The 55,479-nt window shown below is 70.2% G+C and carries 56 protein-coding genes and 1 pseudogene (2 of these 57 running past the window's edge); 35 read left to right on the top strand and 22 right to left on the bottom strand.

Translation table 11 applies throughout. The features are described 5' to 3' along the window. The 6 genes in view from ACFY1U_RS47920 to ACFY1U_RS47895 are tightly spaced (at most 14 nt apart) and all read left to right on the top strand, a layout consistent with a single transcriptional unit that may run on beyond the window. Positions 1-296: the 3' portion of a hypothetical protein gene (locus tag ACFY1U_RS47920; protein ID WP_390700399.1), read on the top strand. Its footprint begins 703 nt before the window's first position; the window shows 296 of its 999 coding nt (coding positions 704-999); its start codon lies off the left edge, out of view; its stop codon occupies positions 294-296. Position 297: 1 nt separating this feature from the next. After that, positions 298-1,038: an HAD family hydrolase gene (locus ACFY1U_RS47915; RefSeq protein ID WP_390700398.1), complete on the top strand. Its 741-nt coding sequence runs from the start codon at positions 298-300 to the stop codon at positions 1,036-1,038. 14 nt (positions 1,039-1,052) lie between these two features. Further along, positions 1,053-2,642: a DUF6917 domain-containing protein gene (locus ACFY1U_RS47910; protein ID WP_390700397.1), complete on the top strand. Its 1,590-nt coding sequence runs from the start codon at positions 1,053-1,055 to the stop codon at positions 2,640-2,642. Then, a complete protein-coding gene (locus ACFY1U_RS47905; RefSeq protein WP_390700396.1) occupies positions 2,639-3,703 on the top strand; it encodes a Gfo/Idh/MocA family protein in 1,065 nt (354 codons plus the stop codon). Before ACFY1U_RS47910 ends, ACFY1U_RS47905 begins: the two co-directional genes overlap by 4 nt. Then, positions 3,700-4,818 (top strand): mandelate racemase/muconate lactonizing enzyme family protein, encoded by a 1,119-nt coding sequence (locus ACFY1U_RS47900; protein WP_390700395.1) that lies wholly within the window; start codon positions 3,700-3,702, stop codon positions 4,816-4,818. The genes ACFY1U_RS47905 and ACFY1U_RS47900 overlap by 4 nt, the downstream gene beginning before the upstream one ends. Further along, positions 4,815-5,912 carry an adenylosuccinate synthetase gene (locus ACFY1U_RS47895; RefSeq protein WP_390700394.1) on the top strand — a complete coding sequence of 366 codons (1,098 nt, stop codon included), beginning with the start codon at positions 4,815-4,817 and terminating at the stop codon, positions 5,910-5,912. The genes ACFY1U_RS47900 and ACFY1U_RS47895 overlap by 4 nt, the downstream gene beginning before the upstream one ends. Here the strand turns inward: ACFY1U_RS47895 and ACFY1U_RS47890 are convergent. Continuing rightward, positions 5,868-6,596, bottom strand: coding sequence for an HAD family hydrolase (locus ACFY1U_RS47890; protein ID WP_390700393.1), 729 nt, complete (start codon positions 6,594-6,596; stop codon positions 5,868-5,870). The two genes, ACFY1U_RS47895 and ACFY1U_RS47890, sit on opposite strands and share 45 nt — an antisense overlap. 793 nt (positions 6,597-7,389) lie before the next feature. Here ACFY1U_RS47890 and ACFY1U_RS47885 point away from each other — a divergent pair. Then, positions 7,390-8,196, top strand: a complete 807-nt coding sequence (locus ACFY1U_RS47885; protein ID WP_390700392.1) for a class I SAM-dependent methyltransferase — start codon at positions 7,390-7,392, stop codon at positions 8,194-8,196. A 285-nt stretch (positions 8,197-8,481) separates the two neighbouring features. Here the strand turns inward: ACFY1U_RS47885 and ACFY1U_RS47880 are convergent, their stop codons facing one another. Next, the gene (locus tag ACFY1U_RS47880) at positions 8,482-10,128 is read right to left on the bottom strand and encodes a hypothetical protein (RefSeq protein ID WP_390700391.1); all 1,647 of its coding nucleotides are present in this window, start codon (positions 10,126-10,128) and stop codon (positions 8,482-8,484) included. A 395-nt stretch (positions 10,129-10,523) separates the two neighbouring features. Further along, positions 10,524-11,732 carry an MFS transporter gene (locus ACFY1U_RS47875; protein WP_390700390.1) on the bottom strand — a complete coding sequence of 403 codons (1,209 nt, stop codon included), beginning with the start codon at positions 11,730-11,732 and terminating at the stop codon, positions 10,524-10,526. A 63-nt stretch (positions 11,733-11,795) separates the two neighbouring features. Here ACFY1U_RS47875 and ACFY1U_RS47870 point away from each other — a divergent pair, with 63 nt between their 5' ends. Further along, positions 11,796-12,170 carry a MerR family transcriptional regulator gene (locus ACFY1U_RS47870; RefSeq protein ID WP_390700389.1) on the top strand — a complete coding sequence of 125 codons (375 nt, stop codon included), beginning with the start codon at positions 11,796-11,798 and terminating at the stop codon, positions 12,168-12,170. On the opposite strand, the gene ACFY1U_RS47865 is transcribed toward ACFY1U_RS47870, so the two are convergent. Further along, the gene (locus tag ACFY1U_RS47865; protein ID WP_390700388.1) at positions 12,128-12,730 is read right to left on the bottom strand and encodes a hypothetical protein; all 603 of its coding nucleotides are present in this window, start codon (positions 12,728-12,730) and stop codon (positions 12,128-12,130) included. The genes ACFY1U_RS47870 and ACFY1U_RS47865 overlap by 43 nt on opposite strands. Then, positions 12,727-13,677 (bottom strand): LysR family transcriptional regulator, encoded by a 951-nt coding sequence (locus tag ACFY1U_RS47860; RefSeq protein WP_390700387.1) that lies wholly within the window; start codon positions 13,675-13,677, stop codon positions 12,727-12,729. Before ACFY1U_RS47860 ends, ACFY1U_RS47865 begins: the two co-directional genes overlap by 4 nt. 104 nt (positions 13,678-13,781) lie before the next feature. On the opposite strand from ACFY1U_RS47860, the gene ACFY1U_RS47855 reads away from it, so the two are divergent. The 5 genes from ACFY1U_RS47855 (at position 13,782) to ACFY1U_RS47835 (ending at position 20,039) form a co-directional block, all read left to right on the top strand. Further along, on the top strand, positions 13,782-14,702 hold the full coding sequence (locus ACFY1U_RS47855; protein WP_390700386.1) for a zinc-binding dehydrogenase: 921 nt from the start codon (positions 13,782-13,784) through the stop codon (positions 14,700-14,702). 13 nt (positions 14,703-14,715) lie between these two features. Further along, positions 14,716-15,120, top strand: a complete 405-nt coding sequence (locus ACFY1U_RS47850; protein ID WP_390700385.1) for a nuclear transport factor 2 family protein — start codon at positions 14,716-14,718, stop codon at positions 15,118-15,120. Between the two features lie 108 nt (positions 15,121-15,228). After that, positions 15,229-15,666: a DUF3052 domain-containing protein gene (locus ACFY1U_RS47845; RefSeq protein ID WP_390700384.1), complete on the top strand. Its 438-nt coding sequence runs from the start codon at positions 15,229-15,231 to the stop codon at positions 15,664-15,666. Between the two features lie 88 nt (positions 15,667-15,754). Then, on the top strand, positions 15,755-16,657 hold the full coding sequence (locus tag ACFY1U_RS47840) for a glycosyltransferase family 2 protein (protein ID WP_390700383.1): 903 nt from the start codon (positions 15,755-15,757) through the stop codon (positions 16,655-16,657). A gap of 355 nt (positions 16,658-17,012) precedes the next feature. Next, positions 17,013-20,039 carry a BTAD domain-containing putative transcriptional regulator gene (locus tag ACFY1U_RS47835; RefSeq protein ID WP_390700382.1) on the top strand — a complete coding sequence of 1,009 codons (3,027 nt, stop codon included), beginning with the start codon at positions 17,013-17,015 and terminating at the stop codon, positions 20,037-20,039. A gap of 110 nt (positions 20,040-20,149) precedes the next feature. On the opposite strand, the gene ACFY1U_RS47830 is transcribed toward ACFY1U_RS47835, so the two are convergent. From ACFY1U_RS47830 to ACFY1U_RS47820, 3 genes are all read right to left on the bottom strand, one after another. Continuing rightward, positions 20,150-21,841 carry a bifunctional 3'-5' exonuclease/DNA polymerase gene (locus ACFY1U_RS47830; protein WP_390700381.1) on the bottom strand — a complete coding sequence of 564 codons (1,692 nt, stop codon included), beginning with the start codon at positions 21,839-21,841 and terminating at the stop codon, positions 20,150-20,152. Between the two features lie 55 nt (positions 21,842-21,896). Further along, positions 21,897-22,631 (bottom strand): Clp protease N-terminal domain-containing protein, encoded by a 735-nt coding sequence (locus ACFY1U_RS47825; RefSeq protein WP_390700380.1) that lies wholly within the window; start codon positions 22,629-22,631, stop codon positions 21,897-21,899. Between the two features lie 73 nt (positions 22,632-22,704). Continuing rightward, positions 22,705-23,331, bottom strand: coding sequence for a LysE family translocator (locus ACFY1U_RS47820; RefSeq protein ID WP_390700379.1), 627 nt, complete (start codon positions 23,329-23,331; stop codon positions 22,705-22,707). 111 nt (positions 23,332-23,442) lie between these two features. Between ACFY1U_RS47820 and ACFY1U_RS47815 the strand changes: the two genes are divergently transcribed. Beyond that, the gene (locus tag ACFY1U_RS47815) at positions 23,443-24,387 is read left to right on the top strand and encodes a S41 family peptidase (RefSeq protein ID WP_390700378.1); all 945 of its coding nucleotides are present in this window, start codon (positions 23,443-23,445) and stop codon (positions 24,385-24,387) included. 34 nt (positions 24,388-24,421) lie between these two features. Next, on the top strand, positions 24,422-25,567 hold the full coding sequence (locus ACFY1U_RS47810; protein ID WP_390700377.1) for a DUF2786 domain-containing protein: 1,146 nt from the start codon (positions 24,422-24,424) through the stop codon (positions 25,565-25,567). Positions 25,568-25,644: 77 nt separating this feature from the next. Here the strand turns inward: ACFY1U_RS47810 and ACFY1U_RS47805 are convergent, their stop codons facing one another. From ACFY1U_RS47805 to rpmB, 4 genes are all read right to left on the bottom strand, one after another. Next, on the bottom strand, positions 25,645-26,169 hold the full coding sequence (locus ACFY1U_RS47805; RefSeq protein ID WP_390700376.1) for a DUF4232 domain-containing protein: 525 nt from the start codon (positions 26,167-26,169) through the stop codon (positions 25,645-25,647). Positions 26,170-26,273: 104 nt separating this feature from the next. Further along, a complete protein-coding gene (locus ACFY1U_RS47800; protein ID WP_390700375.1) occupies positions 26,274-26,798 on the bottom strand; it encodes a hypothetical protein in 525 nt (174 codons plus the stop codon). Positions 26,799-26,944: 146 nt separating this feature from the next. Then, positions 26,945-27,250 carry a 30S ribosomal protein S14 gene (gene rpsN / locus ACFY1U_RS47795; RefSeq protein WP_390700374.1) on the bottom strand — a complete coding sequence of 102 codons (306 nt, stop codon included), beginning with the start codon at positions 27,248-27,250 and terminating at the stop codon, positions 26,945-26,947. Further along, entirely contained in the window at positions 27,250-27,486 is a 237-nt protein-coding gene (gene rpmB, locus ACFY1U_RS47790; protein WP_390700373.1) for a 50S ribosomal protein L28, read from the bottom strand. The genes rpsN and rpmB overlap by 1 nt, the downstream gene beginning before the upstream one ends. Before the next feature lie 74 nt (positions 27,487-27,560). Here rpmB and rpmG point away from each other — a divergent pair, with 74 nt between their 5' ends. From rpmG to ACFY1U_RS47765, 5 genes are all read left to right on the top strand, one after another. After that, positions 27,561-27,725 (top strand): 50S ribosomal protein L33, encoded by a 165-nt coding sequence (rpmG, locus tag ACFY1U_RS47785; protein ID WP_030361075.1) that lies wholly within the window; start codon positions 27,561-27,563, stop codon positions 27,723-27,725. A 9-nt stretch (positions 27,726-27,734) separates the two neighbouring features. Further along, the gene (locus ACFY1U_RS47780) at positions 27,735-27,989 is read left to right on the top strand and encodes a type B 50S ribosomal protein L31 (protein WP_390700372.1); all 255 of its coding nucleotides are present in this window, start codon (positions 27,735-27,737) and stop codon (positions 27,987-27,989) included. Next, positions 27,986-29,113 carry a CobW family GTP-binding protein gene (locus ACFY1U_RS47775; protein WP_390700371.1) on the top strand — a complete coding sequence of 376 codons (1,128 nt, stop codon included), beginning with the start codon at positions 27,986-27,988 and terminating at the stop codon, positions 29,111-29,113. The genes ACFY1U_RS47780 and ACFY1U_RS47775 overlap by 4 nt, the downstream gene beginning before the upstream one ends. A gap of 5 nt (positions 29,114-29,118) precedes the next feature. After that, on the top strand, positions 29,119-29,352 hold the full coding sequence (gene rpsR / locus ACFY1U_RS47770) for a 30S ribosomal protein S18 (protein ID WP_390700370.1): 234 nt from the start codon (positions 29,119-29,121) through the stop codon (positions 29,350-29,352). A gap of 305 nt (positions 29,353-29,657) precedes the next feature. Beyond that, on the top strand, positions 29,658-29,876 hold the full coding sequence (locus ACFY1U_RS47765; protein ID WP_115913352.1) for a DUF397 domain-containing protein: 219 nt from the start codon (positions 29,658-29,660) through the stop codon (positions 29,874-29,876). A 94-nt stretch (positions 29,877-29,970) separates the two neighbouring features. Here the strand turns inward: ACFY1U_RS47765 and ACFY1U_RS47760 are convergent, their stop codons facing one another. Then, positions 29,971-30,465 (bottom strand): ATP-binding protein, encoded by a 495-nt coding sequence (locus ACFY1U_RS47760; RefSeq protein ID WP_390700369.1) that lies wholly within the window; start codon positions 30,463-30,465, stop codon positions 29,971-29,973. 360 nt (positions 30,466-30,825) lie between these two features. Here ACFY1U_RS47760 and ACFY1U_RS47755 point away from each other — a divergent pair, with 360 nt between their 5' ends. The 5 genes and pseudogenes from ACFY1U_RS47755 to ACFY1U_RS47735 form a co-directional block, all read left to right on the top strand. After that, positions 30,826-31,650: a helix-turn-helix domain-containing protein gene (locus ACFY1U_RS47755; RefSeq protein WP_390700418.1), complete on the top strand. Its 825-nt coding sequence runs from the start codon at positions 30,826-30,828 to the stop codon at positions 31,648-31,650. Positions 31,651-31,762: 112 nt separating this feature from the next. Next, a complete protein-coding gene (locus tag ACFY1U_RS47750) occupies positions 31,763-33,223 on the top strand; it encodes an aldehyde dehydrogenase family protein (RefSeq protein WP_390700368.1) in 1,461 nt (486 codons plus the stop codon). 119 nt (positions 33,224-33,342) lie between these two features. Then, complete coding sequence (locus ACFY1U_RS47745) at positions 33,343-33,882, top strand: DinB family protein (protein ID WP_390700367.1); 540 nt, start codon at positions 33,343-33,345, stop codon at positions 33,880-33,882. Positions 33,883-33,905: 23 nt separating this feature from the next. Continuing rightward, the gene (locus ACFY1U_RS47740) at positions 33,906-34,547 is read left to right on the top strand and encodes a PadR family transcriptional regulator (protein WP_390700366.1); all 642 of its coding nucleotides are present in this window, start codon (positions 33,906-33,908) and stop codon (positions 34,545-34,547) included. Between the two features lie 37 nt (positions 34,548-34,584). Continuing rightward, positions 34,585-34,680 (top strand): annotated as a pseudogene (locus tag ACFY1U_RS47735) (ABC transporter permease); the annotation flags it as partial. A gap of 10 nt (positions 34,681-34,690) precedes the next feature. On the opposite strand, the gene ACFY1U_RS47730 reads toward ACFY1U_RS47735, so the two are convergent. Further along, on the bottom strand, positions 34,691-36,091 hold the full coding sequence (locus ACFY1U_RS47730; protein WP_390700365.1) for a glutamate decarboxylase: 1,401 nt from the start codon (positions 36,089-36,091) through the stop codon (positions 34,691-34,693). Positions 36,092-36,401: 310 nt separating this feature from the next. Here ACFY1U_RS47730 and ACFY1U_RS47725 point away from each other — a divergent pair, with 310 nt between their 5' ends. Next, positions 36,402-37,184: a MerR family transcriptional regulator gene (locus ACFY1U_RS47725; RefSeq protein ID WP_390700364.1), complete on the top strand. Its 783-nt coding sequence runs from the start codon at positions 36,402-36,404 to the stop codon at positions 37,182-37,184. A 176-nt stretch (positions 37,185-37,360) separates the two neighbouring features. Then, positions 37,361-38,227, top strand: coding sequence for a DedA family protein (locus tag ACFY1U_RS47720; protein WP_390700363.1), 867 nt, complete (start codon positions 37,361-37,363; stop codon positions 38,225-38,227). Between the two features lie 16 nt (positions 38,228-38,243). Here the strand turns inward: ACFY1U_RS47720 and ACFY1U_RS47715 are convergent, their stop codons facing one another. Together ACFY1U_RS47715 and ACFY1U_RS47710 are read right to left on the bottom strand one after the other, a co-directional pair. Beyond that, on the bottom strand, positions 38,244-39,914 hold the full coding sequence (locus ACFY1U_RS47715; RefSeq protein ID WP_390700362.1) for a threonine/serine exporter ThrE family protein: 1,671 nt from the start codon (positions 39,912-39,914) through the stop codon (positions 38,244-38,246). A gap of 104 nt (positions 39,915-40,018) precedes the next feature. Continuing rightward, positions 40,019-40,510 (bottom strand): inorganic diphosphatase, encoded by a 492-nt coding sequence (locus ACFY1U_RS47710; RefSeq protein ID WP_010044289.1) that lies wholly within the window; start codon positions 40,508-40,510, stop codon positions 40,019-40,021. 79 nt (positions 40,511-40,589) lie between these two features. Here ACFY1U_RS47710 and dacB point away from each other — a divergent pair, with 79 nt between their 5' ends. From dacB to folE, 6 genes are all read left to right on the top strand, one after another. Further along, on the top strand, positions 40,590-42,203 hold the full coding sequence (gene dacB, locus ACFY1U_RS47705; protein ID WP_390700361.1) for a D-alanyl-D-alanine carboxypeptidase/D-alanyl-D-alanine-endopeptidase: 1,614 nt from the start codon (positions 40,590-40,592) through the stop codon (positions 42,201-42,203). 78 nt (positions 42,204-42,281) lie between these two features. Continuing rightward, positions 42,282-43,415 (top strand): zinc-dependent metalloprotease, encoded by a 1,134-nt coding sequence (locus ACFY1U_RS47700; protein ID WP_390700360.1) that lies wholly within the window; start codon positions 42,282-42,284, stop codon positions 43,413-43,415. Positions 43,416-43,607: 192 nt separating this feature from the next. Next, entirely contained in the window at positions 43,608-44,651 is a 1,044-nt protein-coding gene (tilS, locus tag ACFY1U_RS47695; RefSeq protein ID WP_390700359.1) for a tRNA lysidine(34) synthetase TilS, read from the top strand. 53 nt (positions 44,652-44,704) lie between these two features. Then, on the top strand, positions 44,705-45,265 hold the full coding sequence (hpt, locus tag ACFY1U_RS47690) for a hypoxanthine phosphoribosyltransferase (protein WP_390700417.1): 561 nt from the start codon (positions 44,705-44,707) through the stop codon (positions 45,263-45,265). A 183-nt stretch (positions 45,266-45,448) separates the two neighbouring features. Then, the gene (ftsH, locus tag ACFY1U_RS47685; protein WP_390700358.1) at positions 45,449-47,488 is read left to right on the top strand and encodes an ATP-dependent zinc metalloprotease FtsH; all 2,040 of its coding nucleotides are present in this window, start codon (positions 45,449-45,451) and stop codon (positions 47,486-47,488) included. A gap of 142 nt (positions 47,489-47,630) precedes the next feature. Then, on the top strand, positions 47,631-48,236 hold the full coding sequence (folE, locus tag ACFY1U_RS47680; protein ID WP_390700357.1) for a GTP cyclohydrolase I FolE: 606 nt from the start codon (positions 47,631-47,633) through the stop codon (positions 48,234-48,236). Between the two features lie 22 nt (positions 48,237-48,258). On the opposite strand, the gene ACFY1U_RS47675 is transcribed toward folE, so the two are convergent. The 6 genes from ACFY1U_RS47675 to ACFY1U_RS47650 all read right to left on the bottom strand — a co-directional run bounded on the left by ACFY1U_RS47675 (position 48,259) and on the right by ACFY1U_RS47650 (position 53,383). Next, the gene (locus ACFY1U_RS47675; RefSeq protein WP_390700356.1) at positions 48,259-48,744 is read right to left on the bottom strand and encodes a DUF3180 domain-containing protein; all 486 of its coding nucleotides are present in this window, start codon (positions 48,742-48,744) and stop codon (positions 48,259-48,261) included. Between the two features lie 82 nt (positions 48,745-48,826). Then, the gene (gene folK / locus ACFY1U_RS47670) at positions 48,827-49,438 is read right to left on the bottom strand and encodes a 2-amino-4-hydroxy-6-hydroxymethyldihydropteridine diphosphokinase (RefSeq protein WP_266958512.1); all 612 of its coding nucleotides are present in this window, start codon (positions 49,436-49,438) and stop codon (positions 48,827-48,829) included. Then, entirely contained in the window at positions 49,435-49,794 is a 360-nt protein-coding gene (gene folB, locus ACFY1U_RS47665) for a dihydroneopterin aldolase (RefSeq protein ID WP_390700355.1), read from the bottom strand. The genes folK and folB overlap by 4 nt, the downstream gene beginning before the upstream one ends. Before the next feature lie 247 nt (positions 49,795-50,041). Next, positions 50,042-50,545 (bottom strand): nuclear transport factor 2 family protein, encoded by a 504-nt coding sequence (locus ACFY1U_RS47660; protein ID WP_390700354.1) that lies wholly within the window; start codon positions 50,543-50,545, stop codon positions 50,042-50,044. After that, positions 50,542-51,420 (bottom strand): dihydropteroate synthase, encoded by an 879-nt coding sequence (gene folP, locus ACFY1U_RS47655; RefSeq protein WP_390700353.1) that lies wholly within the window; start codon positions 51,418-51,420, stop codon positions 50,542-50,544. The genes ACFY1U_RS47660 and folP overlap by 4 nt, the downstream gene beginning before the upstream one ends. A gap of 127 nt (positions 51,421-51,547) precedes the next feature. Beyond that, on the bottom strand, positions 51,548-53,383 hold the full coding sequence (locus tag ACFY1U_RS47650; RefSeq protein ID WP_390700352.1) for a phosphatidylglycerol lysyltransferase domain-containing protein: 1,836 nt from the start codon (positions 53,381-53,383) through the stop codon (positions 51,548-51,550). A 200-nt stretch (positions 53,384-53,583) separates the two neighbouring features. On the opposite strand from ACFY1U_RS47650, the gene ACFY1U_RS47645 reads away from it, so the two are divergent. Together ACFY1U_RS47645 and ACFY1U_RS47640 are read left to right on the top strand one after the other, a co-directional pair. After that, complete coding sequence (locus tag ACFY1U_RS47645; protein WP_390700351.1) at positions 53,584-54,711, top strand: alpha/beta hydrolase; 1,128 nt, start codon at positions 53,584-53,586, stop codon at positions 54,709-54,711. 135 nt (positions 54,712-54,846) lie between these two features. Next, positions 54,847-55,479 carry the 5' portion of a hypothetical protein gene (locus tag ACFY1U_RS47640; protein WP_390700350.1) on the top strand. 750 nt of this gene lie beyond the right edge of the window, so only the first 633 of its 1,383 coding nucleotides appear in the window; its start codon is at positions 54,847-54,849; the stop codon falls past the right edge of the window.

Raw genomic sequence — 55,479 nt, 5'->3', positions numbered from 1 at the left:
CGGACCGTCTGCGCGGAGCCCTCCCCGATCTCACCGCGTACTGGGAGACGGTTCCCGCGGAACTCCGGAGCATCCACAACTACGGCGAGTCGACACAGCTGATCCACAAGAAGCGTCTGCACATCAGATTCGCTGCCGCCGACGAGGAACGGGCGCACACCCTGACCGCCGGGGTCAGGCGGCTCGACGGCGAGTACCCACTGGGCACCGGCCCCGAAGTGCTCGCACGGCGCCGGGCGCTGATGTCCTCCTGGCCGGACACGCTGCGTAACTTCTCCTTGCGGGAGGCGGCCTGACATGCGGATCGCCCTGATCGACCTCGACGACACCCTGCTGGACTACCGGACGGAGGAGGACAACGCCCGAGACGCCGTCTGGTCGGTGCACCTGCCTGGTATCGAACTGGCCGTCTGGCAGCGGATCTACGACCGGACCAAGCGGCGACTGCGGGCGGATGGCCGCCTGCCGTCCACGGCGGCCTACACCGAGCGCTTCCGGTTGTCGGTGCGTCAGGCGCGCGCGGCAGGCGCGGACTGCCCCGCGGACGAAGCCTTCGTGCGCCGGTGCGAGGCCACCTACTGGGCTCGACGGGACGCCGTCACCACCCTTCTCCCCGGCGCGGAAGAACTGCTCAGCGCGGTGCGGGACCAGTACCAGGAGATCGTTCTCTGCACGGTGGGAACCACCGACAACCAGCGGCGCCGAATAGCGGCGGCGGGACTGGCGGATTCGTTCGACGCCCTGCGCACCTCGGAGATGACCGGGGTCGGCAAGGATCAGTGGCCGCTCTTCCTCGGCCCCCACTGGCGGGGTGACGCGCACTACCTGGCCGTCTCCGACTCGTACAACCCGGATCTGAGTAGTGCCAAGCGGTTCGGGATGCGCACCGCCTGGCTGCGCTCCGAGGCCACCAGAACCCGCCTGGCCGCCGAAGGCCTCGTGGACGTCCTGGAACCCGCGACCGACTTCGAGGGCGAACACCCGGCGGAACTCGCCGCCCTCATCACCGGCGACAGAACCGGGCAGCGACTCATATGAAAGGAACTCCCGACGTGGGCTCCCCCCCTTCCGAACTCGACCTGCCCCGCCTGCTGAGGACCACAGGCGTCCAAGGCCTCCTCCAGGCTGTCGCGGAGGACTACCGGTCCGCCGTGATCCGTTACAGCACCGCGGCACTGAAGGTCACCACGAACGACGACAGGCTTCTCACCTGGGCCCGTCTCTACCTGGAACCCATCCTCACGGTGGAGGACACCGACCCGGCCGTCGACGCGGAACTGACTGCGCTGCTCGTCCCACCCCCGGTGTACGAGGCCGCGGTCGCCGGTCTCGACTGGACGAAGGGCGAGACACTTCCCATCCACCTCCGCACGCAGGCATCCGTCGCACGGCTCCCGGGGTTCGTCTGCGTCAACGACGCCGATGCGGCGATCCTGTACGTCATCGACGAGACCGATGGCCGAGTGCTGTCGCTCGGAGTGCCCAGCGCTCTGAACGCACGTGACCTAGCCCGCCAGGTGCGCGAACTGCTCCTGGACGTGTTCCTCAAGGACGACTGGGTGGTCCTGCACTCCTCGGCCGTCGTCCGTGCGGGCCGTGCGTTCGTCTTCGCCGGGGACAAGGGCAGCGGCAAGACCACGCTGGCCCTGAAGTTGCTGGACGAAGAGGGATTCGAGTACCTGGCCAACGACAGGCTCCTCGCCCGGGCCGACGCGGAAGGCCGCGTCGAACTGCGGCCCTACGCCCTCTCCATCAGGCTGGGCGGAGGCACGCTGCGCAACCATCCCACGTTGCGCCGGCACCTCCACTACTTCGACCACTTCGACGCCGCCGTGCTCCCCCTGGAGCAGCAGTTCGTCCACCAGGACAAACTCGAACTCACCGTGCAGGAATACGCCGAGATCCTCGACATAGAGGTGGCGGATTCCGCAGTCGTGGAGCGGGTCTTCCTGCCCACCATGGACTTCTCCGACGCCGCCGCAACGGTGTCGTCCGAGACTCCCGACGTGGACGAGGTGCTCGCCGAACTCAAGGCGAGCGTGCTCATACCCGACCCCGACGGCGCAGGGTGGCTACGGACGCTGACCGGCCGTACCAACGAACTGTCCGAGGGCATGGAACGCACCCTGCGAACGCTGGCCGAACATCCGGCCCGGAGGCTTCGGGGAAAACCGGGGCCCATGCATGAGGAAGTCCTGTCCCTGGCCGGTGGCCGGAGGACGACCGCGGAGCAGCCGCCGACCGGGAGGAACCACCGGATACGGACCGAGCTGCGGGCGTCGGCCGTATGCGTGCTTCACCACCGGCGCGAGGAGAGGCGACTGTCCCTGAGTCACTGGCAGACCCGCGCCGTCCACCAGGGCGAGGTCCACGAACTGCTGGTCGTCGCCCCGGACGCCGATATCGCCGAGCCGGTCGACCAGGTCGCCTACCTCGGGTTCGCCACCTTCGACGCCGGGCTGCTCGCCGTCGGGGACACTCTCGTCTGGAACGGACAGCGGATCGGTGAACTAGTCGGCTTCGACGGCACCCACCTGCCGAATCACATGAACATCGTTCTCAAGGCCGCAGAGGAGCCCCGGACAGGCTGGGAACTCGGCATCCGGCCCCACGACCCGCTGATCGTGGAGCCCGGCAGATGACGTTTCCGCTCGCGGCAGGACCCGCTCCGCCCCTGCGAGTGGCTGTCGCCGGCATGGGATGGAGCGGCCGACGGTGGATCAAGGTCGTCGACCGCACGCCAGGAGTCAGGCTGGCGGCGGTGGTGTCCCGGTCGGCGAACTGGCCGTCCCCAGCGAGCCCGGAGATGGCTGGCGTCAGGACGAGCATGGTTCTGAAGGAGGCTCTGAGCTGGGACGACGTCGACTGTGTTGTCGTCTGCAGCCCTCCTGAACGCCAAGTCGTCGAGGCGCTTGCGGTGGTCCGGGCCGCCAAGGCGGTCATCGTGGAGAAGCCGTGCGGGCTCGACACCGCGGCCCTGGCCACGCTCATCCGTGAGACGGAACGCCGGGGAACGCCCGCCATGGCCGGCTACCACCTGGCAGTCAATCCCCTTCTGCTGGATCTCGCCTCCAGGACGGCCGCCGGAGACTTCGGCAGACCGGAACACGCTTCGTTCCGCATGTACGTGGACCGGGCCCGCCCCCATCAGGACTGGCTCGTGGACCCCGACCGCAGCGGTGGACCCATTGTCGAGACCCTGGTCCACGGATTCCACCTCAGCCAACAGGTCATCGGAACCGTGGCATCGGTGGAGACGGCCGTGACGTCGGGGCCGACCGCCCGCGGCGGCTTCGGGGCGCTGGTCGTGCTGCGTCATGAGAACGGTTGCGTCACCACACTTGAGACGTCCTGGCAGGGCAGCGCTGCCGTGAGATCCGGCTTCTTCGAAATGCTGGGCAGCGACGGCGGGTTCGGGCTCGACCGTGGGTTCTCCGACCGACGCCAGTACGCGACCCGGGCCGAGTCCCGCGGTGAGCTGACGACGCAGTCTCTCGCGGACGACGACGTCGGCTTCAGCAGCCTTCTCATACGTCTGCGCAGAGCGCTTCACGGCGAGCCGGAGGCCATCGGTCCCGTTTCCCTGCCGAGCGCCATGGCGGCCTTGGAGCTGGCGCTGACAGCCCGCCGCATCGCACGGACGACTTCGGGCCGAGGCCTGACCCGTACCGAACACCTACAAGAAGGAGAACACCCAGGGTGATATCGCAGATCGACGTGGTCACGCGGCAGCTTCCCTTGCTCCAGTTCCAGGCCATGGGCGGTGGATCGGCTGAGAAATGGCAGGAATCCGTGTTCATCAGAGTGAGCACCCCCGAGGGGCACACCGGTGTGGGAGAGGCGAGCGCATGGCCCCTGTTCGGCGGGCACAGCGCCCACGGCCACCACATCGCGCTGACCGAGCTGTTCGCCCCGGTTCTGCTCGGCTTCGACGAACGGGAGTGGGCAGGTCTGGAAGGCCGCCTCAACGCCGTGGTGCGCGGCAACCGACTGGCCAAGGCAGCGGTGGAGACAGCCGTCCTCGACCTGCTCGCCCGACAGAGGAACGAGCCGCTGCACACGGTCTTCGGCGGCCGCTCCGACTTCGAGCTGGGCCTGTCCTACTCGGTCTCGCTGCAGGACCTCGGCGCCGAGCGGGAAGTCGTCCGCGGACTGTACGAGGACGGGTACCGGGCCTTCAAACTCAAGGCCGGGGTGCTCACACCCGAGGATGATGTGCGGCGCCTGCTGGCTCTGCGGGAGACATGCCCGCAGGCACGGCTGAGACTCGACTACAACGAGGGCGCCAGCGACGCCCACCTGCGGGCCATCCTGGGACCCGCCAGGGAGGTGGCGGTCGAGTACTGCGAACAGCCCTATCCCGTAGGGCAGGAGCGGCGGCTGGAGAGGCTGCGGGAGTGGTTCGACGTACCCATCAGCCTTGACGAGTCCGTCGCGGCCACGCAGGACCTGCTCCGCGTGGCCGAATCGAAGCTGTGCGAATACGTCAGCGTGAAGTTCAGCAAAGTCGGCGGCCTCTTGGCGGCGGTGCGGATAGCGGGTCTCGCAACCGAGTTGGGCATCACCCCGTACGTGGGGTCGCAGAGCGAGACACGGCTGGGTGTGTCGGCGGCGCTCGCCGCCATGTCCGCGGTCGACGGACTCGCGTACGGCAGCGACTTCTATTTTCCGTATCTCATCGTCGACGACACCGAGATCGTCGGCGGCCCCCGCAGGACCAGGGGGCATCTGGGTCTGCCCGCCGGACCGGGTCACGGCTGCACCGTCCCGGACTCCTGGTGGGACGGTCCGCGCAGTGATCGGCTGACACTTCGATGACCGTGACGATGGTCCTCGACGGCGGGCTGGGGGACAGCGGCAAGGGACGGTTCGCCGCCTACCTGGCTCTGGTACAGGATTTCGGACATGTGGTCGCCGGCGGGACGGGCGTCGGCGGCGCCCATGTACTCCAGGACCAGGACACCGGTGTGGACATACTGTGCTCCAGCGTGCCCGTGGGTCTGGTGAATCCTCGGACCAAGCTGTACATCGGGCCGGGCACACTCGTCGACGAGCGAGGCCTCACCGAGGAGATCGACCGGCTGGAGAATTACGCGGTGCGCCACCGACTTGTGGTCGATTCGCGCTGCGGCCTGATTCCGGCGGACGCCGTCGCCAGGGAAGCCGCCGCGGGCCTGGTCGACATGGGTTTGTCCTTCGAAGCGGGGGCGACCGCCGCGCGCTCGGACTACCTCTGGCGGCGGGGGCGCCGGGCCGGAACCCTGATCGACCCACCGTTCCGGGTGGGCGACGTCGTGGGAGAACTGAACGCCGTGGCTTCGACGGAGCCCGTGCTGGTGGTGGGCGCCCACGGCACCGGCTACAACCTGTTCAAAGGGGACGGATACCCGTTCGTGACCAGTGACGACTGCTCGGCGGCCGCGACGCTCAACCGCACCGGGCTGGCCTGGCGGCACCTGTCCACGGTGGTCGGTGTGATCAACATGGTGCCGATGACCACACTTGACGTGTCGTTGCCCCACGAACTCGACGCCGAGGAGATCGAACGGCGTGGCTGGACCTCACGGGGCCGGGTCTCGGGACGGCTCCATCGGATCGCCGCTCGTCCCTCGCTGAGCCGGATCCGCCGGTTCGTCCTGGAGGAACAGCCCACACATCTCGCCCTGGGCCGGATGGATCTGCTCTGTCCTGGCGCGGCCGGCGCCCGTGACGCGCAAGGACTGGGAGCCGACGCGAACGACTGGATCAGCCGTATCGAGCGTGAGACCGGCGTGCCCGTCCGTTACGTGGGAACAGGCCCGGGACTGTTCGACGTGGTCGACCTGGAGCCGGACCCGAGCCGAGGAGGGCCCACGGCCTGCCCCTGGTCAGCTGTCCTTGCCCGGCAGCCGGTTCAGCAGGGGGAGCAGTGAGGTCAGACTCTCGACTCGCGGCACGGACGTCGAGACGGTGCCGCGTTCCCGGTCGAGCCACACGCCGCGCAGCCCGGCGGCGATCGCCGCCTCGGTGTCGGTTCCGAGCCGGTCACCGACGTAGACCACCTGATCCGCGCACAGACCCAGGCGGGTGCAGGCCGTGACAAAGATTCTCGGGTCAGGTTTGGCGACGCCGGCCTCGCTGGACGCGGTGAAGTGGTCCAGCAGGTCAGCGAGTCCTGTACGGCGGAGCTTGCGGCGCTGTTGATCGGCATCGCCGTTGGTGATCACGCCAAGACGAAGTCCGGCGTGCTCGGCAGTCAGAGCGGCGAGGGCAGGTGGAACATCCTCGTAGACATCCCATGCCGCCTCGTAGCGGTCCAGATACCGTGAGAACCACGCGTCCGCCTGTCGATCGGACCAGGTACCTGTGCCGAGCTCACCGACGAACCGTTTCACCCGCACGCGGCGCTGCTCGGCGAAGGTCAGCTCGCCCGCGAGGTAGCGTTCCATAGCCCAGTCCTGCAGCTCGTTCCACCGGCTAATCACTCGCTTCAGCCCAACCGGGGATGAGGTTGGACAGGCCTGCAGCATTTCCACGACGGCAGCATCGCTGGCCGACTGGTGGTCGACGAGTGTCCCGTCCACATCAAACAGAACAGCCGCGACGGTGCTGGTCACCGGATTCGTCTCCTTCAGCAACGGCCCACCGTGTTTGGTGCCTTTACCAACGTGACGTCTGAGGGTCGTGGATCGTGTTGGACAACGCGACTCGTCCGTATCGGCGCAGTGTGTTTTGGTGCCTGGCCCAAGCGTAGTGGGCGTGCAGCCTGGCTCGTCGGCCACTCTGTTCGGGGCGCGCAGACAGCGGCACGCCTACCGACAGCTGTGCGTCCAAGCTGTTCAGACCGCGATGGTGGGCGTGTTCGTGGCCGGTGGAGGCTGCGTGGCCTTGCCTCCTGCGTCATCTGTGCAGGTCCGACAACTATGGCGCGTGGGTTTTGAGGTGCAGCGTACGTGGCTCGGGGTTGCCAAGGGGTGGCCGGACGCCTTTGGACGGTGCAGCACCAGGTACCGGCACTCGGCACGGCGCAGGTAGCCTGATCAGGCACAACAGCATCCGGCAGCACCAGCTGTCACCTGGCAGCATGATCACTCGTGGCCTCGTAATGCGTAGGTCTCGGGTTCGAATCCCGAAGGCGGCTCCATCCTGGACCAGGTCAGATGCCCTCTGACCTGTTCTTTTATGTTGTCCCTCTGATGATGGACACGCTCCGCCCGCTCCATGCCGGTCCTCGCCGTGCTGAACGCCATGGGTTCGGCGCTCCCGCTCGCGAGCCGGCGCCCGAGAGTGCTGGTGCGAAGCCGGGAACACGCCCGAGAAGGTTTGCCCTGCCGCGTTGTCAGGCGGGGCCGGCTCCAGGGTGCAGGGCGGCGCGGCGGGGCAGAGGTCTCCGGGTGCGGCACTACCGTCATGAGGGTGACGGGAATCAATGCCGACCAGCGGTGGTCCGAGTCCATGTCGGCTGCCTATGAGCAGTACCTCGTGCCGGTGGTCTTCCGGCCTTTCGCCGAGGACCTGACCGCGAGGGCGGCGGCACTCCGCCCTCGGCGCGTTCTCGAACTGGCTGCGGGGACAGGCGTGTTGACATCGAACCTGCTGGCCGCGGCACCGTCGGCCGAAGTGACGGCCACCGACCTCAACGAGACCATGGTCGCCTTCGGGTCGGCCCGAGCCCCGGGCGCGGAGTGGCGGCAGGCCGACGCGCAGCGGCTGCCGTTCCCGGACGGAGGCTTCGACCTGGTGGTCTGCCAGTTCGGCGTGATGTTCTTTCCCGACCGGGTTGCGGCCTTCACCGAGGTACGGCGGGTGCTGGCCGCGGGCGGCCGGTTCTTGTTCAACACCTGGGGCCCGCTCGGGACGCACGGCTTCGAAGTCGCGCTGCAGGCAGGGCTGGAGCGGGCCTTTCCGGCCGACCCGCCGCGCTTCTTCCCGACGGTTCCGCATGGCTACGCCGACCCCGCTGTCGTGGTCGCCGATCTGACGGCCGCCGGGTTCGCCGTCGAGGAGGAGCAGGAGCTGACGCTTCAGGGCCGGGCCGGGTCGACCGCCGACCTTGCCACCGGGTACCTCACCGGGACACCGGTGCGCGCGGCCGTCGAGGAGCGCGGCGACGGACCAGCCGTCCGGGCCACCGTCATCGAGGAGATGACTGCCCGTCTGGGCCCAGGGCCGATCACCGCCCCGATGACGGCGTACGTCTTCCGCGCCGCGGCCTGAACGCAGTCGAGCAACGTTCGTCGCTGGTGACGAAGGCCGGGAGGGCAGCCGCACCAGGCGCCCCCCGAAATCCGCGTCGAGAACCCGGATCACCGCACTGATGAAGTACTACAGGGGGAAGTAATGGATCAGGGGCCTGATCCGGTGACTGGATCAGGCCCCTGACTCGTTGCCGGGTTGCCTGCCGTCGGCGGGCATCTTGCGCCCCTGCTGGTTCTCAAGCTTCTTGCCGCGGGCGGGACACGCGGTTCGGTCGCCGTTCCCGCCCTCGGCTTGCCGCACCCCTTACTTGTCAGCCGGGGTGATCTCCCAGGTGGTGTTGTCGCCATGCTGCTGGGTCCAGAACAGCCGCCAGCCGTCGCGGAACAGTGTCGGCACCTTGGCGCCGAGGATGCCGTGCGTGCCCGGGTCACCGTCGGAGACGTGGATGCCGGTGATCTCGTTGTCACCGTCGTTCTGGATGCCGCCGTTCACCGAGGACAGCATGTTGTCCAGGGTCGCCGAGGGGTCGCGGCCCTCGGCCAGGAAGCGCACCGGCTGTGCGCCACGCGAGTAGTCGGTCGTCGTGGCGAAGACGTACCCGGAGTCGAAGGCGCCCCGCTGGGTGTGCACCGTGTCGCTGGCGTCCTCGACGAAGGCGACGTGCGTGCGGTCGAGGAAGGTGACGTTGTCGATGCCGGTGTGCGCCTTGTCGCCGGTGTAGAAGACGCTGAGCTTGCCGTCGTCGGAGCGCGGGTTGCTCTGGGTGAGCTTGTAGAGGGTGCCCCAGCCGCCGTAGCCGTCGTTGGCCGTGCTGGTGGTGTTGGTGTCGCCGGTCGCGTCGAAGTAGAACTCGCGGAAGTCCGTGCCCGGGCGGAACTGGCCGTTCTCCGGACGCTTGAACGGGGTCGCCTTGGCCGCCTTCGCCAGGGCGTTGGCGTCGAACGCCTTCCCGCTGGTGTCGGTCTTGGTGTCGTGGATGGTCACCCAGTGGGTGCGCAGGGCCGGACCGTAGTTGGTCAGGTCCTTCTCGTCTTCGGTGAACGCTCCGCCGGTGGGGTGCGCGCTGTCGACGTCCTGGTACGCGATGGGCGAGCCGCTGCGGCGGGAGACGACCTGCAGGGCCTGGAGCCTGCCGCCCTTGGTGAGGTCGTGCTTGTTGTAGGGGATCAGCCGGTAGACGAAGCTGTTGGGGATCTTCGTCTTGGTGGCGACCGTGGCTCCGCCGCTGTCCTCGACCATCAGCAGGTTGCCGGCGGAGTCGTTCTGGATCCCCTCGTAGCCGGCCCGTCCGGTGACGAAGGAGATGTCCTGGACCTTCGAGCCGATGTCCGGGGTGGCCTGGAGCACGGCGCCCTCGGCCCCTTCCTCGGAGGTGAACAGCAGCCGCTTGGCCCAGGGATCCCAGGTGGAGCCGTCGATGGCGGGAATGCTCGTGCCGTCGGTCTTCTTGGTGGCCAGCAGCGTCACCCGGTGCGCCTGGTCGGCGTCGAGGTTGATGCGGGTGATGTACCCGGCCTCGCCGCCCTCGTGGCCCTGGAAGAGGAAGTGTGTGCCGTACGGGTACGACGCGTCGGCGCCGTGCAGGCCGGACAGCCTCAGGTAGGTGTTCTTGTCGGGCTCGGTCTTGCTGGCCTCGACCTTCACGCCCGGGGCCTGCTTGATGGCGGGGTCGGGCAGCAGGGTGCCGTCGCCGAGGTATCCGTAGTAGGGGACCTGGTCGGTCGGGTTCTCCAGCTTCAGGGAGCCCTGCGCGACGGGGTGCTCGGCGAGCCCGGGCGACAGGACGTTCGGGGCGGTCACGCCGCGGGCGTCGGTGACAGCCGGCACCGACGACCAGGCGGCCACGCCGCCACTGGCGTCGGCGGCACCGGGGGACAGTGCGAGGCCGACGCCGATCACACTCGCCGCCACCGCTGTTGCGACAACGCTGCCACGTCTCTTTTTGGCCATGTGCGATCACCTTCCAGATGAGCGGGGGCACACAGTCAAGACACAGCCGCCGTCACAGGATGGCTGGATTGGTGTCGGTCCGATTGATGATCTGTGAACTTTGTGCGGCCTTGCCCGGCAGCGAAGGGCAGTCCGGTCGAGGGGAGCCGACGTCTCTGATGCAAGTCATGGACCCTCGCCCGTTGGGCACGGGGACGGGTACGGGAAGACCCCGTACCCGTGGTGCTGGGTACGGGGTCTTCGTCAGCGCCTCGCACGGAGTGTCCCGGCGGGGGATGGCGGAATCGGACTCCGGTGCGTGACGCGTTCTCGGGGGATCGTTCGTCAGCAGTTCGGTGCGTCCGGGGGCCGTTGCCTGTGGAACCGGCCTGCGTCCCGGGCGGGCGCCCGATGCCTCACTCGGTCCCAGGGCGGACGGTGGGGAAGGCGTGCTTGCGGGCGGCGACCACCACGATGAGCACCGGGGCCATGAGCGCGAGGACGCTCCACGGGAAGGACTTGGGGCCGAGACCGTCCAGGAGGATGCCGCCGACAGCTCCACCGCCTGCCATGAACGAGTTCCATGTGGTGACCAGCAGGGCCTGTCCGCGGTCGCCTCCCGCGTCGGTGACCGCGGTCTGCAGGAGGGTGGTGACGCCTCCCCAGCCGAGGCCCCACAGCACCATCGCCGCGTACACCACGATCATGTTGCCGGCCAGCGTCGCCAGAAGGACGGAGGCGACAAGGAACAGGGCGCTGCTGACGATGGTCAGCTGACGCAGCTTGCGGTCGACCAGGGCGCCCGTGATCCAGATGCTCACCACGGACGCGATGCCGAAGACCAGCAGCACGACGTCGCGGGAGCCGCCCATGTCGTAGGCGTCGAGGAAGGTGGCGATGTAGGTGTAGAGGATGTTGTGGGCCAGTACGTAGGCAGCGACCACGAACAGGACCGCCACGACCCCCGGAAGGGACAGGGCCTTCAAGATGGGCTCGCGGGCCCCCGGCCGCTGGCCCGGGGCGTCCGGGACCGACACCGTGATCCACCCCAGCAGTGCCACGGAGATCAGCGTCACGAGGCCGAAGGTCATGCGCCAGCCGAAGAGTCCGCCGAGGAATGTGCCGAGCGGGATGCCCAGGGACAGGGCGAGCGGGACCCCCGCCATGGTGATGGCGATGGCCCTGCCCTGCAGGTGCTGGGGCGCCAGACGCCGTGCGTAGCCGACGAGTTCGGCCCAGACCGCGGCCGCCGCGACCCCGGCGAGGAGCCGGAACGCCATCGTCAGGGGGTAGTTGGACGACAGGGCGGTGACCAGGTTGGCCACCGCGAACACTGACACCGCCAGAAGCAGCAGCTTCTTGCGCCGCCAGGCCGCCGTGGTGACGGACAGGGGGATGGCCGCGACGCCGGTGGCGATGGCGTAGACCGTCAGCGCCTGGCCCATCGCGGACTCGCTCACCGACATGTCACGGGCCATCTCGGGAAGAACTCCCGCCGGGAGTGCCTCGGTCAGAATCCCCATGAAGGCTGCTGTGGCCAGAGCCAGAAGCGGTGAAAGGGGCAGCTTCCGATTGTCTGCTGCTGGAGCGGAAGTGCTCAGCAGCTCTGTCTGGGATGTTGACATGGTTGTATCCTCAAACCCTCACATCGGTGTGAATGTCAAGCTCGTACGAATGAGGTGGGTCACATGCGGATCGGGGAACTGTCCGAGCGGACCGGAACCCCTCGTCGGCTGCTGCGCTACTACGAGGAGCAGGGCCTGCTCGTCGCCGGCCGCGCGCCGAACGGCTACCGGGATTACCCCGAGGGCTGTGTGAACCGGGTCCTGCAGATCAGAGGACTCCTCGACTCCGGCCTGCCGACGCGGATCATCAAGCAGATCCTGCCGTGCATCAACGACCCCCGGGCCATCCACGTCTCCGACGCGACGCCGGAGACGATCGCCACCCTGGAGAACGAGCGCCAGCGCATGACCGACCGCATCGAGTGTCTGATGCGCAGCCGGGAGGCCATCTCCGGCTACCTCGACGCCGTCCGCCGCGAGTCGGCCGTCGCCGCCTGACCGTACTGGACGGGGTTGGCCAGCACGACGCCGTGGCTGGTCACGTCGATGACCATCCGGTCGCCGTCCTCGATCCGGAACCCGTCGTGGTAGGTGGCCTTGTCGGCGCCGAGCAGCAGGTAGTTGACCAGCCCCGGCCGACGCAGAATCGGGTACGACAGGATGTGCGCCGTCATGTCCTCGATGCGGTGGTAGAGGGAGTCCCCGCCGCACGAGAAGTCGCCCTCCCAGGCCGGGGTGCCGTCCCGTTCGATCGTGACCCGTCCGGTCACGGTCCGGGGCGGCTCGTCGAGAAACAGCCAGGGCGTGGGCGAGGTCTCGCACAGCTTGGCGTACGGCGTCCAGGCCCACGGGTTCTTCCGGTGCACGCCGATGTCGTTGAGGCCGTATGGGCGGGTGAGCGCGGTGCCATAGCCGCTCGCGGGGGGTTCGATGTGCAGGACGACTTCCCGGGCGTAGGGACGATCCACGACGAGGTGGACGGGGTGCCGTAACGGCCGTACTTCGCGGGGGACGGGCGCGCTTCCCAGGATCGTGGGACGGGTGGGCCCGCCGTTCATCGGGCGATCGTGATGTCCGGGGTGTCGGTGTCGGGGAGCCAGTCGCGGTCGGGGTGGTAATCGAGCCAGCGACGGGAGCGGCCTGTTGCGGTGAAGCCGCGGAGCAGGGTGTCGAGGTGAGGGTGGCGGTGGGATGCGCGCCAGGCCAGGGACCACGCGTACAGCGGTGTGGGAGCGACCAGGGGGATGGAGCGCAGGCCCGTGTGGTCGGGCAAGGGGGCGTCGGCGGGGAAGAGGGTGAAGCAGTCCGGGTCGGCCCGCAGGTGCGCGGCCAGGTGGTCGAGGCCCAGGTTGGGTCCGTCCTGGCGGTGATGGATGGCGAAGGCGTCGGCGAAGCGGCGCAGGAAGTCCAGCCGGGGCAGTTCGGCGGGACAGAGCAGGATGCCGGTGCGCAGGTCGGACGGCCTGAGCTCGGCGGCACTCGCCAGGGGGTGAGAGGCACTGAGCAGGACGTCGACGGGTTCGAGCCGGACCAGGCGCTGGGTGAGGCCCGCCGAACCGCCGGGCAGCGGGTGCACCCGGCCGAATCCCACGTCGGTGTCGCCGCGCAGCAGTGCCTGGGCGACGGACGGCCAGTCACGTCCGGGGCCCGGCTCCAGCCGTACGCCGTCGAGCCCTTCGGCTGCCTGGGCGACCGTGCGCATCGGCGCGAACAGGTGGCCCCACACGTCGAGCCGCAGGGACGGTCCCGCACCGCGGAGGACGGCTATCGCCCGGTCACCTGCCGACAGCGCCTCTCGTGCGGCCGGCAGGAACCGCTCACCCTCTTCGGTCAGCCGCACACCGCCCTCGCGTTCGAACAGCCGGACCGACAGCAGGGTCTCCAGGCGGGCGACGCGCTTGGACAACGCCTGCTGGCTGGTGCCCAGTTGCTCGGCGGCGCGTCCGAAATGCAGGTGCTCGGCAGTGACGGCGAACGCCCGCACCAGCGCGAGATCGAGATCCATGGCTCTGACCTTAGGTGACAACAAACCGTTGTCACCCCAGGGCCTCGGTTGTTGGCGGGGTGCTTCCGAGGGCCGATTGAGTGTCTGCACAAGGAGGTGCCGACATGAAAGCGCTCGTACCGACCGGAGATCCGGCCGCACCCGTCGTGTTCGCCGACGTCCCCGAGCCCAAGCCCGGCCCGGACGAGGCCCTGGTGAAGGTCGAGGCGTTCTCGATCAACCGGGGAGAGACGTTCAAGCTCGAACGGCCCGCAGCCGGCGACCGCCCGGGGAAGGACGTCGCCGGCCTCGTCGTACAGCCCGCCGCCGACGGGACCGGACCGGCCGGTGCCGCCCGCGTCGTCGGCCACCCGATGGCCGGCGGCTGGGCCGAGTACGCCGCCGTCCCCACCTCGGCTCTCGCGCCTCTGCCCGACACCATCCCGGCAGTCGAGGCCGCTGCGCTCCCGCTCGCCGGGCTCACCGCCCTGCGGCTGCTGGACGCCTCAGGGCCCCTGCTCGGCCGCCGGGTCCTGCTGACCGGGGCCTCCGGGGGAGTCGGGCACTACGTCACCGAGCTCGCGTCTGCCGCCGGTGCCCGGATCACGGCCGTGGCCCGGGACGCCGAACGCGGCGCCCGGCTCGCCGAACTCGGCGCCGAAGCGGTCGTCCATGAGGTCGCCGACGCCCACGGCCCCTTCGACCTCGTCCTGGAGTCGACCGGCGGCCGAGCCCTGCCCCTGGCACTGTCCCGGCTCGCCCGGCGCGGCACGCTGATTTGGTTCGGCCAGGCCAGCCGCACGCCGGCAACGCTTGACTTCTTCGACTTCTTCAACGGTCCGGAATCGGCGGTCATCCGCCACTTCCACTACCTCGACGCCGACACCAGCCTCGCCGACGACCTGGCGACGCTCGTCCGGCTCACCGCGGGAGGCCGTCTGCACCCGGAGATCGGCCGCGTCGCCGACTGGGCCGAGACCGCGACCGCCCTCACCGACCTGCGCGAGCGGCGCATCCGCGGCAAGGCCGTCCTCACCCTCAACTGAAAAGGAGCACGCCATGACCGACCCCAGGACCGTCGTCGTCCGCTACATCGAGGCCGTACGTGACGGCGACGCCGACACCGTCATCGCCAGCTTCGCCGAAGACGCCAGCTGGCACTACCCGGGCAGCCTGCCCATCTCCAAGATCTGGAACGGCCGCGACGCCATCGTCAACGAGTTCCTCGGCGGTATGGGCCCCCTCCTCGTCCCCGGCACGCTGGAGATCGAACTCATCAGCACGACCGCCGAAGGCGACCGCGTCGTCGCGGAGTGGACCTCCAAGGCCGAGACCGTCCACGGCACCACCTACGACAACCGCTGCATAGGCATCTACACCGTCCGCGACGGCCGGATCACCTCAGTGATCGAGTACGCGGACACCCAGCACGTGGCAGCTGTCCTGTTCCCCGGTGCGGACTGAACAACTCGAACTCAAAGCCGTCAGCGACTGGCGGGATCACCCGCTGACCCGGCGCCTTCCGCCACGATGGAAACCGGCCAGGGCGACAGGCAACCGTGGAGGCGGGCGATGGGTGGATCGGGTGCTGCGGGCGGTGGGTACTCCGGTACCCCGCTCGCCAGGAAGATCGGCATCAGGACGCGGCACCGGGTGGCGCTTCTGCACGCTCCGGATCCGTTCGACATCCCCGGCCTGCCCGACGGGGCGGAGCTCACGGCGGACGGCCCCCGCGACGCCGACATCACCCTCGCCTTCTACCGGACCCACGCCGCCCTCGCCGCCGAGGCCGCCGCACTGGCCGCTGCTCTGGCCGACCACGCCATGCTGTGGATCGCCTGGCCCCGCAAGGCCGCCGGGCACGTCAGCGACATCGCCGAGAACGATCTGCGGGACCTCTTCCTCCCGCTCGGCCTGGTCGACGTGAAGGTCGCCGCGCTGGGGGAGGACTGGTCGGGGCTGAAGTTCGTACGGCGCAGGGAGAACCGTCAGGGGACCCGCCACGCCTGACCCAAGAATCGGCGTACTCAGAAAGTCCTCACCGTGAACGGCTAGCATCGCGGCCGGGATTGCCGGCGGCCGTGATGGGGTGAAGGGCATGCAGGACCTGGGAGCACTGCGGATCGCTGTCGCCGTGGTGACCATGGGAAACAGGCCCGCCGAGGTCGACGCCCTCCTTGAGTCCGTGGCCAAGCAGGACCTGGCGCCCGCGCGGATCGTGATCGTCGGCAACGGCTGCCCGCTGCCGGACTTCGCGGAGCGGCTGGCGCTGCCCGGTGAGGTCACCCTCCTGGAACTCGACGAGAACCTCGGCTGCCCCGGTGGCCGGAACCAGGCGCTGGCCCGGCTGCGGGAGTTCGGGGACGTCGACGTCGTGGTCGAACTGGACGACGACGGACTGCTCGTCGACGCCGATGTGCTGCGGCGGGTACGGGACCTGTTCGCGGCCGACCCGGAGCTCGGCATCGTCGGCTTCCGCATCGCGGACGAGCACGGCGAGACCCAGCAGCGGCACGTGCCCCGGGTCGGCGCCTCCGACCCGATGCGGGGCGGTTACGTCACCGGGTTCCTCGGCGGCGGCCACGCCTTGCGGACCGCCATGCTCGACGAGATCGGCGACTGGCCCGCCGAGTTCTTCTTCGCCCACGAGGAGACCGACCTGGCCTGGCGGGCCGCCGACGCCGGCTGGCGGATCCTGTACGCACCCGAACTGCTGCTCCAGCACCCGAAGACCTCGCCGGCCCGGCACGCCATCTACTACCGGGTGAACGCACGGAACCGGGTCTGGCTCGTCCGCCGCCGGCTGCCGTTGCCGCTCATCCCCGTGCACCTGGCGATCTGGGTGCTGCTCACCCTTGTACGGACCCGGTCGGGGGCGGGGCTGCGCGCCTGGTTCGGCGGGTTCGTGGAGGGTCTCAGGGAACCGGCCGGCGAGCGGCGGCCCATGCGGTGGCGGACCGTGTGGCGGCTGGCGCGGCTGGGACGGCCGCCCGTCATCTGACGGGAAACGGCGGAGGGGACGAGGGTCCCGGGCGTTCACCTCCGCCGACCGGGACCCTCTGACGTCCCACGGATCCGGCCACGGCGGCGTCACTCCCCCGAGTTGCGCGTTCTACGCGCGCACCCCCGGGCCAGATCCGATGAAGTGATCACATCAGGTGGCACCAACAGATCGCTAACATGTGGCCAACGGTTCTCCGTTTCGGCCTCGGCCGATTGGCGCGAAGCCGTCGGCCGGCACCGCCGGACGGCCGCAGCCGTACGGATTCCAGCGGCGACCGCCGTGACACAGGTGGCGGGATACCGCCGTGACGAGGGCGGAAATCCGCCAAGGACGCGGGAAGGCAGTGGGCGGCGTGAGGCGGGGCCAGCTGCGGTTCGGACTGCTGGGGCCGCCCGTTCTCTACGACGTCCACGGCGAGGCCGGCGACTCGGGCGACGCCGCGGATGCCTCCGGCGAGGCCGAGGTCAAGGCCATCGGCAGCCCCAAGGTCCGCACCCTGCTCGCCGCCCTGCTCCTCGAAGCCGGCCGTGTCGTCTCCGTCGAGTCGCTGAAGGACGCGCTGTGGGGCGGGGCGCCACCCGCGTCCGCGCAGGCCTCGCTGCACAACCATGTGGCCCGGCTGCGCAGGCTGCTCGACGACCCCGAGCGGCTGCGGGCGGTGCCGCCCGGTTATGTGCTGCGCGTCGAGCAGGGCGAACTGGACGTGCATGTCTTCGAGCGTCATCTCGCCACGGCCCGCGGCGCGTTCGCCGCCCGCAACTGGGAGCGGGCGGTGCGCGAGTGCACGTCCGCGCTCGCCCTGTGGCGCGGCACCCCGCTGAACGGCCTCCCCGCCGAGCTGGGCGGATACGCCTTCGTCCAGCGCCTGAAGGAGGCGCGGCTGCTGCTTCTGGAGTGGCGCTACGACGCCGAGCTCGCCGTCGACGGTGCCCGACTGGACGGTCTCGTACCGGAGCTGGCCGCACTGGCCGCCGAGTATCCGCTCCGGGAGGCGTACCACCGCCAGCTGATGCTCGCCCTGCACCGCACCGGCCGCCAGGCCGAGGCCCTGGCCGTGCACCGGGATCTGCGCGCCCGCCTGGTGGAGGAACTGGGCGTGGAACCGGGCCCGGCGATACAGGAGGCGCACGTCGAAGTGCTCGCCACCACCGGGCTCCCCGGTGCCCCGCGCGAGGACGACACCGCGTCCGGCAGCACGGACGACCCCGCGCCGGCCCTCCCGCAGCCGCCCCGGCCCGCCCAACTGCCCCCTCCGCCCGCCCACTTCACCGGCCGCACCCCCACTCTCGGCGACCTCCGCACCACCCTGGAGCCCGGTCGAACCCCTGCGGTGGCGGTCATCAGCGGCATGGCGGGCGTGGGCAAGAGCGCCCTCGCCCTGCAGGTCGCCCACACCATGAGGGAACGTTTCCCCGACGGTCAGCTGTACATCAACCTGCACGGCGCGACCCCCGGCATGACCCCCCTCACACCCAGCCAGGCCCTCGCCGCCCTGCTGCGTGACCTGGGCACCGAGCCCCGCCGCATCCCCGAACACCCGGATGCGGCTGCCGCGTTGCTGCGCTCCCTGCTCGCTCCGACCCGCACCCTCCTGCTCCTGGACGACGCCGCGCACGCCGCTCAGGTACGGCCGCTGCTGCCGGCCGGCGCGGGCTGCGCCGTGATCGTCACCAGCCGTTCGCCGCTGACCGCCCTCGACGGCGCCCGCCGCTTCCCGCTCGCCCCGCTGAGCGGCGAGGAGAGCGCCGAGCTGCTGCGAGCGGTCTCCGGCCGCGACGCCCTGGACGCGGCCCATCCCCTCGTCGAACTCACCGGCCGCCTGCCGCTCGCGCTGCGCATCGTCGCCGCCCGCCTCGCCGCGCGCGGAGCGCTCACCCCCGAGGTGCTGGCCGGTCAACTCGCCGCCACCGAAGGACGTTTGCACCACCTGGAGTACGACGACCTGAGCGTCCGCCGGTCCCTGGCCGTCGCCCACGACGCGCTCGCCGCCTCGGAGCGCGGGGCCGACCGGGACGCCGCCCTCGTGCTGCGCGGGATCGGCGCGCTCGACCTGCCCGCGTACGGCGCCCCTCTCCTCGCCCACCTGGTCGGCACCGACGAGCGTCGCACCGAGGCCGCGCTGGACCGGCTCGTCGACGTGGCCCTCCTGGAGGAGACGGCGTACGGCCGCTACGCCCCGCACGACCTGGTCCGCGACTTCGCCCGCGAACTGGCCGCGGGCGCCAGTGACGTGGATACCGCCCTGCCCTGGTACGCCGCCGTCGCCGAGCGCGCCCTCATGGCGATCGTCGAACCGGGCCTCGACCAGGACGACCGCCGCCGCCCGACCGCGGCCCAGCCGCCCGACCACGCGGCACACGTCGCCGCCCTCCCCGCCTTCGAATCCGCCGGACAGGCCTTCGCCTGGGGCGACACGGAGCTGGCGAACATCGTCACGCTGGTCGAGCGGTACGCCGAGGACGCCGGTGCCGACTGCGACCTACAGGCCCTGAGGGCCGCCCGTATCTCGACGCTGATCCGCCTCTTCTTCCCGTACGTGCTGCGCAGTGGCCGGGTCGCCGAGATGGAGGTGCTCGGCCGGGCCGCACTGCGGGTGGCCCGGCGGCTCGGTGACGCGGCCGCCGAGGCGTACGCGCTGGGCGACCTCGCCGGGCTGCACTTCCTGACCGGGCGGCAGGGCGAGGCCCTCGACCTCAACGACCGGGCGCTGACGATCTGGCGGCGGCTGGACCACGTCTCCTGGATGCGCCGCTGCCTCAACAACCGCGGCCTGCTGCTCGAAGGGCTCGGCCGCTACGAGGAGTCGGGCCGGGCCCTGCGCCAGAGCCTGGAGTACTCACGGCAGTTGAACGACCCGCACGGCGAGGCCGTGACCCACAGCCACCTCGGCAACCTGTACGAGCACACCGACCCGCGGGCCGCGATCGAGCAGCACCGGCTCTCGCTCGCCATCGGGAACGAGATCGGCGCCGTGATCGTGCAGCACTCCGCGCATTGCAACATCGGCTACGCGCACCTCACCCTCGGCGAACCGGCCGCCGCCGTACCCCACTTCGAGGAGAGCCTGCGCATCCTCGGCGGCCACGGCGACTGGCACGGCGAGTCCCAGACCCGGCTCGGGCTGGTGCGAGCCCTGCGGCTGCTCGGCCGCACGGAACGGGCCGCCGCCGAGTGCGCCGAACTGCTCCACCGCGCGGACACCCGCGCCGACCGCTACATGGGTGGCCTCGCCCGCCACCAGCACGGGCTTCTGCTGCGGGAGCGGGGGAGCGCCGAGCAGGCGTACGAACAGTGGCGCGCGGCACTGGACGCCCTGGACGGCACCGACGAGAAGGCGGTGTTGGCGGAACTGAGGGGGCTACTCGGCGAGGCTCCGTAGCCTGCGGGCAATCGTGCCGCCCTGGGCGGCGCCCGACCCAAAGAGAGCGGCACCCCGCAAGCGCGGGCAAGCGAACCCCCCCCTCCCTCAGCACCAGCACCGGTCACCACTCACTTAGCATCCGCATAACACTCCACCACCGCCGTGGTGAACGGAAACCGCACCGGCGTCTCCCCGAACGTCAGCCGCCCCGCCAGCTCCGCCGCCTCCCGAATCGCCGCCGCCACCGCTTCCGCCTCCCGCTCGGGACAGTGCACGATCACCTCGTCGTGCTGGAAGAAAACCAGCTCGGCAGCCATGCCCGCACAGGCCTGCCGCAGCGCGGCGAGCACCAGCAGCGCCCAGTCGGCGGCGCTCCCCTGGACGACGAAGTTGCGGGCGAAGCGGCCGCGGGCGCGGGTGTTGGTGGAGGCGTACCCCGGCACCCACTCGGTCCCGGCGGGGGCCTCGGCCGGCTCGTCCTGCGGGATGCCCGCCTCCTCCGCCGCGTCCTCGCCCGCCCCGGCCGCCGGCGGGCAGGTCCGCCCCAGCCAGGTCCGCACGAGCCGCCCCTCCTCGCCGGCGCGCGCCGCGTCGTCGACGTAGGCGACCGCCTTGGGGAAGCGGCGTCTGAGCGCGGCGAGGTTCTTCAGGCCGTCTCCGGAGGTCTGGCCGTAGACCGCGCCGAGGACGGCGAGCTTGGCCTGGGCGCGGTCGCCGGAGAAGGCCCGGTCGGAGACCGACTGGTAGAGGTCGCCCTCCCGCCCGGCCACCTCCATCAGCCCCGGGTCGCGGGAGATGGCGGCCAGTACACGCGGCTCCATCTGGTCGGCGTCCGCGACGACCAGCCGCCAGCCGGGGTCGGCGACCACCGCGCGCCGGATGACCTTCGGGATCTGGAGGGCGCCGCCGCCGTTGGTGACCCATCTGCCGGTGACGGTCCCGCCCGCGAGGAACTCGGGCCTGAACCGCCCCTCACGCACCCAGTCCTGCAGCCAGGACCAGCCGTGGGCGACCCAGATGCGGTACAGCTTCTTGTACTCGACCAGCGGCTTCACCGCCGGGTGGTCGACGGACTCGATCTCCCAGCGCCGGGTCGACCTCACCTTGATCCCGGCCTGCGCGAACGCCTTGATGACGTCCGCGGGCAGGTCGGGCCGGACGCGGCGCCCGAAGGCGGCGGACACCTCGTCCGCGAGCTCGGCGAGGCGGCGGGGCTCGCCACCGCCCGCGTACCGCTCGCCGAGCAGTTCGTGCAGCACCCGGCGGTGCACCTCGGCGCTCCAGGGCAGCCCGGCGCGGTTCATCTCTGCGGCCACCAGCATCCCCGCCGACTCGGCCGCGGTCAGCAGCCGCATCCGGTCGGGGTGCGCGGTGGCGTCGTGCCGGCGCTGCTGCTCGGCGTACACCTCGACGAGATCGGGCAGCGGCACATGGGCGGTCCGCGGTTCGAAGAGCGGGGACTGCGCGCCCGGTTCGGCGGAGCGCAGGGGCGGGTCGGGCGGCACGGGGCCGCCGCGGAGCCGGGCCAGAGCGGCGGCCGCCGAGCGTGGCTCGCCGTACCGCCCCTCGTGGCCCAGCAGGAGGGTCTCGGCGTCCTCGATGTCGTAGCACCGCTCCACTCGCACCCCCGTGGCGAGCAGACGCGGATACACCTCGGCCGTGGAACGCCACACCCACCGCACGACCTCCGGCCGCCCCCGCACGGCCGTCGCGAGGTCGGGCTCCCACAGGACCGGCCCGGCGAGCAGCCCGTCCGGACCGAGGGCGGCGAGCTCCACGCCACCGTCCTCGGCCGGAGCGAGCGCCCAGCGGTCGGTCATGGTTGCGAGTGTGGCAGGGGGGTCTGACAGTGGCCCCCCGGCAGGCCGTCGGCTCTCAGCTCTCCTCGCCGGGGACCTGCAGGTACTGCGCGAGCGCCTTGGCGAGCTCGGCCTCCACCCTCGCCTTGTCGAGGCCGAGGCCGGCCAGCACCCCCTCGCCGTTCTCGAACTCCAGCAGCGCCAGCAGGATGTGCTCGGTGCCGATGTAGTTGTGGCCGAGGCGAAGAGCCTCGCGGAAGGTGAGTTCCAGGACCTTCTTGGCGTCGGAGCCGTAGGGGACGAGTTCCGGGACCTCCTCGGCGGCGGGCGGGAGGGCGGCGGTCGCCGCCTGGCGCACGGTGTCGAGGAGGACGCCCTGAGCGGTGATGGCCTTGGCCGCGAGGCCGTCCGGCTCGGCCAGCAGACCGAGGATCAGGTGCTCGGGGCGGCCCTCGGCGTTGTGGGCCGCGATCGCCTCGTTGTGGGCGGCCATCACCACGTTGCGGGCGCGCGGGGTGTAGCGGCCGAAGCCCTGGTTCGGGTCCAGGTCGGTGGACTCCTTGGGCACGAAGCGCTTCTGCGCCGCCTGGCGGGTGACCCCCATGCTCTTGCCGATGTCCGTCCAGGAGGCGCCCGAGCGGCGCGCCTGGTCCACGAAGTGACCGATCAGATGGTCCGCCACCTCGCCGAGGTGGTCGGCCGCGATCACCGCGTCCTGGAGCTGCTCGAGGGGTTCCGCGTGCACCTTCTTGATGGCCGCGATGAGTTCGTCGAGACGCACGGATGGCGTGAAGCTTGGATTCGTCGACATGTGTCAACCGTAGGTTGACATGAGGAGGGCGTCAACCCTGGGTTGACACTTGAGTGCCGCCACGCGTGCGTGCCTACTTCGGCGTCGCCGCCAGCCGCAGGGCCAGCCCCGTGAACACCGTCCCGCTGAAGATGTTCAGCCCGCGCGCCACCCGCCGGCTGCGGCGCAGGAGCGCGGAGAGCCTCCCGGAGAGCAGGCCGATCGAGCCGTCCACGCCGAACCCCATGACCGTGATCGTCAGCCCGAAGACCAGGAACTGCTCGCGCACATGCCCGAGCCCGGGGTCCACGAACTGCGGCAGGAAGGCGACGTTGAAGAGGATCACCTTGGGGTTGAGCAGATTTGTGACCGCCCCCTGCCAGAAGGCCCGCCGCCGCCCGGGCCCCGCCGCAGCACCCTCCTCGGCCGGCACCGCACGGTCCCGGAAGGCCTTGACCGCCAGGTAGAGCAGATAGGCCGCACCAGCCCAGCGCAGCACGTGATAGAGCGTCGGCAGGGTCAGGAAGAGCGCCGACAGACCGAGCGCCGCGGCGACCGTGTGCACGAACATCGCGCAGGCCACGCCGAACGCGGCCAGCACTCCGGTCCTGGGCCCGCCCCGTCCGCCCATCGCCACGATGAACATCATGTCGGGGCCGGGGGTGATGCAGAGCGCGAAGGCGGCGGCGAGGAATGCCGCATACGAAGACATGTCCACCATCCGGCCATGCTTGAACCTGCGGAGGACGCGTGCGAGCGAATTTCGGTGGGTGAGACGAGTCCGGGAAAACGCCATGTGGGGCGCATGGGGACGGTGATTGACTCATCTGCCATGACCACGACCACGCTGACAACGGACTCCTCGACTGCCCCTGCCGCTGCCCCGACTCCGGTCCCCGTCACCGACGTTCCCGCGGTCGTCGACGAGACGGCCCGGCTCCTCACCGAGCACTACGTCTTCCCGGAGGCCGCCGAGCAACTGGCCGTGCTGCTGCGCCGGCGCCTGGCGGAGGGGGCGTACGACGTGGAGAGCGCCGAGGAGCTGAGCGGACTGGTCACGGCGGATCTGCAGTCCGTCAACGGCGATCCGCACCTGCGCCTCGTGTACCACCCCGAGCAGGTGCCGCAGGGCCAGGGCGAGGCCGCGGAAGCCGCGATGCGCCGCAGGTTCGACACCTCCCTGGGCGGGGTGCCCCGGGTCGAGCTGCTGACGGGCGGCACCGCCCTGCTCGAACTGGCCCCCTTCCTCTTCCCGCTGTCCTGGTCGGCCGAGCCGCTCGCCGCCGCGCTCACCCTGGTCGCCCGCGCCGAAGCGCTCATCCTGGACCTGCGGGGCAACGGCGGCGGCGACCCGGACACCGTCGCCTTCGTCTGCAGCTATCTCCTGGACGAGCGCACCCACCTCAACACCCTGTACGCGCGCGTGGGCGACCGGTACGACCAGTCCTGGACCCTGCCGCACGTCCCCGGCGCCCGCTTCGGCGGCACCAAGCCGGTCCATGTCCTCACCGGTCCTCACACCTTCTCGGCTGCCGAGGAACTGGCCTACGACCTCCAGCAGCTGGGCCGCGCGACCGTCGTGGGGGAGAGCACCCGCGGCGGCGCCCACCCGCGGGAGGGCTGGACGGTCCATCCGAACCTGGAGGCCACCATCCCCGTCGCCCGTGCCGTCAACCCGGTCTCCGGCACCAACTGGGAGGGCACCGGCGTCCTCCCCGACATCCCGTGCCCGGCCCCGGACGCCCTCGACCGCGCCCTGGCCCTGATCGACGGCTGACCCGACTGTCAGTGCCGCGTGGCACGATCGACGAGTGACCAGCACTCCGTCCAGCACCGTCGAACGCGCCTTCGAGGCCGCTCTGTACGCCGAGACCGACACCGCCCTCGACACGGGCGCCTCCCTGCTGGCCGCAGACCCGGCGGCGGACGACGAACTCGCCCGCCGCGGCCGGGAGTTCGTGGCGACGGCCTGGCGGCGCGGCTGGCAGCCCGCCGACGTCGTCCGGTTCGTACGACGCGAGCTGGACGACGCACACGTACGCCTGGCATCGGCGCTGATCCGGGCGCAGACGCCGTACGACGGGCCGCGCGGCCCCCGCTGGGCCGCGCAGCTGGACCAGCTCACGGCCGAAGCGGCCGAAACCGCCGAGGCGACCGGCACCGCACCCCGCACCGACCGCTTCTCGCACGCGACCACCGTCCTGGAGCTGTACCGCCTGCTGCTGCGCCTGCCTGCTCTCGAACCCCTCGGCGAGCCCACGCGGCGGCCCGATTCCGCTCCCGGAACCGGCCCGGCAGCCGAGTCCCGCATGCTCACCCGCATCCGCGCGCTGCTCGCCAAGGCGGAGGCCACCGGGTTCCCGGAGGAGGCGGAGGCGCTGTCCGCCAAGGCGCAGGAGCTGATGGCCCGGCACAGCATCGACGAGGCGCTGCTCGCGGCCCGGGCGCCGTCCCCGGACGCCCCCGGCGCCTGCCGTATCGGCGTCGAGGCACCGTATGAGCAGGCCAAGGCGGTGCTGCTGGACGCGGTCGCCACCGCGAACCACTGCCGGGCCGTGTGGAACGAGCCGCTGGGGTTCTCCACCGTCGTCGGCTTCGAAGCCGACCTGGAAGCCGTCGAGCTCCTCTACACCTCGCTCCTCGTCCAGGCCACGTCGGCGATGACGAGGGCGGAGACCGCTCAGCGGGCAGGCGGCCGCAAACGCACCAAGACCTTCCGGCAGTCCTTCCTCGCGGCCTACGCCCACCGCATAGGCACCCGCCTCGCGGCGGCCGCCGAGACGCAGGTGACCGACGACCTGCTCCCGGTCCTGGCCTCCCGCGAGGTCGCGGTCACGACCCACACGGACCGCATGTTCCCCGAGACGACCACGACCCGCCTGCGCGGGGTGAGCGACGAGGCGGGCTGGACGGAGGGAGCGCAAGCTGCCGACCGGGCCCAGGTGGCGCCCCGATAGGGGCGCGGGGAACGGCGCGACAAGCCACGACGGCGCAGCAGGCGAACGAATACCCGTCCCGGAACAACCCCGGAGGATCAGTCCCCAGCCTGCTGGAAAGGACTCACCGAAGCGTTCGCCGCACCCGCGCTCCCCTTGACCGCGACCTCGCCGTACGTCCACTTGAAGCTGTGGCCGGCACTGGAACCGGGCAGCGTGAACTTCGCCGTCCTCACCGGGAGGCTCTTGGCTCCGCCCGCCGCACCCCGCACGTACGTGATCGTGAAGGAGGCGGTCGCGCCCTTGGCGAGCGTCAGCCGCTGCGCCTTCGCGGCCTTGTCGGCGGGGACGGCGCCCGACGCCTTGCCCCCTTGCAGATCGACGGCCGGAAAGCCGTTCAGGGTGCACTTGGAGCCACGGTTGGTGAGCGTGACGGTGACATTGCCGGAGTCCCCGGCGGACGGTGCGGCGCTCGCCGCCACCTGCACGCCGACGGCGTCGAGTGTGCAGGCGCCGCCGGCCTTGTTCTTGTTGCTGGGGCCGCTGTCACCGCCGCTGCTGTCACAGGCGGTCAGAAGGAGTGCCGCGGCGAGGGCGGCGACGGTGATCGGGGTGGCGCGCATGTGGATCCTCTGGTGCTCTGCTGGTGCTCGGCGGCGCGATGCCGTTGATCGCGTGCATGGATCATCACGCACGATCCCCTGCGGCGGTTGCCCGCCCTGCCGGACTACTGGCCGAGGTTCGCCGTCGGCAGCCCCGACGGCAGGGCCCCGCCCTCCGCCTTGGTGTACGTCTCCTTGCCGACGGTCCCCGACCAGGTGATCTTCAGTGTGCTCTTGGACACGGAGTCCACCATCCCCGTCGCCCGCTCCTTGCCGCCCTTCGTGCAGGTGAGGTGGATCATCTGCATACCGGCCTCCTTGCCCGCGGTCCCGGTGCACACGGATCCGCCGGTCGAGAAGAGCCCGGCCTGCTTGCCGTTGATCACCAGGGCGACGGCCTTGCCGCCGGTCGTGGCGAGCCAGCTGCCCTGCAGGCTGTCGGACGCGCTTGTCGTCCCGCCGGTGCCGCCGCCCGTGTCCGCGGTGGAGGAGGCGGAGGGGGACGGGCTGGACGAGGAGTCGTCCTTGGAGCCGCCGCTGCTGCACGCGGTGAGCAGGAGCGCACCCGCCAGCCCCGCGGCGGCGGCCGCGATCCGCAGCCGCCGGCGCGACACCGTGCGGGCCGGACGCGTGAAGGTCGCCGAAGTCACTGGTAGCTCCCAAGCAGTAGCAACGAGCAGGGGCAAGCCGTAGCCGGTGGGCCGGGCCGCGGGCCCGAGCGCCCGCAGCAAGCTACCAGGGACGGCCGTCCGGCCCATGAGGAGCACTGTGAGATTCACCGGACCCACCCGAGTGCTCACCAGGACGACTTGCGCACCCCCGGCAGATACCCGGCATGCGCCTGCCCCCGCAGCGAGACCCGGGACAGCCCGAACGCCCGGAAGTACCCCCGCGGCCGCCCGTCCACCTGGTCCCGGTTGCGTACGCGGGTCGCGCTGGCGTCGCGCGGCTGGCGCCGCAACTCCCGCTGGGCGGCGAGCCGTTCCGCTTCCGTGGACGACGGCCGCCGGATGATCTCCTTCAGCTCGGCGCGCCGCTCGGCGTACCGGGCGACGATCGCCTGCCGTTGCTCGTTCTTCGCGATCTTGCTCTTCTTCGCCATCAGACCCGTACCCCCCGCGCCCGGATCCGGGCCACGGCCGCCTCGACGCCGATCGCGTCGACGGTCTTGATCCCCTTGGCGCTCAGCCTCAGCCGTACGTGCCGGCCCTCGCTCGGCAGCCAGTACCGCTTGCTCTGGATGTTGGGGTCGAAACGGCGGGAGGTCCGCCGATGGGAGTGGGAGATGCGGTTGCCGAAGCCCGGCCGGGCGCCGGTCAGCATGCAGTGCGCGGACATGGGTGACGTACCTCTCCTGAAGTGATCCCCGAAGCGATGTCGCTAATGGAATTCATTTTCAGTAAGGTATCACCATGGCTCGCAACGAACTCCGACCGGTCATCAAGCTCCGGTCCACGGCAGGGACCGGCTACACCTACGTGACCCGCAAGAACCGCCGCAACGACCCCGACCGCCTGACCCTGCGCAAGTACGACCCGGTCGCCGGCCGCCACGTCGACTTCCGAGAGGAGCGCTGAACAACCGCCATGCGCAAGGGAATCCACCCGGCCTACGGCCCTGTCGTCTTCCGCGACCGCGCCGCGAACCACGCCTTCCTCACCCGCTCCACGATGAGCAGCGACAAGACGATCGAGTGGGAGGACGGCCACACGTACCCCGTCGTCGACGTCGAGATCTCGAACGTCAGCCACCCCTTCTACACCGGCACCGCCCGAGTCCTGGACACCGCCGGCCGTGTGGAGCGCTTCGAGCGCCGGTTCGGGAAGCGGGGCGGAGCGTGAGCCTGTCGGTGGTGATCGTCGGCGGTCTGCACGCCGACGCCCGCAAGGCGGCCGTGGCCCGGCTGCTGGCCGACGTCGCCGGCAGCGTCGTACTCCACCACGACCTCGCCACGGCCGCGGCGGGCACGGTCGTACGGACGATCCGCGACGCGAACGGCCTCGTGTCGGCCGGTGAGGCGCCCCTGGTCAACGACTGCGCGTGCTGTGCACTGAGGGAGGACCTCGTCCCCGAGCTGCGCCGGCTCGCGGATGCGGGGGACACCCCTCTCGCCGTGGTCGAGCTGTGGGACTCCGTGGAGCCCAAGGCCATGGCCGAGGTGGTCGTGGCCGGAGGCCTGACCGTCACGGGCGTGATCACCGCCGTGGACCCGGCCCTCGTCCTGCCCTACCTCGGCAACGGCGACGACCTCGCCGACGGCGGCCTCGCCGCGGCGGCCACGGACCAGCGGACGGTCGCGGACACGTTCGCGCGCCAGCTGGAGTACGCCCCCGTCCTCGCCGTCACCGACTCCGAGGAGGCCGACGAGGAGGACCGTGAGCTGCTCGCCCAGCTCCACCCGACGGCCCGCCAGGTCGTCATCGACCACGGCGACCTGGCGGTGGCCGCCCTCGCGGGCTTCGACGTCGAGGCGGCGGCCGCCGCCCAGCACCCGGCCTGCGCGCTCCTGCCCGCCGAGGCCGACGCGCACGGCGTCTCCACCCTCGTCTGGCACCGCAGCCGCCCCTTCCACCCGGAGCGGCTGTACGCGGCCCTGGAGGACCTGACCTGCGCCGCCGCCCGCAGCCGGGGCCGGTTCTGGCTCGCCGACAAGCCGGACACCCTGCTGCACTGGGACGCGGCGGGCGGCGCCCTGTGCGTGGAGAGCGCGGGGCCGTGGCTGGCCTCGCTCCCCGACGCCGCCTGGGACATGGTCCCGCCCGTGCGCCGCGCCGCCGCCGCGCTCGACTGGCATCCCGAGCACGGCGACTGCTGCCAGCACCTCGTCTTCACCTCGCCCGGCCTCGACCGCGACGGACTCGAACACCTGCTGGAGTCCTGTCTGCTGACCGATGCCGAGTACGCCGCCGGGCGCGCCGCCTGGAAGCGGCTGCCGCCCGCCTTCGACACCCTCCTGGAGGTCTGACCCGCATGCCCCGCAAGCCCGACCGCACCCCCGCCAAGTCCCGCCCCAACCCGCTGGACCAGGCCGGGATCACGTACATCGACTACAAGGACACCGACATGCTGCGGAAGTTCATCTCGGACCGCGGCAAGATCCGCAGCAGCCGCGTCACCCGCGTCACGGCCCAGCAGCAGCGTCTGCTCGCCCGCGCGATCAAGAACGCCCGCGAGATGGCACTCCTGCCGTACGCGGGCCGCTGAGGCTTTTGGCCATAGGTCGGCTGATTGGTTGGAGGTTGGAACAACAAGGCCGCCGTATGCGTCTCTCCCAGTGCACGAGGTTCGGCACTTCGCATGCCGTTCGGAGTTCGGGGCATGCGCTGGAACGGATGATGCACCCCGTACGTCACAGCTGTAACCACAGAACCACCCCGCGTGCACGTGCATCTGCTCATGCATCCGCACGTGAACACGGCTATGATCCGGACCAGTTGACCGCTGCATCACTGGCCCCTGGGCCACCGCACCACCGGGAGCTATCTGTGGACCACGACGTGTACAACGGCATGGCAGCCACGGAGCTGAACGGTGTGGCCTGGCAGAAGAGCCGGCACAGCAACTCCCAGGGCTCCTGCGTCGAGTTCGCCCGGCTGCCCGGCGGGGACGTGGCCGTGCGCAACTCGCGCTTCCCCGACGGTCCGGCGCTCGTCTACACGCGCGCGGAGATCGAGGCGATGCTCCTGGGCATCAAGGACGGCGAGTTCGACCACCTGATAGCGGGCTGACACCCGCCCCCACCCCGGGTGCAACTCGGGGCAATCGGCACCTTACGTGCAGTAACGCGCGTAGAACCCCGGCGTCGGACGGCGCCGGGGTGCGCTATTCGGCGGGCAGCGGCCGGGGCGGGTGCGGCAGCTGGAACAGCGCCCAGACGACCTTGCCGCCGAGCGCGCCCGCCATCGGGTGCCAGCCCCAGCTGTCGGCGAAGGAGTCGACCAGGAACAGTCCGCGGCCCGACTCCGCCGAGAAGTCGTCCGCCTCGCGCGGCGCCGGGGTGGCGTGGCTCGGGTCGCGCACCGCGCACACCAGCCGCTCCGTCCAGCGCATCAGGTGCAGCCGCACGGGCGGGCTCTGGTCGGCGGTGCACAGGCTCCCGGCCGGCAGGCCGTGCCGCAGCGAGTTGGTGACCAGCTCGGAAACCACCAGACAGACGTCGTCGAAGCGGTCGCCTATGTCCCACTGGTCGAGCGTTCTGCGGGTGAACAGCCTTGCCTCGCGCACCGCTTCGTAGCGGGCGGGCAGAGCGCAGGAGGCGGCGTTGGACACGGCCGCGGGATCCAGCGGCGGAAGGCCCTGCCGTAACGGCTCGAGCATGGTCGATCCATTCGTCCCCATGCGAGGCACTCCCGAGGAATTCGCGGTCGTTGCGTTGCGATGCAGCGGTTGCGCGAGACCATGGTCTTGGATGCGCGGTGCAGATGCAAGGTGCAGATGCACGTGCACGCGACCGAATTGGACCCTCCCGTACCGCTTGTTGGCCATTTTTTCCGCCATCTTCTCTCCCACTGCTTGCCAACTCCTTCCCTCTACCTGTGCAGAATCTTTGGGTTCTTTGCTTCTCTGTAATCGGACGAGTACTGCTCGGAGTGATTTAGTGGCAGACTTCGGCCCCTGAAGGCGTTGGGGAGGCTGGCGAACGTGAGCGTGGGAGAGCCCGGATCGGTGGTGCGGCGCATGCTGCTCGGCTCGCAACTCAGGCGACTGCGTGAGGCACGCGGCATCACGCGCGAGGCGGCGGGCTACTCGATCCGCGCCTCCGAGTCGAAGATCAGCCGGATGGAGTTGGGCCGGGTGAGCTTCAAGACACGTGATGTGGAAGACCTGTTGACGCTGTACGGCATCACGGACGAGCAGGAGCGCACCTCGCTGCTCTCCCTCGCCCGGGAGGCCAACGTCGCGGGCTGGTGGCACAGTTACTCGGACGTCCTGCCGAGCTGGTTCCCCACCTATGTGGGTCTGGAGGGCGCGGCGCACCTGATCCGGGCCTACGAGGTGCAGTTCGTGCACGGCCTGCTGCAGACCGAGGCGTATGCACGTGCAGTCGTACGGCGCGGCATGAAGGGCGCGAGCAAGGCCGACATCGACAAGCGCGTGGCGCTGCGCATGGAACGGCAGAAGCACCTCGTCTCCACGGGCGGCCCCGACTTCCACATCGTCCTGGACGAGGCCGCGCTGCGCCGCCCGTACGGCGACCGCGAGGTGATGCGGGGCCAGCTCCAGCATCTGATCGAGATCTCCGAACGGCCCAACGTACGGCTGCAGATCATGCCGTTCAGCTTCGGCGGCCACTCGGGCGAGAGCGGCGCGTTCACCATCCTCAGCTTCTCCGAGTCCGACCTGTCGGACGTCGTCTATCTGGAGCAGCTCACCAGCGCGCTCTACCTGGACAAGCACGAGGACGTCGTCCAGTACGAGAGGGCGCTCAAGGAACTCCAGCAGGACAGCCCCGGGCCGGACGAAAGTCGCGATCTTCTGCGGGGTCTTCTCCAGCTCTCATAGGGTTCTCCCTATGGGTTCGCTCAGAGTCCCCAACTCATTTGAGACGCAAGTACGATGACGCGTGATCAGACCGTGACATCGATCGTGTGTCTGCTAGTGATTTGGGGATCACATGTCGTCCTACTTCACCGACCTGGCCCAGCAGTACATCGACGGTGAGTGGCGCCCGGGTACCGGCTCCTGGGACATCATCGACTTCAACCCGTACGACGGTGAGAAGCTGGCGTCGATCACCATAGCCACGGTCGACGAGGTCGACGACGCGTACCGGGCGGCGGCCCGCGCCCAGAAGCAGTGGGCCGCGACCAATCCGTACGCGCGCCGGGCGGTCCTGGAGAAGGCCCTCAGACTGATCGAGGAACGCGAGCAGGAGATCGCCGAGGTGATCATCGCCGAGCTCGGCGGCACCCGTCTGAAGGCCGGCTTCGAGCTCCACCTCGCCAAGGAGTTCCTGCGCGAGTCCATTCAGTGGGCGCTGCGCCCCGAGGGCAAGATCCTCCCGTCGCCGGTGGACGGCAAGGAGAACCGGCTCTACCGCGTGCCGGTGGGGGTGGTGGGCGTCATCAGCCCCTTCAACTTCCCCTTCCTGCTGTCGATCAAGTCGGTCGCCCCGGCCCTCGCGCTCGGCAACGGCGTGGTGCTGAAGCCGCACCAGAACACCCCGATCACCGGCGGCTCCCTGGTCGCGAAGATCTTCGAGGACGCGGGCCTTCCCGGCGGTCTGCTCAACGTCGTCATCACGGACATCGCGGAGATCGGCGACGCCTTCATCGAGCACCCGATCCCCAAGGTCATCTCCTTCACCGGCTCCGACAAGGTCGGCCGCCATGTGGCCACCGTCTGCGCCTCGCACTTCAAGCGCTCGGTCCTCGAACTCGGCGGCAACAGCGCCATCGTGGTCCTCGACGACGCGGACATCGACTACGCGGTCGACGCGGCGGTCTTCAGCCGCTACGTCCACCAGGGCCAGGTCTGCATGGCCGCGAACCGGGTGCTGGTGGACCGTTCGATCGCGGACGAGTTCACCGAGAAGTTCGTCGCCAAGGTCAGGACCCTGAAGGTCGGCGATCCGAGCGACCCGGCGACCGTCATCGGCCCGGTGATCAACTCCTCTCAGGCGGACTCCCTTTCGGCCACCGTCGAGCAGGCCATCGCCGAGGGCGCGACCGCCCTGGTGCACGGCACGACCACCGACAACCTGGTCGAGCCCTCCGTGCTCACCGGTGTGCCCGCGGACTCGGCCCTGCTGCGGCAGGAGGTCTTCGGCCCGGTCGCCTTCCTCATCCCCTTCGACGGCGAGGAGGAGGCCGTACGCCTCGTCAACGACACGCCCTACGGCCTGAGCGGCGCCGTCCACACGGGCGACATCGAGCGGGGTGTCTCCTTCGCCAAGCAGATCGACACCGGCATGTTCCATGTGAACGACGGCACCGTCCACGACGAGCCCCTCGTCCCCTTCGGCGGCGAGAAGAGCTCCGGCCTCGGCCGGCTGAACGGCGAGACGACCATCGACTCCTTCACCACGCTGAAGTGGATCTCGGTACAGCACGGGCGGAGCGGGTTCCCCTTCTGATTTTTTTGCAAGTGTCAGCGCGGCGGGCCATTGAGGACAGAAGCTGACCTCGATGGCCCGTAGCTTCGTCGGTGTCAGGCAGGGGACGGACTCCCCGCCACCGGCGAAAGGCGATGGTCATGGTCATGCACGTACCGGCAGAGGCGCAGGGCGACGAGCGCGGGGCACTGCTCTCGTTCATCGAGGAACAGCGGGGCGGCATCCGGCGCGCACTGCTCGGGCTGACCGAGGAGCAGGCCGCGAGCAGGCCCAGTGCCAGCCAGCTGTCCCTGTCGGGCCTGCTCAAGCACGTCGCCGAGGTCGAGCAGGGCTGGATCGCACGCGCCAAGCAGGAGCCGCCGGCCATCAAGAGGGACGAGACCAACTGGCACGAGACCTTCCAGCTCGTCGACGGCGAGACCGTCGAGTCCCAGCTCGCGTACTGGGAGAAGGTCGCCGCCGAGACGGAGGCGTACATCCGCTCCGTACCGAGCCTCGACGACACCTTCCCGCTCCCCGACCAGCCCTGGTTCCCGCCGGAGGGCCGGGTCTCGGTGCGCTGGGTCTGTCTGCACCTGATCCGCGAGACGGCCCGGCACGCGGGTCACGCCGACATCATCCGCGAGTCCCTCGACGGGAAGACGGCGTTCGAACTGGTCGCCCTGGAGCAAGCGGGCTGAGCCCTCGACAATAAGCTGGCCGCATGTCCGCGATCCGTCTTCTCGTGCTCGGCGCGGTCCGCCAGCACGGGCGGGCCCACGGCTACCAGGTGCGGGGCGACCTGGAGTACTGGGGCGCGCACGAGTGGTCCAACGCCAAGCCCGGCTCGATCTACCACGCGCTCAAACAGATGGCGAAGCAAGGGCTGCTGCACGCGCACGAGGTCGCGCCGTCCACGGCCGGCGGCCCGCCGCGCACGGAGTACGAGATCACCGACCGGGGCACCGAGGAGTTCTTCCGGCTGCTGCGTGAGGCGCTGACCTCGTACGACCAGAAGATGGACGTCAAGTCGGCCTCCATCGGCTTCATCGTCGAGCTGCCGCGCGCCGAGGCGGTGGCGCTCCTGAAGGAACGGATCCGGCGGATCGAGGAGTGGCGGGGGGCCGTCACCGAGCACTACATCCCCGAGGGCGGCCCCGAACAGCTCGGCCACATCGGCGAGATCATGAACCTCTGGGGCCACACGGCCGACGCCGAGGCCCAGTGGACCCAGGGGCTGATCGGGCGCATCGAGAGCGGGGCGTACACGTTCGCGGGGGAGGGCGCGCCGTTCGTCGGCGTCCTCGCCGAGGGTGAGGAGAACCCGTATGCGACCGGGGAGCGGCATCCGGGAGACACGCGCTGAGCGTCCCTTTGCCCGGAGGTCGGCTGTCCGCCGGGTCGGGGAGCCGGGGCCCGTATGGGCGGCCGTCGTATGGCCGTTGGGGCTGCTCGCGGTGTTCTTTCCACTGGCGGTGCGGAGGTTCGCGCGCCTGAGCAGCCGGTGGGCTAGTGGTGGAAGCCGGTGGCCGCCTTCTTGTCCCGGGTCAGGGGGTACGGCTGCCGGCGCAGCTCCGGCAGCAGCCGCGTCAGGTCCTCCACGAACAGGTCGGCCAGATCGGCGGAGAAGCCGTTGCGGCACACCACCCGCAGCACGGACAGGTCCTCGCGGTTCGGCGGGAAGGTGTACGCGGGCAGCAGCCAGCCGCTCTCGCGCATCCGCCGGGACACGTCGAAGACGTCGTACGCCTCGACGCCGGGCGCGGTGGTGAAGGCGAACACGGGCAGCTCGTCGCCCCTGGTCAGGAGCCGGAAGTCGTCGAGCGCCGCCACCCGTTCGGCGATGCCCTTGGCCACGTCACGCGTGGTCTGCTGCACGGCCCGGTAGCCCTCCCGGCCAAGGCGCAGGAACGTGTAGTACTGCGCGACCACCTGCGCGCCGGGCCGCGAGAAGTTGAGGGCGAAGGTCGGCATGTCGCCGCCCAGGTAGTTGACGCGGAAGACGAGCTCCTCGGGTAGCGCCTCCTTGTCGCGCCACAGCGCCCAGCCGACGCCCGGGTAGACCAGCCCGTACTTGTGCCCCGAGGTGTTGATGGACGCCACGCGCGGGAGGCGGAAGTCCCACACCAGGTCCTCGTCGAGGAAGGGCGCGACCATGCCGCCGGACGCCCCGTCCACGTGGACCGGGATGTCGAGACCCGTGCGCTCCTGGAGCGCGTCCAGCGCCGCGCAGAGGTCCGCGATGGGCTCGTACGAGCCGTCGAAGGTGGAGCCGAGGATGCCGACGACCCCGATGGTGTTCTCGTCGCAGAGGGCGGCCGCGGCCTCGGGATCGAGGTGGAAGCGCTCGCCCTCCATGGGGACCAGACGGGGCTCCACCTCCCAGAAGTTGCAGAACTTGTCCCAGCAGACCTGGACGTTGACGCCCATGACGAGGTTGGGGCGGGCCCCCGGGACGGGATTCCGCTTGCTCCAGCGCCGCTTGAGCGCCATCCCGGCGAGCATGCACGCCTCGCTCGAACCGGTCGTCGAACAGCCCACCGCCGCCGACGGATCCGGCGCGTTCCACAGGTCGGCGAGCATCGCCACACAGCGCCGCTCCAGCTCCGCGGTGCGCGGGTACTCATCCTTGTCGATCATGTTCTTGTCCCGGCACTCCGCCATCAGCACGCCGGCCTGCGGCTCCATCCAGGTGGTGACGAACGTGGCGAGATTCAGCCGTGAGTTGCCGTCCAGCATCAGCTCGTCGTGCACCAGCTGGTACGCCGTCATCGATGGCAGCGGAGCGTCCGGCAGCCGGTGCTTGGGCGGCGCCTCGGTCATGCCGCCGACCGGATCAGCCTCCCCGAAGAAGGGGTTGACCGAAACCGGGCGCTCGTCGGGCTTCTGGGAACCTTTGTGGAGCGGCATGGACGACTCCTCGTGTCATGTCGAGAACGGGTGCCGGCGGACCGGAGTTCCACCGCCGCGCAGTCGCATCCGGAATGCCCAGGACGCCCACGGTGACACCGGGCGCAGGGTGAACGGCCGGTAAGAGGCCGAACGGCGGGCCCGCGCCCACGCCCACAACGACAGCGGGGAGGATCAACGGCGCCACAGGCCCACCGTAAGCGGGCAGAACGGGCGTGACATCCGGAAGGATCCGCTCAGGAATCCGGCTTGCACCTCACGTGACGTGAGGGCCCACCGTGGAGCGTGTACCGAGAAGGGAGCGGACGAAGTGAGCCACCCGACAGGACAGGACGGCTACTCCGTGGGACAGGTCGCGGGGTTCGCCGGCGTCACGGTGCGCACGCTGCACCACTACGACGACATCGGCCTGCTCGTCCCGAGCGAGCGCAGCCACGCGGGCCACCGGCGCTACAGCGAGGCCGACCTCGACCGGCTGCAGCAGATCCTGTTCTACCGGGAGCTCGGCTTCCCGCTCGAGGAGGTCGCCGCCCTGCTCGACGACCCGGCCGCGGACCCGCGCGCACACCTGCGCCGCCAGCACGAGCTGCTGACCGCCCGGATCGAGAAGCTGCAGAAGATGGCGGCGGCCGTGGAGCACGCCATGGAGGCACGCAAGATGGGCATCAATCTCACCCCCGAGGAGCGGTTCGAGGTGTTCGGGGACAAGGACCCCGAGCAGTACCGCGAGGAGACGGAGGCGCGCTGGGGCAACACGGAGGCGTACGCCGAGTCGCAGCGCCGTGCCGCCACCTACACCAAGGAGGACTGGAAGCGCATCCGGGCCGAGGTCGACGACTGGGGCCGCCGGTACGCCGCCCTGGTGGCCGCCGGGGAGCAGCCCACCGGTGAGGCCGCCATGGACCTGGCCGAGGAACACCGGCAGCACATCACCAGGTACTACTTCGAGGTCCCGTACGAGATGCACCGGTGCTTCGGGCAGATGTACGTCTCCGACGAGCGGTTCAAGGCGTTCTACGACTCCATGGGCCCGGGCCTCGCGGTACACCTCAGGGACGCCATCGAGGCGAACGCGTCCCGCCGCACCTCGTAGCCCTCCCGGCCCGGGGGACCGCTCCCGGGCCGGGGGACCTCACAGCTTTGTGCCAGTGCGCGCACAGTGCATCCTGGAGTCACCGGTGGAACCTGGGGCGGACACCTTGCGTTGATAGCTTTGGGCGCCCGCACAAGGACGCCGTCCTTCCTTCACCCCTTCAGGAGCCCGGAACCGTGACGACGCTTGCCCTCGGCCCGAGCTGGCTGGATCCGAACTACCTCCTCGACACGTTCGGCATCTGGGGCCTGCTCCTCATCGTCTTCGCGGAGTCCGGCCTGCTCATCGGCTTCTTCCTGCCGGGCGACTCGCTGCTGTTCACCACCGGTCTGCTGATCACGACCAACCAGCTGAACTTCCCGCTCTGGGCCGCCATCGCCCTGATCTGCCTCGCCGCGGTCCTGGGCGACCAGGCGGGCTACATGTTCGGCAAGAAGGTCGGCCCGTCGCTCTTCAACCGCCCCGACTCCCGCCTCTTCAAGCAGGAGAACGTGGTCAAGGCCCACGAGTTCTTCGAGAAGTACGGCCCGAAGTCCCTGGTCCTGGCCCGTTTCGTGCCCGTCGTGCGCACGTTCACGCCGATCATCGCGGGCGTCAGCGGCATGAAGTACCGCTCGTTCGTGGTCTTCAACGTCATCGGCGGCGTCCTCTGGGGCGCCGGAGTCACCCTGCTCGGCTCCTGGCTCGGCAAGATCGAATTCGTCAACAAGAACATCGAAGCGATCCTCATCCTGATCGTCCTCGTCTCGGTGATCCCGATCATCATCGAGTACCTGCGCGCCCGCTCCAAGGCGAAGAAGAACCCCGAGGCACCGGCTCCGGCCCAGCACCAGCAGGCGGCCCCCGTCATGGACGACGCGACGACCCAGCTCCGTCGCATCCCCCCGACCGACGACCAGGGCTACCACCACCAGCAGTACCAGCAGCAGCCGCAGCAGCAGCCGTACTACCCGGACGAGCAGTACGCCCAGCAGTACCCGTACCAGCAGGACCAGTACGGCAACCAGCAGAACCAGCAGTACCCGTACAACCAGGGTTACTGAAGCGGCCTAGAGGGGCTCAGAACCCACGCGTCCGCTTCGCAGCCCGCCGCCCCGCGGCAGAAGCCCCGCCGGGAACCCGCAGGAACAACCGCGAGATCTCCGACCCCAGATTGACCCCGATCGCAATGGCCATGGCCAAGGAAGCCGCCGTGGCCAGCGACACCAGCCCCTTGTCGACGTTGTTCTGAGCGATCGACAGCAACCCGAAGTACGTCGAGGACCCCGGCAGCAACGGCCCGATCGCCGCCGTCGTGTACGGCAACGCGGAAGCGAACCGGTACCGCGACAACAACTGCCCGAACAACCCCACCAGCCCGGCCGCAACAGCCGTGGAGGCGACCGGCGACAACTCGCCGGGATAGCGCAGCGCGCCGTACACGCACCAGGCGACGCCCCCGTTGAGCGTCACCCACAGCACGGTCGACCGCTCCTGCTGCAGCAACACGGCGAAGGTCAGAGAAAGCAGCATCGACGCCCCGATCTGCCACCCCGGCCGTTCGGCGATGCGCACAGCCGCTTCGGGGTTGAGCTTGGCGCCGAGGTTCACCCCGAAATACAGCACCACCAGCACACCCACGACGATGCCGACGAACAGATACATGACCTCGAGCAGCCGCGCCGACGCGGTGATGTAGAACCCGGTCAGCCCGTCCTGCACGGCCGCCACCAGCGCCCGCCCCGGCAGCAGCGCGAACAGCCCACCGGTGATGACCGCGGACGCCTTCACGTCGACGCCTGCGACGGTCAGCGCGATCCCGATGGCGGCCGGCGGCATCGCGGCGACCGTGAACTGGTAGAACTCCGGCAGCCCGCGCCCCGCGCACAGCCAGGCCAGCCGGTCGCCGAGCATCGCGCCGAGCATGGCCGCGATGAAGACGATCCAGTCACCGCCGACCAGCACGGATGCCGCGCCGGCGAGCAGTCCGCTCGCCCCGGTCAGCACCCACCCCGGATAGGGGTGCCGGTTGCGGCGGATCTCGGCGAGCCGCCGGTAGGCCTCCTCCAGCGAGATGGTGGTCTCCGGGTCGCTGAGGTCGTCCACCAGATGGAACACGGCCGCCAGCCGTGTGTAGTCGGTGGCCCGGCGGCGCACCGTCCGTGACGCCGTCACGGGGTCGTCGACCAGGGACGGCTGGTACGAGATCGACAGCAGGGTGAAGGTGACGTTCGGCTCGCAGCGGTCGAGGCCGTAGGACCGGCAGACCGCGAACATCGCGGCCTCCACGTCCTCCGCGCCCTCACCGCCGGCGAGCAGCAGCTCGCCGATACGCAGGGTCAGGTCGAGGACGCGCGGGACGGCCGGACCGCCCTCCTCCGCCTTCGGGCCCGGCTCCGGAGCGGGCCGCTCGGCCACCGGCATCCGCAGCATCGTGCGCATCCGGTCCTGCCAGGGCACGTCCTTGGTGAGGCTGACCACGGGTATGCCGGTCGCCGGTGTGAACGCGGCCGGGGCGTGGTGGGCGCTGTAGGTGCTCGGCGTGCTGAACGCCGACCCCTCGGGCTCGGCGCCGGGCGGCTGCGGGACGTCCAGGCCGTCGGGGACGGCGAACTCGGACGTGGTCTCCGCTTCGACTCCGACCCTGGGGGCGGTGAAGCCCGCAGGAATGGCGAACTCCGAGGTGATCTCGGGATCGAACGTGCCCCTGGCCTCGTCCGACTGCGGCTTGCGGTCCTCCGCCTCCGTCACTTGAGTAACGCTCCCTGTACGACGCGTGCAGCTACGCCAGTATGCGCACAGAAACACGAACGGGCCGCACGCGTGCGCGTACGGCCCGTTGGACGACTGAAGGCTCAGTGGCCGCCCTGCTCCTTGAACCGCTTGTAGGAGCGCTCGATCTCGATCTCGGCGTCCGTACGGCCCACCCAGTTGGCGCCCTCGACGGACTTGCCGGGCTCCAGGTCCTTGTAGACCTCGAAGAAGTGCTGGATCTCCAGGCGGTCGAACTCCGACACGTGGTGAATGTCACGCAGGTGCTCGACGCGCGGGTCCGTCGCCGGCACGCACAGCAGCTTGTCGTCGCCGCCGGCCTCGTCCGTCATCCGGAACATGCCGATCGCACGGCACTTGATCAGGCAGCCCGGGAAGGTCGGCTCGTCAAGAATGACCAGCGCGTCCAGCGGGTCGCCGTCCTCGCCGAGGGTGTTCTCGACGAAGCCGTAGTCGGTCGGGTAGGCGGTCGAGGTGAAGAGTCGACGGTCCAGGCGGATCCGACCGGTCTCGTGGTCCACCTCGTACTTGTTCCGCGAACCCTTCGGGATCTCGATCGTGACGTCGAACTCCACCGGTGGCTCCTCCATGATCAGCACATAGTTCTGGTGGTTAAGTGTCCCTCACGCAGGTGTGTGATCGCGAAAGGGGCTGGTGGTCGTGCCAGAGCTGAGGCCGTGGCGGGCCGCGAGGCCGCATGTGGTGCGGGCCGCGAACGCCGTACGACCGCGTCTGGCACGGGCCGCAGGGACCGTGCGTCCGAAGCTCGAACGAGCCGCGGCAGCTGCGAAACCACAGCTCGCACGGGTACGGCCCGCCCGTATCAGCTGGCCGAAGACCGTCAGGACCTGGCAGTACACCGCGGGCGCCGCCACCGCCGGTGTGACGCTGGCCGTCGCCGTGGCGACCGCCGCCGGCCCCTGGGACTCCACCGGTCAGCGTACGGCCGAGGCGGACCGCGCAGCCGCCCTGGACCGTACGGGTGGCGCAGATCACGGGCGTAACCCCGATTCGGGCGAGGCCGGGGCCCCGCGCCCCGCCCCCAGCGCCGTCTCCGTCCTGACCGGCCTGGGCGCCGCCATGAGCACCGTGAAGTCGGCCCCGACCGGTCCGGCTCTCTCCGGCGTCCTGGGGCCCCTGCTGGAGGACGCGGCGCTCGGCACCCGGCACACCGCCGCGGTGGTCGACGTCGCCACCGGAAAGCGCCTCTACGGCACCGGCGCCGACACCGCCATGACCCCCGCCTCCGTGACGAAGATCGCCACGGCGGTCGCCGCGCTGTCGACGCTGGGCGCCGACCACCGCCTGACCACCCGCGCGGCCCTGGAACCCGACACCAAGGAGCTCGTCCTGGTCGGCGGCGGCGACCCGACCCTGACGGCGCACCAGGACGCCGAGGGCTGGGCGAGCCTGCGGGACCTGGCCGACCGGACGGCTGCCGCCCTCGACAAACGCGGCATCAAGCAGGTCACGCTCTCCTACGACACCACTCTGTACACCGGGCCCGAACTCCATCCCATCGGCGTCAACGTCAACCTTGCCCCCGTGAGCGCCCTGATGGCCGACGAGGGCCGCACGGACGACTCGACCAGCGGCCCCGTCGTGCGCGTGACGGACCCCGCGGCGGACGCGGCCCGCACGTTCGGCTCGTTCCTCGCCGGCCACGGCATCAGGACCACGTCGCCCGGCCCGTCCAAGGCGACGACCCGCGCCGAGAACCTCGCCGCGGTCTCGTCGCCCCCGCTCTCGTCCCTGGTCGAGCGCATGCTGACCAACAGCGACAACGACATCGCGGAGGCCCTGGCCCGTCAGACGGCCGCCGCGTCGGGGGAGCCCGCGAGCTTCGGCGGCGGCGCGTCCGCGATCGGCCGCGCACTGAACAAGCTCGAACTGCCCCTCAAGGGCGCCGAGTTCCACGACGGCAGCGGCCTCGACCGGGACGACCGGCTCACGGCCGACCTGCTCACCGCCCTGCTGGTGAAGGCCGGCGACCCCGCCCACCCCGAACTCCGCCCGGTCCTGACGGGCCTTCCGGTGGCCGGTTTCACGGGCACCCTGACCAGCCGCTACACGGGGGGCGCGGCAGGAGTCGTACGAGCGAAGACAGGCACCCTGACGGGCGTGAACACCCTCGCCGGCACGGTCGTGGACCAGGACGGCCGCCTGCTGGCGTTCGCCTTCCTGGCCTCGAACACGACCAACGCCCTGGAGGCCCAGTCCGCCCTGGACCGCACGGCCACGGCGCTGGCGGCCTGCGGCTGCAGCTAGCTGTTCCGCACCGCTGTGGGCACGGGTGCCGGCATCCGCGGCCTGCCCCAAGCGGGAACGCTCACGTACGGTTGACGCATGACGAGCATCGGTGGTGCTGCTTCTTCTCAGATGGTCGACTGGAATCTCGCGGTGGCGACCGCGACCCGGCTCGTGCGGCCGGGCCCCGACGTGAGCCGCGACGAGGCCCGGGCCGTCGTCGCGGAACTGCGCCGGCACGCCAAGGCCTCGGAGGAACACGTCCGGGGCTTCACTCGTATGGGCACCGAGGAGACCCACGACACCCCGATCCTGGTCGTCGACCGCCCCGGCTGGGTCCGGGCGAACGTCGCGGGCTTCCGGGAGATCCTCAAGCCGCTGCTGGAGAAGATGCAGGAGCGGCGCGGCAACAGCCCCGGCGGCGCGGTCCTCGGAGCGGTCGGCGGCAAGGTCACCGGCGTCGAGCTGGGCATGCTGCTGTCGTTCCTGGCCTCCCGTGTGCTGGGCCAGTACGAGACCTTCGCCCCGGCCACCCGCGAGCTTCCCGCGGGGGAGAACGGCGGCGGCCGGCTGCTGCTCGTCGCCCCCAACATCGTGCACGTGGAGCGCGAACTCGACGTACAGCCCCACGACTTCCGCCTCTGGGTCTGTCTGCACGAGGAGACGCACCGCACCCAGTTCAGCGCGGTGCCCTGGCTGCGCGACCACCTCGAGGGCGAAATCCAGTCTTTCTTGGGGGAGACCGACGTCGATCCCATGACCGTGCTCGAGCGCATCCGGGAAGCCGCGCAGTCGCTCGCCGGCGGGCGCCCCGAGGGCGAGGAGGACGACGGCGGGCGGTCCTTCGTCGAGATCGTGCAGACCCCGGCGCAGCGGGAGATCCTCGGCCGTCTCACCGCCGTGATGTCGCTCCTGGAGGGCCACGCCGACTTCGTGATGGACGGGGTGGGTCCGGACGTCGTGCCGTCCGTCGCCGAGATCCGTGAGAAGTTCCAGCAGCGCCGCGCGAAGGGCGCCTCCCGACTGGACATGGCCCTGCGCAAGCTGCTGGGTCTGGATGCCAAACTCAGGCAGTACCGCGACGGCGAACGCTTCGTGCGGGCCGTCGTGGACCAGGTCGGCATGGACGGCTTCAACCGTGTGTGGACGTCCCCCAACACCCTGCCCACCAAGGCGGAGATCGCCAAACCGGCGGACTGGGTCGCGCGGGTGCACCGCAAGAGTGAGTCGTGAACCCCGTGGGAAGGTCGTGAAACGAATCCGGCCGACGGCAGGCGAACGCCCCTCCAATCACCCGTCCGAGGGACCGTGAGCAATGGGTAGGCGTGCGATGCTCGGGGAACGGCCCGGTTCTGTCACCATCTACACACTCTGAGTGACCGACCTCGGGCTCACCCCCCGAAAACTTCATGAAGGGAACCGGACATGGGTCCCCATCCTGCGGTCGCGGCGATACGCCTGGCGGTCCGCCGCGTCCTCCACGACATCCTCAACGGCCATCAGGCCACCTCCGAGGCCCCCGCGCCCTCGGAACAGGCTCCGCACGAGCGCCCCTCCCCGCCGCTCGTGCTCGTCGCATGCTCCGGCGGCGCCGACTCCATGGCCCTCGCCTCCGCCCTCGCCTTCGAGGCCCCCAAACTCGGCGTCCGGGCCGGCGGCATCACCGTCGACCACGGGCTGCAGCCCGGCTCCGATCTGCGCGCCGACGAAGTCGCCCTGCGGCTGCGCGAACTGGGCCTCGATCCGGTGGATTCCGTCGCCGTGACCGTGGGCCGCGCGGGCGGCCCCGAAGCCGCCGCCCGCGACGCCAGGTACGCCGCACTCGACGCCGCAGCGCTCCGCCACGGCGCCACCGCGATCCTGCTCGGCCACACCCGCGACGACCAGGCCGAAACCGTCCTGCTCGGCCTCGCCCGCGGCTCGGGCATCCGCTCCCTGTCCGGAATGGCCGCGGTCTCGGGGGCCGACGGCCGTTACCGCCGCCCCTTCCTCCAGCTCGACCGGCAGACCGCCCGCAAGGCCTGCATGGTCCAGTCGCTCCCCGTCTGGGACGACCCCCACAACGCGGATCCCGCATACACCCGCTCCCGGCTGCGCCACGAAGGCCTGCCGGCCCTCGAGAAGGCGCTCGGCAAGGGCGTCGTCGAGGCCCTCGCCCGCACCGCCCAGCTCTCCCGCGACGACGCCGACGCCCTCGACGCCTGGGCCGGCCAGGCAGAGGCCTCCGTACGCGACGCCGCGGGCCTCCTGGAGTGCGCCAAGCTCTACGCCCTGCCGCCCGCCGTGCGCCGCCGCGTCCTGCGCCGCGCGGCCATCGAGGCCGGGGCTCCCGCCGGTTCGCTGTTCGCCCGCCACATCGAGGAACTCGACCGGCTGATCACCGGCTGGCGAGGCCAGGGGGCCATCAATCTCCCGGGCAAAGTCGTCGCCCAGCGCCAGGGTGGCAGACTGGTGATTCGGCAAGGCTGAAACCTTGCCCCCCTTTGGGGGGTGATGGGCGGCCGGTGGGACGACCGAAAGTGATGCGGGTGGACGCGAAAGACATGGGCACCGACCTCAAGCAGGTGCTCATCACCAAGGAAGAGATCGACGCGAAGCTGGCCGAGCTGGCCGCGAAGATCGACGCGGAGTACGCGGGCAAGGACCTGCTCATCGTCGGCGTCCTCAAGGGCGCGGTGATGGTCATGGCCGACCTCGCCCGGGCGCTGTCCACCCCCCTCACCATGGACTGGATGGCCGTGTCGTCGTACGGCGCGGGCACCCAGTCCTCCGGTGTGGTGCGGATCCTCAAGGACCTCGACACCGACATCAAGGGCAAGCACGTCCTGATCGTCGAGGACATCATCGACTCCGGCCTGACCCTGTCCTGGCTGCTGTCCAACCTCGGCTCCCGCGAGCCCGAGTCGCTCAAGGTCTGCACCCTGCTGCGCAAGCCGGACGCCGCCAAGGTCGCCATCGACGTCGAATGGGTCGGCTTCGACATCCCGAACGAGTTCGTCGTGGGCTACGGCCTCGACTACGCCGAGAAGTACCGCAACCTCCCGTTCGTCGGTACGCTCGCGCCCCACGTCTACGGCGGCTGAGCCAGCAGGGCCGTCTTTGTAGGACGATCGGGAACCCCAGCGGGTTTCGCGCCGTTGGAGCATGCAGACGGGTTTGCCAGCCGTCCCGTGCGGCTTCGCGCGACAATGCTGGGGTACCGTCAGAAGAACTGTCTTATCAAACTCACTATGGCAGGAGGGACGGGGCGACACCGCTCCGTATGGATGGACGTGAAGCGATACTTCCGTGGGCCGGTCATGTGGATCGTGCTGGCCGTCCTTGCCGTGGTCGTGTTGATGCAGGTCGTCGGCTCGTCCGGCGGCTACAAGACGGTGGACACCGGCCAGGTCGTGGCAGCGATCAACAACAACAAGGTGGAGAGCGTCAAGCTCACCACCGGTGACGAGCAGACCGTCAAGGCTCAGCTCAAAGATGGTTTCAAGGTCGAGGGCAGCTCGAAGATCCAGGCGAGCTACATCGGCGACCAGGGCGTGAACCTCGCCAACACGCTGCAGACCAAGTACCAGGACAAGCAGATCCCGGACGGCTACACGGTTTCGCCGTCCAAGCAGAACCCCTTCCTGGGCATCCTGCTCTCCCTGCTCCCCTTCGTCCTGATCGTGGTCGTCTTCCTGTTCCTGATGAATCAGATGCAGGGCGGCGGCTCCCGGGTCATGAACTTCGGCAAGTCCAAGGCCAAGCTCATCACCAAGGACACCCCCAAGACGACGTTCTCGGACGTCGCGGGCTGTGACGAGGCCGTCGAGGAGCTCCACGAGATCAAGGAGTTCCTGCAGGAGCCGGCGAAGTTCCAGGCCGTCGGCGCCAAGATCCCCAAGGGCGTGCTGCTCTACGGCCGTCCCGGTACCGGCAAGACGCTGCTCGCGCGTGCCGTCGCCGGCGAGGCGGGGGTCCCCTTCTACTCGATCTCCGGTTCCGACTTCGTCGAGATGTTCGTCGGTGTCGGTGCCTCCCGGGTCCGTGACCTGTTCGAGCAGGCCAAGGCGAACGCCCCGGCGATCGTCTTCGTCGACGAGATCGACGCGGTCGGCCGCCACCGCGGCGCCGGCCTCGGCGGCGGTCACGACGAGCGCGAGCAGACGCTGAACCAGCTGCTCGTCGAGATGGACGGCTTCGACGTCAAGGGCGGTGTGATTCTCATCGCTGCGACGAACCGCCCGGACATCCTCGACCCGGCGCTGCTGCGTCCCGGTCGCTTCGACCGCCAGATCGCGGTCGACCCGCCGGACCTGCAGGGCCGTCTGGAGATCCTCAAGGTCCACCAGAAGGGCAAGCCGGTCGCTCCGGACGTCGACCTCGCGGCCGTCGCCCGCCGTACGCCGGGCTTCACCGGCGCCGACCTGAGCAACGTGCTCAACGAGGCCGCGCTGCTCACCGCCCGCAGCGACAAGAAGCTGATCGACAACTCCATGCTGGACGAGGCGATCGACCGCGTGGTGGCGGGCCCGCAGAAGCGGACCCGGATCATGTCGGACAAGGAGAAGAAGATCACCGCGTACCACGAGGGCGGTCACGCCCTGGTCGCGGCGGCCTCCCCGAACTCCGACCCGGTCCACAAGATCACGATCCTGTCGAGAGGCCGTGCCCTCGGCTACACGATGGTCCTGCCGGACGAGGACAAGTACTCCACGACCCGCAACGAGATGCTGGACCAGCTGGCCTACATGCTGGGCGGCCGCGCGGCCGAGGAGCTCGTCTTCCACGACCCGACCACGGGCGCCGCGAACGACATCGAGAAGGCCACCGCCACGGCCCGCGCGATGGTCACGCAGTACGGCATGACCGAGCGGCTCGGCGCCATCAAGTTCGGCGGCGACAACACCGAGCCGTTCCTCGGACGTGAGATGGCTCACCAGCGCGACTACTCGGAAGAGGTCGCCGCGCTGGTGGACGAGGAAGTCAAGAAGCTCATCGAGAACGCGCACAACGAGGCCTGGGAGATCCTGGTCGAGAACCGTGACGTCCTCGACAACCTCGTCCTGCAGCTGCTGGAGAAGGAGACGCTGGGCAAGGAGGAGATCGCCGAGATCTTCTCCGCCATCGTCAAGCGCCCGGCCAGGCCCGCCTGGACCGGCTCCTCCCGCCGCACGCCGTCCACCCGCCCGCCGGTGCTCTCCCCGAAGGAGCTCGCACTGACGAACGGCGCCAACGGCGCGACCCCGGCGATCAGCACCGCCAAGTCGACGGCGACGGAGTCCGCCCCGGCGATCGAGACGGCCCCGGAGGACCGCCCGGAGAGCTGACCACCGCTCTCCCGGCGCCCACATCGGCCCGGAATGAATGCCGCACCCCCCAGGTTCTAGCCTGGGGGGTGCGGCATTTCAGCCAGGTCGCAGATGAACCGCGTGGCCCACACGCGTGACCCGCACAGGAACGAGGCACCCCATGACCGACCCCGTCACGCTCAACGGCGAGGGCTCGATCGGCGAGTTCGACGAGAAGCGCGCCGAGAACGCCATACGCGAACTGCTGATCGCGGTCGGCGAGGACCCTGACCGGGAGGGCCTGAAGGAGACGCCGGCACGGGTGGCGCGGGCGTATCGGGAGATCTTCGCGGGGCTCTGGCAGAAGCCCGAGGACGTGCTGACGACGACGTTCGACCTGGGGCACGACGAGATGGTGCTCGTGAAGGACATCGAGGTGCTGAGCTCCTGCGAGCACCATCTGGTGCCCTTCGTCGGAGTGGCCCACGTCGGTTACATTCCGTCCGTCGACGGCAAGATCACGGGCCTTTCGAAGCTGGCCCGGCTGGTGGACGTCTATGCCCGCCGGCCTCAGGTGCAGGAACGACTCACCACGCAGATCGCCGACTCGCTGATGAAGATCCTGGAGCCGCGCGGGGTGATCGTCGTCGTCGAGTGCGAGCACATGTGCATGTCGATGCGGGGTGTCCGCAAGCCCGGGGCGAAGACCATAACGTCGGCCGTGCGCGGCCAGCTGCGAGACTCCGCCACCCGCAACGAGGCGATGAGCCTGATCATGGCGCGCTGACGCCGGACGGGCGGATACGGCCTCAGGCCGCCGACGCCGCCCCGTTGTTGTGCTCGTCGTCCTCCGGGAGTCTGCACACGCGCTCCAGGAAGATGGCCGCCACTATCACCGCGATGCCCGCCACGACCGAGAAGCCGGCGTAGATGGCCTGGTCGCGCCGGGCCGGGATGTCCAGGAGCTCCAGGAGGAAGACGCCCGTGCCGCCGTACATGCCGGCGACCAGGGCGGCGACCAGGGCGCTGGCCTGACCGAAGACGACCGCCCGGGCCGCCATCAGCGGGTCGACGCCCTTGGCCTCGGGACGGCGCTCGCGCTGGGCCTTGAAACGGCCGCGCAGGGAGAGCGCCGTGGCCAGCAGGACCACAGCGATCAGGGCGAGGACGATGGGGGCGGCGAGGGGGACGCTGGGGAGGGTCCCGATCGAGTTCCAGAGGCGGGCGCCCGCCCAGGACAGGATTCCGGCCACGACGAAAACGCCGACCAGCACCCTGATGCGCAGCTCTCTCACGGTGTCCCTTCAGCTCCCCCGGGTCCTGCGGACCGTCCCGCGGACTGTGGTCTTCCCGACCTTGCCGTCCTGACCTTAACGACTACTCGGGCAGGTGGAGTTCCAGGTCCTTGCGTGGTGTCACGCCCTCGCGGGTGACGGCGTCGAGGAGAGCGGCGACCGCGCCGCGGCCGGGCAGCTGCGCCTCCGGCTCCATGTCGTGCCAGGGGGCGAGGACGAACGCCCGCTCGTGGGCGCGCGGGTGGGGCAGCGTGAGGTGCGGGTCGTCGTCGATGACGTCGGCGTACGCGACGATGTCGACGTCGAGGGTGCGCGCGCCCCAGCGCTCGTCCCGTACCCGGTGGAAGGCCTCCTCGACCGCGTGCGCGCGCTCCAGCAGCGAGGACGGCGGCAGGGTGGTCTTCAGGACGACGACCGCGTTGAAGTACGAGGGCTGGCTGCCGGGCTCGACTCCCCACGGCTCCGTCTCGTACACCGGGGAGACGGCCTTGATGCGGACGCCCGGGGTGTCCTCCAGGGCGTCGATGGCGCCCTGGAGGGTCTCCAGGCGGTTGCCCAGGTTCGCGCCGAGGGAGATCACCGCCCGTTTCGGATTGTGGAGCGTCGTGTCGGCGGCGTCCACCTGCGCCACGACGGAGGCGGGTACCGGCTGTACGGTCGGGTCGCTCGAACCCGTGGCGAAGGACGCGGTCATACTCGGCTCCGGGTGATGGTGACGGTCACGTCGTCGAAGGGGACCGTGATCGGGGCGTCCGGCTTGTGGACGCAGACCTCGACCTCCTGGACCCCGTCGTGCTTCAGACAGGCCTGGGCGATGCGCTCGGCGAGCGTCTCGATGAGGTTGACGGGCTCGCCCTCGACGACGGCCACGACCTCCTCCGCCACGATGCCGTAGTGCACGGTCTTCGCCAGGTCGTCGTCGGCGGCGGCCGGGCGGGTGTCCAGGCCGAGGACGAGGTCCACGATGAAGGTCTGGCCCTCCTCGCGCTCCTTGGGGAACACCCCGTGGTGCCCGCGGGCCCTGAGGCCGCGCAGCGCGACACGATCCACGCGAATCACTCCTGCAATCGTCGGTGACGGCCGGTCGATGCCGTGTGCGGGCGGCACACCGGCCTCGAACGAATCTACCTGCGGGCACTGACAGGACCGGGCCAGCGGGGCGTGGCCCGTGCCGGGACCAGGAGGGTTCATCGCGTGTTTCCCCTGGGGAACCCGGCGGCTCATGGGTTGGTAGCCGCCCCTACCCAGGGGTCCGTGATTCCAACCACTTCTTGGTCCTCAAGGGGCGCCTACCCACTCAGGAGGGTGTGTCGTCGTCCTCGGCCGCGTCGGTTTCGGTCATCACGGGGGAGGCGTGGTGGGACCAGAGTTTCCAGCCTGCCGGGGTGCGACGGAAGACGTTCGTGGCGACGACCAGCTGGCCGACGAGCGGGCCGAGTTCCTCGGTGCCCTTGGGGGCGGGGCCTCCGCTGAGGATGTTCTCGGTGCAGGTCACCAGGGCCGTGTCGCCGGTCACGGAGACATGCACGTCGGTGAGGAAGAACTGGATGTAGTCGGTGTTCGCCATGATCAGGGCATACGACCTGAGGACCTCGCCGCGGCCGGTGAGCGCGGGCCAGCCGGGGTGCACGCACGAGATCACACCCGTGTCGGCCGGATCGTGATACTCCTCGTCGACCCCCAGGTCGGACGGGGCGAGCCAGAGCGCGGACAGCTCCTCGAAGTCGCCGTGCTCCATGGCCTCGTAGAAGGCGGTGTTGGCGGCTTCCACCTGCTCGACGTCGGTGTGGGGGGCGCTCACCGGGCTCCTTCGGCACTGCGCGCGCCCTCCACGGCGCGCGCGACCCGTACGGCGTCCGCCGTGGCGCGCACCTCGTGCACGCGCACCGCCCATGCGCCGGCGTGCGCGGCGAGTGCGGAGACGGCGGCCGTGGCGGCGTCGCGCTCGCGCGCGGGCGGGGGCGCGCCCTCCGGCCCGGCGAGGACCCGGCCGAGGAACCGCTTGCGGGAGGCGGCGACGAGCAGGGGGTGGCCGAGGCCGAGCAGCCGGTCCAGGTGGGCGAGCAGGACCAGGTCGTGCTCGGCGTCCTTGGAGAAGCCGAGACCGGGGTCGACGACGATGCGGTCGGGGGCGATGCCGCCGGCCAGAACGGCCTCCACGCGTGCGTGCAGTTCGCCCGCGACTTCGGTGACGACGTCGCCGTACACGCCCTTGACGTTGCCGCCCTCCAGGAAGCCGCGCCAGTGCATGACGACGAAGGGGGCGCCCGTCTCGGCCACCACCGGGATCATCGCGGGGTCGGCGAGGCCGCCGCTGACGTCGTTGACGAGGGCGGCGCCGGCGGCGAGGGCCCGTTCGGCGACGGAGGCGCGCATGGTGTCGACGGAGACGGTGACGCCCTCGGAGGCGAGGCCGCGGACGACGGGGATGACCCGCTTGAGCTCCTCGGCCTCGTCGACGCGGGTGGCGCCCGGCCGGGTGGACTCGCCACCGACGTCGACCAGGTCCGCGCCCTCCGCGACCAGGTCGAGGCCGTGTTTGACGGCGTTCGTCGTGTCGAAGAAGCGGCCGCCGTCGGAGAAGGAATCGGGCGTGACGTTCACCACCCCCATGACCGCGCAGCGGTCCCATTCCGGAAGGCCCGCGACGCGCCCGCGTCCGCTCTGCTTGCTCATACGTTCAGCGTAGGCCCCGGCCGCGGCCGCAGGACGCCACGGCCCGGACGGAAGCCCCCGGTAGAAGGGAGTTTCCGTCCGGGCCCGTTCTGCGCAGTGTCCGGCGTCCGGTGTCTCGGTCAGGCGGTCATGCCGCGCGTACGTCGCGCTCCGCGACGGCGTGCGTGCACACGCGCGGGGCGGTCCTGCGGCGGCGCAGGAAGCGCGGCAGCGGCAGGGCGAGATTGACGAAGCCCTCCGCCTGCATGGCGGCGAAGCCGATGCGCGGCAGGTCGGCCGATGCGCGGTAGACGACGAAGCGGGGCTCCCAGCGGGGCTGGAACTTCGCGTTGAACTTGTACAGGGACTCGATCTGGAACCAGCGGGAGAGGAAGACCAGCAGGCCGCGCCAGGCGCGCAGCACCGGGCCCGCGCCGATCTTCTCGCCGCGTGCGAGTGCCGAGCGGAACATCGCGAAGTTGAGCGACATGCGCGTGATGCCGAATTTCGGTGCCGCCTGGAGGGCCGCGACGATGAGGAGTTCGTTCATGCCGGGGTCGGCACTGCGGTCGCGGCGCATCAGGTCCAGGGAGGCACCGTCGGTGCCCCACGGGACGAAGTGCAGGATCGCCTTCAGGTCGCCGTACTCACCGGGCTGGTCGTCCGCCTTGTGGGCGGTGGCGATCAGGCAGTCGCCGTCGGCGGCGTCGCCGACGCGGCCCAGCGCCATGGAGAACCCGCGCTCGGTGTCGGTGCCGCGCCAGTCCTCGGCGGCGTTGCGGATCCGCTCCAGCTCGGCCTCACCGAGGTCACGTACACGTCGTACCCGGGTTTCGTAACCGGCGCGCTCGATGCGCTTGACCATCTGGCGCACGTTGCGCATCGCGCGGCCGGCGAGGGAGAAATCCGCTACGTCCACCACCGCCTCGTCGCCCAGTTCCAGGGCGTCGAGTCCGGTTTCGCGGGTCCACACCTCGCCGCCCGTCTCCGAGCAGCCCATGACGGCAGGCGTCCAGGAATGGGCCCTGGCCTCGTCCATGAACCGCTCGATGGCGCCCGGCCAGGCCTCGACGTCGCCGATGGGGTCACCACTGGCGAGCATCACGCCGGAGACGACCCGGTAGGTGACCGCGGCCTTGCCGCTGGGCGAGAAGACGACCGCCTTGTCGCGGCGCAGCGCGAAGTGGCCGAGGGAGTCACGGCGGCCGTGCTTCTCCAGCAGGGCACGCAGGCGTGTCTCGTCCTCCTCCGTCAGCCGGGCCGCGGGGTGTTCGGGCCGGAAGGCGAGGTAGATCGTCGTGACCGCCGTCAGCAGACCGAGGGCGCCCAGGGAGAAGCCGACGGTCCAGGAGGTGTCGCCCTGGTAGTCGACCGGGCCCTCGAAGCCGAACAGGCCGTACAGGACGTGCGTGATGCGGTCGGCCAGGCTCGGGTCGCCGACCATGCGGTTCGTGTGGACGCTGACGATGACCAGCCCGAGGGCGAGGGATCCCGCCCCCATGAGGACGAAGTTCGCCAGCGCACGCCACCTGCTGCGGGGGTCGGGCAGAGCCGCGAACTGGTCGCGGTGGCGCAGCAGTGGTGCGAGCAGCGCCAGCGAGATGATCACTCCGAGGAGGGAGTGGCGGTATGTGAACTGCGCCACGGCGCCGGCCGGCAGCAGCGCCACCGCGGCGCGCCACGCCCGGCGTTTGCCGCGCCTCAGACCGTGTGCGAGCAGCAGCAGCAGGATGCCGGCGCTGAGTGAGAGCGCGGCCGCGAACGGGCCGAACGACCCGGGCAGCACCTCGGCGATCGTGTGCATACGGCTGTGCCTGAAGCGCGGGAAGACGCCCGCGGCGATGTCCAGAACGCCCACGAGGGTGCAGGCTCTGGCGACGAGGACGGGGACGGCCTCGGGGCGCGGACCACGGAATACGCGCCGCGCGCTGCGTGATCGGGAGGGAACCCCACCCGACAATTCCTCATCTGTCCTGACAGACATCGCATCCCGTAGTTCTGCGAGAGACCTTGGATCCGGGCCCGATTCGGGCATCCGGCGACATTGCGCCCTCTAGGACGGTGTCTCGGGGAGCGAGGTTCCAATCTCTCCTCAAAGCCGGTCCAAAGGCCGAGGAAAGTTCCGGACAAGCTCTCGCGAAGGTGCGCGGGGTCCGGGTGGAAAGTGCAGGCAGGAAGCAGGTCATGGGTCTTACGAGCAAGAAAGTGCTGCTGCTGGCAGTGATGTTCGCCGTACTGCTGTTCGTGGGCACGGTGTGGGTGTGGCCGCGCCTGTCACGGCGCAACTGGCGCGCCGTCAGCGGACGCGTCGGGCTGCTGTTCGGCACCCAGCTGGCCCTCTTCCTGTCCGTCGGCCTCGCCGCGAACCAGTCTTTCGGGTTCTACGCCAGCTGGGCGGACCTCTTCGGCCAGGAGAAGGCCCAGGGCGTGGTCGTGAACCACACGGCGTCCGGCGCCTCCGGCGGCCCGCTGGAGGTGATCGACACGGCACACGTGGTGGGGGCCGGCGGTCCCAAGCCGCAGGCCGGCGGCCAGATCCAGAAGGTCGACATCGTCGGCCGTACGACGAACATCGCCACGCCCGCGTATGTGTATCTGCCGCCGGAGTACTTCCAGCCGCAGTACCGCACGCGTACCTTCCCCGCGGCGGTCGTCCTCACCGGATATCCGGGGACCGCACAGGCGCTCGTGGACAAGCTGCACTATCCGAGCACTGCGCAGGGCCTCGCGAAGAACGGCCGTATGCAGCCGATGATCCTGGTGATGCTGCGGCCGACGGTGGCGCCGCCGAGGGACACGGAATGCGTGGACATCCCGGGCGGGCCGAAGACGGAGACGTTCTTCGCCAAGGACCTGCCCGATGCCGTGCTCGCGCACTACAGGGTGGGCAAAAAGCCGGGCAGCTGGGGCATCATCGGCGATTCCACGGGTGGCTACTGTGCGCTGAAGCTCGCCATGCACCACCCCGGGGTATATGCCGCAGCGGCGGGTCTGTCGCCCTACTACAAGGCGCCGACCGACCCCACCACGGGCGATCTCTTCCACGGCGACAAGGGGCTGCGCAACCGCGCCAGCCTGTGGTGGTGCCTCAAGCACCTGCCCGGTCCGGACACTTCGCTGCTCGTCACCAGCAGCAAGATCGGGGAATCCAACTACAAGTCGACGCTGAAGTTCATAGAGGGTGTGCAGGCCACGAAGCGGACGCGGATCTCGTCGATCATCCTTGACAGCGGCGGCCACAACTTCAACACCTGGCGGCGGGAGATTCCCGCGACTCTGCAGTGGATCAGCGGACGGCTGAGCGACCAGTGACCAGGGTTCCCAGAGGTGATGATCTTGCTGAATTCGGCAAAGGCCTATTCCTGATGCCCTGTGAACGTTTCGGTATGGCTGTGTTTTTGCGGGGCGGGGCACCAACACTCCCCTACGCGCGGTAAGTTTCTGGCCATGCCACGTGGACGTCACCGCCATTCCCCGCCCTTGCACAGACTGCTGCCACCGTCGGCGATCGCAGGCGTCTCTTTCGTCTGCGCCTTCGGTCCGTGGGTGTTCTCGCAACAGGCCGTGCTCCGTGTCATAGCCGCGGGCGCCGCGGCGACGGCGGTCGTCGGCGCGGCCGTCATGCGCCGCTGGGACTCCCAGGCCGGCAAGCAGGTCGCGGACCTTACGCGCGCGCGTGCGAGCGACGAGTGGCGGCACGAGGAGCGGGTCGCCGAGCTCGAGACCGACCTCGAGGAGTCGCGCGAGCTGCGCGCCAAGCTGGAGCAGCGGCTGCGGGCCAAGCGCGCCGAGCTGGCGGGACTGCGCAACGAGCACGCGGCGCTGCTGCGCCGGTACGCCACCGCCGAGACCGAGCGTGCGAGCGCCCTGGAGGGCCGCCGCCTGCTCGAGATAGAGACCGGGGCCCCGGCCCGCGCGCTGCCGCCCGTGCCGGCGGCCGGCGCCCAGACGGCAAAGACGGAGCCCGTGGCGGAGGAGACCGAGGCTGTGGCTGCCTCGGCGGACGTCTCCGAGGGCCTTGCCGACGAACCGGCGGCGCCGGCGATCTTCTCGCCGGAGGGTTCCAAGCTGTTCTTGCGG

Source organism: Streptomyces sp. NPDC001351 (assembly GCF_042896045.1).
Classification (GTDB): domain Bacteria; phylum Actinomycetota; class Actinomycetes; order Streptomycetales; family Streptomycetaceae; genus Streptomyces.
This window is presented reverse-complemented; position numbering and strand designations above follow the sequence as displayed.

Excerpts from the sequence above, each read along its gene's own strand:
- ACFY1U_RS47740 (WP_390700366.1), top strand. The coding sequence starts at position 33,906 with ATGTCCGCGATCCGTCTTCTCGTGCTCGGCGCGGTCCGCCAGCACGGG.
- ACFY1U_RS47850 (WP_390700385.1), top strand. The coding sequence starts at position 14,716 with ATGACCGACCCCAGGACCGTCGTCGTCCGCTACATCGAGGCCGTACGT.
- ACFY1U_RS47825 (WP_390700380.1), bottom strand. The coding sequence starts at position 22,631 with ATGTCGACGAATCCAAGCTTCACGCCATCCGTGCGTCTCGACGAACTC.
- ftsH (WP_390700358.1), top strand. The coding sequence starts at position 45,449 with ATGGACGTGAAGCGATACTTCCGTGGGCCGGTCATGTGGATCGTGCTG.
- ACFY1U_RS47905 (WP_390700396.1), top strand. The coding sequence starts at position 2,639 with ATGACGTTTCCGCTCGCGGCAGGACCCGCTCCGCCCCTGCGAGTGGCT.
- ACFY1U_RS47780 (WP_390700372.1), top strand. The coding sequence starts at position 27,735 with ATGCGCAAGGGAATCCACCCGGCCTACGGCCCTGTCGTCTTCCGCGAC.
- rpmB (WP_390700373.1), bottom strand. The coding sequence starts at position 27,486 with ATGTCCGCGCACTGCATGCTGACCGGCGCCCGGCCGGGCTTCGGCAAC.
- ACFY1U_RS47870 (WP_390700389.1), top strand. The coding sequence starts at position 11,796 with ATGCGGATCGGGGAACTGTCCGAGCGGACCGGAACCCCTCGTCGGCTG.
- hpt (WP_390700417.1), top strand. The coding sequence starts at position 44,705 with ATGCGGGTGGACGCGAAAGACATGGGCACCGACCTCAAGCAGGTGCTC.
- ACFY1U_RS47845 (WP_390700384.1), top strand. The coding sequence starts at position 15,229 with ATGGGTGGATCGGGTGCTGCGGGCGGTGGGTACTCCGGTACCCCGCTC.
- ACFY1U_RS47840 (WP_390700383.1), top strand. The coding sequence starts at position 15,755 with ATGCAGGACCTGGGAGCACTGCGGATCGCTGTCGCCGTGGTGACCATG.
- ACFY1U_RS47645 (WP_390700351.1), top strand. The coding sequence starts at position 53,584 with ATGGGTCTTACGAGCAAGAAAGTGCTGCTGCTGGCAGTGATGTTCGCC.
- ACFY1U_RS47730 (WP_390700365.1), bottom strand. The coding sequence starts at position 36,091 with ATGCCGCTCCACAAAGGTTCCCAGAAGCCCGACGAGCGCCCGGTTTCG.
- ACFY1U_RS47895 (WP_390700394.1), top strand. The coding sequence starts at position 4,815 with ATGACCGTGACGATGGTCCTCGACGGCGGGCTGGGGGACAGCGGCAAG.
- ACFY1U_RS47915 (WP_390700398.1), top strand. The coding sequence starts at position 298 with ATGCGGATCGCCCTGATCGACCTCGACGACACCCTGCTGGACTACCGG.
- ACFY1U_RS47880 (WP_390700391.1), bottom strand. The coding sequence starts at position 10,128 with ATGGCCAAAAAGAGACGTGGCAGCGTTGTCGCAACAGCGGTGGCGGCG.
- ACFY1U_RS47885 (WP_390700392.1), top strand. The coding sequence starts at position 7,390 with ATGAGGGTGACGGGAATCAATGCCGACCAGCGGTGGTCCGAGTCCATG.
- ACFY1U_RS47650 (WP_390700352.1), bottom strand. The coding sequence starts at position 53,383 with ATGTCTGTCAGGACAGATGAGGAATTGTCGGGTGGGGTTCCCTCCCGA.
- rpmG (WP_030361075.1), top strand. The coding sequence starts at position 27,561 with ATGGCTCGCAACGAACTCCGACCGGTCATCAAGCTCCGGTCCACGGCA.
- rpsR (WP_390700370.1), top strand. The coding sequence starts at position 29,119 with ATGCCCCGCAAGCCCGACCGCACCCCCGCCAAGTCCCGCCCCAACCCG.
- ACFY1U_RS47815 (WP_390700378.1), top strand. The coding sequence starts at position 23,443 with ATGACCACGACCACGCTGACAACGGACTCCTCGACTGCCCCTGCCGCT.
- folE (WP_390700357.1), top strand. The coding sequence starts at position 47,631 with ATGACCGACCCCGTCACGCTCAACGGCGAGGGCTCGATCGGCGAGTTC.
- ACFY1U_RS47830 (WP_390700381.1), bottom strand. The coding sequence starts at position 21,841 with ATGACCGACCGCTGGGCGCTCGCTCCGGCCGAGGACGGTGGCGTGGAG.
- ACFY1U_RS47820 (WP_390700379.1), bottom strand. The coding sequence starts at position 23,331 with ATGGTGGACATGTCTTCGTATGCGGCATTCCTCGCCGCCGCCTTCGCG.
- tilS (WP_390700359.1), top strand. The coding sequence starts at position 43,608 with ATGGGTCCCCATCCTGCGGTCGCGGCGATACGCCTGGCGGTCCGCCGC.
- ACFY1U_RS47765 (WP_115913352.1), top strand. The coding sequence starts at position 29,658 with ATGGCAGCCACGGAGCTGAACGGTGTGGCCTGGCAGAAGAGCCGGCAC.
- folK (WP_266958512.1), bottom strand. The coding sequence starts at position 49,438 with ATGACCGCGTCCTTCGCCACGGGTTCGAGCGACCCGACCGTACAGCCG.
- rpsN (WP_390700374.1), bottom strand. The coding sequence starts at position 27,250 with ATGGCGAAGAAGAGCAAGATCGCGAAGAACGAGCAACGGCAGGCGATC.
- ACFY1U_RS47700 (WP_390700360.1), top strand. The coding sequence starts at position 42,282 with ATGACGAGCATCGGTGGTGCTGCTTCTTCTCAGATGGTCGACTGGAAT.
- ACFY1U_RS47760 (WP_390700369.1), bottom strand. The coding sequence starts at position 30,465 with ATGCTCGAGCCGTTACGGCAGGGCCTTCCGCCGCTGGATCCCGCGGCC.
- ACFY1U_RS47860 (WP_390700387.1), bottom strand. The coding sequence starts at position 13,677 with ATGGATCTCGATCTCGCGCTGGTGCGGGCGTTCGCCGTCACTGCCGAG.
- ACFY1U_RS47745 (WP_390700367.1), top strand. The coding sequence starts at position 33,343 with ATGGTCATGCACGTACCGGCAGAGGCGCAGGGCGACGAGCGCGGGGCA.
- ACFY1U_RS47875 (WP_390700390.1), bottom strand. The coding sequence starts at position 11,732 with ATGTCAACATCCCAGACAGAGCTGCTGAGCACTTCCGCTCCAGCAGCA.
- ACFY1U_RS47805 (WP_390700376.1), bottom strand. The coding sequence starts at position 26,169 with ATGCGCGCCACCCCGATCACCGTCGCCGCCCTCGCCGCGGCACTCCTT.
- ACFY1U_RS47865 (WP_390700388.1), bottom strand. The coding sequence starts at position 12,730 with ATGAACGGCGGGCCCACCCGTCCCACGATCCTGGGAAGCGCGCCCGTC.
- ACFY1U_RS47755 (WP_390700418.1), top strand. The coding sequence starts at position 30,826 with ATGCTGCTCGGCTCGCAACTCAGGCGACTGCGTGAGGCACGCGGCATC.
- ACFY1U_RS47855 (WP_390700386.1), top strand. The coding sequence starts at position 13,782 with ATGAAAGCGCTCGTACCGACCGGAGATCCGGCCGCACCCGTCGTGTTC.
- ACFY1U_RS47750 (WP_390700368.1), top strand. The coding sequence starts at position 31,763 with ATGTCGTCCTACTTCACCGACCTGGCCCAGCAGTACATCGACGGTGAG.
- folP (WP_390700353.1), bottom strand. The coding sequence starts at position 51,420 with ATGAGCAAGCAGAGCGGACGCGGGCGCGTCGCGGGCCTTCCGGAATGG.